This is a genomic window from Streptomyces sp. E2N166, from assembly GCF_003671715.1.
Taxonomy (GTDB): domain Bacteria; phylum Actinomycetota; class Actinomycetes; order Streptomycetales; family Streptomycetaceae; genus Streptomyces; species Streptomyces thinghirensis.
This window is the reverse complement of sequence record NZ_RAIF01000012.1, coordinates 723879-781549: the sequence shown is the minus strand read 5'-3', so window position 1 is coordinate 781549 and position 57671 is coordinate 723879. Positions and strand designations below refer to the sequence as shown.

General features: G+C 70.0%; 54 protein-coding genes and 1 pseudogene (1 of these 55 only partly in view). 37 read left to right on the top strand and 18 right to left on the bottom strand.

What is annotated here, in order from left to right; all coding sequences use genetic code 11:
* The 4 genes from EBH09_RS11330 to EBH09_RS11315 form a co-directional block, all read right to left on the bottom strand.
* Positions 1-646 carry the start of a radical SAM protein gene (locus EBH09_RS11330; RefSeq protein ID WP_121746866.1) on the bottom strand. The gene continues 656 nt to the left of window position 1, outside the view, so the window shows 646 of its 1302 coding nt (coding positions 1-646); the start codon lies at positions 644-646; its stop codon lies beyond the left edge, outside the window.
* Between the two features lie 5 nt (positions 647-651).
* Complete coding sequence (locus tag EBH09_RS11325; protein WP_121746865.1) at positions 652-1011, bottom strand: hypothetical protein; 360 nt, start codon at positions 1009-1011, stop codon at positions 652-654.
* A 151-nt stretch (positions 1012-1162) separates the two neighbouring features.
* Entirely contained in the window at positions 1163-1543 is a 381-nt protein-coding gene (locus EBH09_RS11320) for a hypothetical protein (RefSeq protein WP_238697271.1), read from the bottom strand.
* A gap of 158 nt (positions 1544-1701) precedes the next feature.
* On the bottom strand, positions 1702-2916 hold the full coding sequence (locus EBH09_RS11315) for a helix-turn-helix transcriptional regulator (protein ID WP_274595135.1): 1215 nt from the start codon (positions 2914-2916) through the stop codon (positions 1702-1704).
* A gap of 218 nt (positions 2917-3134) precedes the next feature.
* Here EBH09_RS11315 and EBH09_RS11310 point away from each other — a divergent pair, with 218 nt between their 5' ends.
* From EBH09_RS11310 to EBH09_RS11255, 12 genes are all read left to right on the top strand, one after another.
* Complete coding sequence (locus EBH09_RS11310) at positions 3135-3512, top strand: hypothetical protein (protein ID WP_121746862.1); 378 nt, start codon at positions 3135-3137, stop codon at positions 3510-3512.
* Positions 3502-3933: a DUF6093 family protein gene (locus EBH09_RS11305; protein ID WP_153182630.1), complete on the top strand. Its 432-nt coding sequence runs from the start codon at positions 3502-3504 to the stop codon at positions 3931-3933. Before EBH09_RS11310 ends, EBH09_RS11305 begins: the two co-directional genes overlap by 11 nt.
* Positions 3933-4361: an HK97 gp10 family phage protein gene (locus EBH09_RS11300; RefSeq protein WP_121746860.1), complete on the top strand. Its 429-nt coding sequence runs from the start codon at positions 3933-3935 to the stop codon at positions 4359-4361. Before EBH09_RS11305 ends, EBH09_RS11300 begins: the two co-directional genes overlap by 1 nt.
* Complete coding sequence (locus tag EBH09_RS11295) at positions 4358-4801, top strand: hypothetical protein (protein ID WP_153182629.1); 444 nt, start codon at positions 4358-4360, stop codon at positions 4799-4801. The genes EBH09_RS11300 and EBH09_RS11295 overlap by 4 nt, the downstream gene beginning before the upstream one ends.
* Positions 4802-4932: 131 nt before the next feature.
* The gene (locus EBH09_RS11290) at positions 4933-5568 is read left to right on the top strand and encodes a hypothetical protein (protein ID WP_121746858.1); all 636 of its coding nucleotides are present in this window, start codon (positions 4933-4935) and stop codon (positions 5566-5568) included.
* 2 nt (positions 5569-5570) lie between these two features.
* Positions 5571-6125, top strand: a complete 555-nt coding sequence (locus EBH09_RS11285; RefSeq protein WP_121746857.1) for a hypothetical protein — start codon at positions 5571-5573, stop codon at positions 6123-6125.
* Positions 6126-6139: 14 nt separating this feature from the next.
* The gene (locus tag EBH09_RS11280) at positions 6140-6466 is read left to right on the top strand and encodes a TFIIB-type zinc ribbon-containing protein (RefSeq protein WP_238697269.1); all 327 of its coding nucleotides are present in this window, start codon (positions 6140-6142) and stop codon (positions 6464-6466) included.
* A 33-nt stretch (positions 6467-6499) separates the two neighbouring features.
* Entirely contained in the window at positions 6500-10768 is a 4269-nt protein-coding gene (locus tag EBH09_RS11275; RefSeq protein WP_121746856.1) for a phage tail tape measure protein, read from the top strand.
* A complete protein-coding gene (locus tag EBH09_RS11270; RefSeq protein WP_121746855.1) occupies positions 10768-11724 on the top strand; it encodes a phage tail domain-containing protein in 957 nt (318 codons plus the stop codon). Before EBH09_RS11275 ends, EBH09_RS11270 begins: the two co-directional genes overlap by 1 nt.
* Before the next feature lie 13 nt (positions 11725-11737).
* Positions 11738-12664, top strand: coding sequence for a hypothetical protein (locus EBH09_RS11265; protein WP_121746854.1), 927 nt, complete (start codon positions 11738-11740; stop codon positions 12662-12664).
* Entirely contained in the window at positions 12661-13770 is a 1110-nt protein-coding gene (locus EBH09_RS11260; RefSeq protein ID WP_153182628.1) for a hypothetical protein, read from the top strand. The genes EBH09_RS11265 and EBH09_RS11260 overlap by 4 nt, the downstream gene beginning before the upstream one ends.
* Complete coding sequence (locus tag EBH09_RS11255; RefSeq protein ID WP_121746852.1) at positions 13771-14208, top strand: hypothetical protein; 438 nt, start codon at positions 13771-13773, stop codon at positions 14206-14208.
* Between the two features lie 95 nt (positions 14209-14303).
* Here EBH09_RS11255 and EBH09_RS11250 read toward each other — a convergent pair whose 3' ends face one another.
* Positions 14304-14741, bottom strand: a complete 438-nt coding sequence (locus EBH09_RS11250) for a hypothetical protein (RefSeq protein ID WP_121746851.1) — start codon at positions 14739-14741, stop codon at positions 14304-14306.
* A gap of 306 nt (positions 14742-15047) precedes the next feature.
* Between EBH09_RS11250 and EBH09_RS11245 the strand changes: the two are divergent.
* The 24 genes and pseudogenes from EBH09_RS11245 to EBH09_RS11130 form a co-directional block, all read left to right on the top strand.
* A pseudogene (locus EBH09_RS11245) lies at positions 15048-15983 on the top strand (peptidoglycan-binding protein); the annotation flags it as partial.
* A 333-nt stretch (positions 15984-16316) separates the two neighbouring features.
* Positions 16317-16562, top strand: coding sequence for a hypothetical protein (locus EBH09_RS11240; protein WP_121746849.1), 246 nt, complete (start codon positions 16317-16319; stop codon positions 16560-16562).
* An 82-nt stretch (positions 16563-16644) separates the two neighbouring features.
* Entirely contained in the window at positions 16645-17094 is a 450-nt protein-coding gene (locus EBH09_RS11235) for a tyrosine-type recombinase/integrase (protein ID WP_121746848.1), read from the top strand.
* Between the two features lie 157 nt (positions 17095-17251).
* Complete coding sequence (locus EBH09_RS11230) at positions 17252-17824, top strand: hypothetical protein (protein WP_121746847.1); 573 nt, start codon at positions 17252-17254, stop codon at positions 17822-17824.
* Positions 17825-17914: 90 nt separating this feature from the next.
* Positions 17915-18118 (top strand): hypothetical protein, encoded by a 204-nt coding sequence (locus EBH09_RS11225; protein ID WP_121746846.1) that lies wholly within the window; start codon positions 17915-17917, stop codon positions 18116-18118.
* A gap of 108 nt (positions 18119-18226) precedes the next feature.
* Positions 18227-18571: a hypothetical protein gene (locus EBH09_RS11220; RefSeq protein WP_107417801.1), complete on the top strand. Its 345-nt coding sequence runs from the start codon at positions 18227-18229 to the stop codon at positions 18569-18571.
* A 27-nt stretch (positions 18572-18598) separates the two neighbouring features.
* Entirely contained in the window at positions 18599-19594 is a 996-nt protein-coding gene (gene bet / locus EBH09_RS11215; protein WP_121746845.1) for a phage recombination protein Bet, read from the top strand.
* 72 nt (positions 19595-19666) lie between these two features.
* On the top strand, positions 19667-20800 hold the full coding sequence (locus tag EBH09_RS11210) for a PD-(D/E)XK nuclease family protein (RefSeq protein ID WP_121746844.1): 1134 nt from the start codon (positions 19667-19669) through the stop codon (positions 20798-20800).
* An 85-nt stretch (positions 20801-20885) separates the two neighbouring features.
* Complete coding sequence (locus EBH09_RS11205; RefSeq protein WP_121746843.1) at positions 20886-21800, top strand: helix-turn-helix domain-containing protein; 915 nt, start codon at positions 20886-20888, stop codon at positions 21798-21800.
* A 57-nt stretch (positions 21801-21857) separates the two neighbouring features.
* Positions 21858-22181: a hypothetical protein gene (locus EBH09_RS11200; protein WP_121746842.1), complete on the top strand. Its 324-nt coding sequence runs from the start codon at positions 21858-21860 to the stop codon at positions 22179-22181.
* Between the two features lie 89 nt (positions 22182-22270).
* Positions 22271-22894, top strand: coding sequence for a hypothetical protein (locus tag EBH09_RS11195; RefSeq protein ID WP_121746841.1), 624 nt, complete (start codon positions 22271-22273; stop codon positions 22892-22894).
* 207 nt (positions 22895-23101) lie between these two features.
* The gene (locus EBH09_RS11190) at positions 23102-24592 is read left to right on the top strand and encodes a DNA cytosine methyltransferase (protein WP_121746840.1); all 1491 of its coding nucleotides are present in this window, start codon (positions 23102-23104) and stop codon (positions 24590-24592) included.
* Between the two features lie 33 nt (positions 24593-24625).
* Positions 24626-25351, top strand: a complete 726-nt coding sequence (locus EBH09_RS11185; protein WP_153182627.1) for a hypothetical protein — start codon at positions 24626-24628, stop codon at positions 25349-25351.
* A gap of 19 nt (positions 25352-25370) precedes the next feature.
* Positions 25371-25781, top strand: a complete 411-nt coding sequence (locus EBH09_RS11180; RefSeq protein ID WP_121746838.1) for a hypothetical protein — start codon at positions 25371-25373, stop codon at positions 25779-25781.
* 33 nt (positions 25782-25814) lie between these two features.
* Positions 25815-26624, top strand: a complete 810-nt coding sequence (locus EBH09_RS11175) for a hypothetical protein (protein ID WP_121746837.1) — start codon at positions 25815-25817, stop codon at positions 26622-26624.
* Positions 26625-26781: 157 nt separating this feature from the next.
* Positions 26782-27123, top strand: coding sequence for an HU family DNA-binding protein (locus tag EBH09_RS11170; protein ID WP_121746836.1), 342 nt, complete (start codon positions 26782-26784; stop codon positions 27121-27123).
* A 77-nt stretch (positions 27124-27200) separates the two neighbouring features.
* A complete protein-coding gene (locus EBH09_RS11165) occupies positions 27201-27686 on the top strand; it encodes a hypothetical protein (protein WP_193776237.1) in 486 nt (161 codons plus the stop codon).
* 23 nt (positions 27687-27709) lie between these two features.
* A complete protein-coding gene (locus EBH09_RS11160; protein ID WP_238697268.1) occupies positions 27710-28312 on the top strand; it encodes a hypothetical protein in 603 nt (200 codons plus the stop codon).
* Positions 28313-28609: 297 nt separating this feature from the next.
* Positions 28610-29248 (top strand): hypothetical protein, encoded by a 639-nt coding sequence (locus EBH09_RS11155; RefSeq protein ID WP_121746834.1) that lies wholly within the window; start codon positions 28610-28612, stop codon positions 29246-29248.
* A gap of 68 nt (positions 29249-29316) precedes the next feature.
* A complete protein-coding gene (locus tag EBH09_RS11150) occupies positions 29317-29619 on the top strand; it encodes a hypothetical protein (RefSeq protein WP_121746833.1) in 303 nt (100 codons plus the stop codon).
* A gap of 91 nt (positions 29620-29710) precedes the next feature.
* Positions 29711-30721, top strand: coding sequence for an N-6 DNA methylase (locus tag EBH09_RS11145; RefSeq protein ID WP_193776236.1), 1011 nt, complete (start codon positions 29711-29713; stop codon positions 30719-30721).
* The gene (locus tag EBH09_RS11140) at positions 30718-31230 is read left to right on the top strand and encodes a hypothetical protein (RefSeq protein WP_121746831.1); all 513 of its coding nucleotides are present in this window, start codon (positions 30718-30720) and stop codon (positions 31228-31230) included. The genes EBH09_RS11145 and EBH09_RS11140 overlap by 4 nt, the downstream gene beginning before the upstream one ends.
* Positions 31227-32309, top strand: coding sequence for a DUF4192 domain-containing protein (locus tag EBH09_RS11135; RefSeq protein WP_121746830.1), 1083 nt, complete (start codon positions 31227-31229; stop codon positions 32307-32309). Before EBH09_RS11140 ends, EBH09_RS11135 begins: the two co-directional genes overlap by 4 nt.
* A 438-nt stretch (positions 32310-32747) precedes the next feature.
* Positions 32748-36488: a hypothetical protein gene (locus tag EBH09_RS11130; RefSeq protein ID WP_121746829.1), complete on the top strand. Its 3741-nt coding sequence runs from the start codon at positions 32748-32750 to the stop codon at positions 36486-36488.
* Positions 36489-36577: 89 nt separating this feature from the next.
* Here the strand turns inward: EBH09_RS11130 and EBH09_RS11125 are convergent, their stop codons facing one another.
* The 8 genes from EBH09_RS11125 to EBH09_RS11095 form a co-directional block, all read right to left on the bottom strand.
* Positions 36578-37876: an ATP-binding protein gene (locus tag EBH09_RS11125; protein ID WP_121746828.1), complete on the bottom strand. Its 1299-nt coding sequence runs from the start codon at positions 37874-37876 to the stop codon at positions 36578-36580.
* Positions 37877-38181: 305 nt separating this feature from the next.
* A complete protein-coding gene (locus EBH09_RS11120; RefSeq protein WP_121746827.1) occupies positions 38182-39663 on the bottom strand; it encodes a hypothetical protein in 1482 nt (493 codons plus the stop codon).
* Between the two features lie 589 nt (positions 39664-40252).
* Positions 40253-40411 (bottom strand): hypothetical protein, encoded by a 159-nt coding sequence (locus tag EBH09_RS37785; protein ID WP_193776318.1) that lies wholly within the window; start codon positions 40409-40411, stop codon positions 40253-40255.
* 141 nt (positions 40412-40552) lie between these two features.
* Positions 40553-41455, bottom strand: a complete 903-nt coding sequence (locus EBH09_RS11115) for a restriction endonuclease (protein ID WP_121746826.1) — start codon at positions 41453-41455, stop codon at positions 40553-40555.
* A 279-nt stretch (positions 41456-41734) separates the two neighbouring features.
* Positions 41735-42022: a hypothetical protein gene (locus EBH09_RS11110; protein ID WP_121746825.1), complete on the bottom strand. Its 288-nt coding sequence runs from the start codon at positions 42020-42022 to the stop codon at positions 41735-41737.
* Between the two features lie 582 nt (positions 42023-42604).
* On the bottom strand, positions 42605-43105 hold the full coding sequence (locus EBH09_RS38815; RefSeq protein WP_238697267.1) for a hypothetical protein: 501 nt from the start codon (positions 43103-43105) through the stop codon (positions 42605-42607).
* Positions 43106-43841: 736 nt separating this feature from the next.
* Complete coding sequence (locus EBH09_RS11100) at positions 43842-46172, bottom strand: S8 family peptidase (RefSeq protein WP_193776235.1); 2331 nt, start codon at positions 46170-46172, stop codon at positions 43842-43844.
* 292 nt (positions 46173-46464) lie between these two features.
* Positions 46465-47445, bottom strand: a complete 981-nt coding sequence (locus EBH09_RS11095) for an ATP-binding protein (protein WP_121746822.1) — start codon at positions 47443-47445, stop codon at positions 46465-46467.
* Positions 47446-48388: 943 nt separating this feature from the next.
* On the opposite strand from EBH09_RS11095, the gene EBH09_RS11085 reads away from it, so the two are divergent.
* Positions 48389-49435 (top strand): helix-turn-helix domain-containing protein, encoded by a 1047-nt coding sequence (locus tag EBH09_RS11085; RefSeq protein WP_121746821.1) that lies wholly within the window; start codon positions 48389-48391, stop codon positions 49433-49435.
* Between the two features lie 55 nt (positions 49436-49490).
* Here EBH09_RS11085 and EBH09_RS11080 read toward each other — a convergent pair whose 3' ends face one another.
* From EBH09_RS11080 to EBH09_RS11060, 5 genes are all read right to left on the bottom strand, one after another.
* Positions 49491-49640, bottom strand: coding sequence for a hypothetical protein (locus tag EBH09_RS11080; protein ID WP_193776234.1), 150 nt, complete (start codon positions 49638-49640; stop codon positions 49491-49493).
* 65 nt (positions 49641-49705) lie between these two features.
* Positions 49706-50443 carry an ANTAR domain-containing protein gene (locus tag EBH09_RS11075; RefSeq protein WP_121746820.1) on the bottom strand — a complete coding sequence of 246 codons (738 nt, stop codon included), beginning with the start codon at positions 50441-50443 and terminating at the stop codon, positions 49706-49708.
* Between the two features lie 243 nt (positions 50444-50686).
* The gene (locus EBH09_RS11070) at positions 50687-52123 is read right to left on the bottom strand and encodes a GAF domain-containing protein (RefSeq protein WP_121746819.1); all 1437 of its coding nucleotides are present in this window, start codon (positions 52121-52123) and stop codon (positions 50687-50689) included.
* Between the two features lie 69 nt (positions 52124-52192).
* Positions 52193-53242 (bottom strand): rod shape-determining protein, encoded by a 1050-nt coding sequence (locus EBH09_RS11065; RefSeq protein WP_121746818.1) that lies wholly within the window; start codon positions 53240-53242, stop codon positions 52193-52195.
* 133 nt (positions 53243-53375) lie between these two features.
* Positions 53376-57671, bottom strand: a 4296-nt coding sequence (locus tag EBH09_RS11060; protein WP_121746817.1) for an SAV_2336 N-terminal domain-related protein, incomplete at its 5' end; no start/stop codon positions are given.

Genomic DNA, 57671 nt, shown 5'->3' with positions numbered 1-57671 from the left:
GGAGGCGGTGGGCGGAATTGATACCCGGGGGGCCGTCGATGGAGATGCCGACCCCGTACTCGTACGCGACGAAGTGGTCGAGGGCTTCGTCGGTCAGACGGGCCCCGTTGGTGACGACCGTGCGCCGGACCCTTGCAACGCCGTAGCGGTCGGCGAGGGTGTCTGCGAACTGGTCGCCGTACTGCATGAGGTCGAAGCGGATCGTCGGCTCGCCGCCGAACCACTGGATGGACACCTCTTCCTGGCCGGCGTTCTGCTCGAACAGGAACTCCAGGCCCTCCGACAGCTCCTCCTTCGTCATGTCCGGCTTGCCGGTGTTCGTATCGACGAAGCAGTACGTGCAGGCCATGTTGCAGCGGTCGGTGAGCACTACGCGCAGACCGCTGATGCGGTGAGGTGTGGCGTCGAGCCCAAGGAGTCGAAGACGGTTACGGAGTGCTTCTCGCCGGTCGGCCACGGGGCCGTCGGAGGTGAAGCCGAGCCCTGCGAGGGCTTCATGAGTCGCGGTCGGGGGGACCCCGGCGAGGTCGTGGACCTCGCCGGAGTCGATGAACACACTGTCCAGCTCGACCGGGTCGAGGAGAACTGCTTCCCCGTCCCGCTCGTACTGGAAGTACTTCCCCCACAGCATCCGGGGGACGGCCATGTTGCTCAGGCCGCCGTTTCCTCTTCGGCGATCCCGAGCTCGCCCATGACCGCGCGGACCTTCTCCTCCGCGGTGGCCTGGAGCTTCGCCGAGGTGGCCGGGGAGCCACCGTCGGCGAGGACGATCACGCCCGGCAGGGTCGGGTTGGGGGCGATGACCGTGATGCCGGCGGGGTCGGTGCCGATGACCATGATCGCGTCTTTCAGCTCGACCCAGTCGGTCTGCTCCTTGAGCGCCTCGATGATGCGGCCCTGCTTCTCCTGGAAGGAGGCCCGCTCACCCATCCACACGCCCGCCTTGGACTTGGAGTCCACGACGTCCGCGTAGATCAGGTGATCCTTCTTCTCTCGCCTGGCTTGAGGCACGGTTGATCCTCTCTGTGTGTCGGACGTGCTGGAACAATCACTTGCATCCGCCGGAGACCGGCGGGTGCCGCCCCACGGGGAGTGGGTGGGGCGGCGCCTAGCCGCTCTGCGGCAGCTCCCACGGGGAGGAGTTCGGGCCGCAGAGCGAGTCCTAATGGGGGCCTTCGCGCTCCCGGCGCGCCTTGATCAGGGCGCGGTGAAGCCCGGCAGGTGAGATCACGGCACGGGGGCCGGTGGGCAGCCGGTACCAGTGGAGACCGGGGCCGGACGTCCGTTTCGCCGACGGGACCAGGACGTGGCAGGACGGTCCCAACGCGACAGTGCCCTGTTCCTCCCACCGTTCAGCGGTGCCGACCGGCGTCAGGAAGTACATGCGCGGCTCACGGCCGCCGTCGTCGAGGACGACGGAGCCCACAGGGAGCCCTTGCTCCTCGATGAGTTCTACGGCCCTGCGGCCCAGATGTTCGGGTGCACGGATGGCGTCCCACCACGTGCCGGCGGGACACAACTCCGGCTCGCTGCCGAGAGGCATCCACCTTGGCAGTCGAGTGGTCGGGATCGCGTCCGACATAGGAAAGGCCCCCTCACAACTGAGTGTGAGAGGACCATTCCACTCTGGAGGCGGGTGTGCGCGGACAAACTGTCCGCACCCAATTCAGGCCAAGTCCCGCGAGAGTAAAGGGAGTTGTGCTACGCGACTCCGGCCCAGGTGCCGAACGCGGACAACTCGGCTGACGGGTGCGTGTCCATGCGCAGTAGCGAGCCGAGCGTTTCGCGCACGGATGGGTGGAATCGCGTGTGGTTCGGCGCGATCTTCCGGGCTCGCCTCAGCTCTGCGAACGCTCCGCCGCGGTCACCTTCCGCCAGGCGTGCGGAGGCGACGTCGATGTGATGGTGGCTGGATCGCTCGCCCACCGTGGAGGTCGGTGGCACCCAGGCCGCTCCACCCTGTCCCCATTCAGTGAGGTGGGCGAGGGCCTGCTCGCTGTCCCCGGTGTCGATCAACGTATGGACCGAGTGGATCTTGATGTTCGTGGGACCGAAGCTCATCTCGTAGGCCAGGCTGTCCCGGTTGCCGGCCATCAGCGCGACTTGCTCTGCTTCGCGCAGAAACTCTTCTGCCGCGTCGGGGTTGTTGTCCCGCGATTCAACGACCGCCAGCTTCAGCAGCAGTGCCCCGTCGACCGCGAGCGCGTCGTCGGTGTACGAACGCTCCGGCTGGGCCCGCTCCAACTCGTGCCGCAGGCCCTTGAGCTTGCGACGAGCCGACTCGGTGGCTCCCTGCCGCAGCATCGACCCCGCCACCAGGAACCCGGCGGTGAACTGCATGAGCGGGTCACCACTGCGATCCGCTGCCCACCTCACCCGCTCCAGCGCCGTATTGCCGAGGTCGTGGTGCCCCATTTTGTGGGCCAGGCTGTTGACGGCGCGGTAGGCGCGGGCCAGATGCCAGAACGCCTTCTGCTGCTCATCGCCACGTGCGCTGAGAGCAACGTGGGTCAGTTCTGTGATCACCGGAGGGAGCAGCGGCCCCATCGGCACGTACCGGGCATCACGCCGGAGAGCTGCGATCTGGTCCACCTCGGAGGCCAGGACCGGCAGAGCGCGCGGACGCGTCTCCAGCTCATCTGGGGTATCGAAGCACAGCAGGATGCGCCTCAGCTCCGGTATGACGGCGTGCACGCCGTCCTCCGCCTCGGGGTCCCCGTAGTACGGCTGACCGGTCAGGACCTCGGGGCCGAAGTGCAGGGCCCTCGACAGCGCGAGAATCAGGCTCGGCGTCGCCTTCCGCGCGCCGGACTCCAGCTTCTGCACCAGGCTGGGGGAAATCGCGACCCGCTGGGCCAGTTGCGCGGCGGACAGTCCCCGCGTCTTGCGTGCCACTCGGAGTCGGTCCCCCAGCATAACGCTCTCATTCACGTCGGCTTCCCCTCGCTGATCGGAGCATTGTGGCCAGAGTACGTATTGCGAATGGTGCCCAGAAGGCCCGTCGCCAAGAGTTAACGGACCGACGGAGTAAACGCGCAGATCCACGCCAGGACGTGCGTCAGGCACGGGGCCGCCCACTGGGGCTCCGTTCCCGACGCCTCGAGGTGTCCGACACTGCTCCTAGCGTCGGCTGAATGGATCAGACGAACGACACGGCCACCGCCCGACGCGTGCAGATCAGCGCGCGGGGCGGTCGGGCCGACATCGAGATCGAGGGCACGCGAATCGATCCGAGCGCCGTCAAGGCGTACTCGGTCAGCCACTTCGCCGGGGAACGGCCGGAGGTCCTGCTGCACGTCGCGGACCGTGGCGACACCCAGTGGTCCGGTCTGGCCCGCGTGGCGGTGGCCGACCTACCGGACCCCGGTCCGGCGGCAGCCGTGTTCCTCGACGCGATCGACCCGGAGGCTTTGGAGCGCGCCGCGCTGGCCCGCCCCGACCTCGGCACCGAGCCGTACTCGCTGACTAAGGCGATGCTGACCCAGCTTGTGGAGTGGGCTCGTGGCCTTTGACGTGGAGGGTGCGCGCCGAGTCGTCGGCCGCATCCTTGACGACAAGCTGGAGGTGTGGCGGGACAGCGCGGGCCGTACGGATGACGTGCTGGACGAGGCCACGGGCCGGCTTGTGCCGCCCGCGCCGGACGAGGAGCTGGTCTGGGATGGGCTCGGCGCGGTGATGCCGCTCGGCCGCCCGGCCATCACCCAGCCCGTGGGAGGGTCGGTCGCCGTGGAGCCGCCGGTCACCGACTATCAGGCCGTGCTGCCGGTGGAAGCCCCGGTGCTGCGGCGCGACGACGTGATCCGCGTGGCCGGTTCCGTGCGGCCTGGCGGTTCCCGCGACCCGCAGTTGGTGGGCCGTCGGTTCCGCGTCTCCGACGAAGCGGTGGGCACCTACAGTGTGGTGCGCATCGTCAGGGTGCAGGTGATCGACTGATGGCCCCGGCGAACCCGCACCCCAACGCCCACCCGGACGCGACCGCGTTCCGTGATCCGATCGCGCTGGCCGCCGCGCTGGCCCGGATGGGTCCGGCCACCCGCGCCCGTACGCGGACGATCACGCGTCACCACGCGATGCTGCTGCGGGTCCGCATCCAGCGGAACGCGAGCGGCAGGCCCGGACCGAACGTGATCACCGGGCAGTACCGCGCCTCTTGGGACGTGCGGATGCGCTCTGGCGGCGGCGAGGTTACCGCCGAGGTGTTCTCTGACGCCCCGCAGGCGCGACGGCTGGAGTACGGCTTCGTCGGCGTGGACAGCCTCGGGCGGCACTACCGGCAGCCGCCGTTCCCGCACGTCGAGCCTGCGTTCCGGCAGACCGAACCGGCGTTCATCCAGGCCCTGGCGGACGGGGTGCTGCCGTGATCGCTCGTCTTCCGGTGACCCGCGCGCTCGCCGCCCTCCTGGAGCACGTCACGGGCCGCCCGTGCGGTGTCGGTGAACTCCCGCGTGCGCAGGGGAAGTCCGGTTGGGAGCCCGCGCCCGTCCCGTACACGATCCTCGACTCGCTGCCCGCCGAGTTCGCGGGCCCGCCCCTGTGGGACTGGCACGCCGATGCCTCCTGGGCCTACCAGGTCACCTCGGTCGGGGAACGGGCCGATCAGGTCGAGTGGCTGGCCGACCGTGTACGCGCCGGCGTCGTCGGCCGGACCGACGGAAGCTGGACCCACGACCTGCACGTTCCCGAAGCGCGCGTCATTGACCGGGAGTTGACCTACGACGCCGGAGGAGAGCCCTCGGTGTCGGCGGCAGGCGCTATCGTGTCCTACGTGCAGCGGGTCACGATCACCGTGACCCCAGCATGAAGAATCGATTCTTCTGATCCTCACCGCGGAGGCCCGCGCGGACGCTAGGCCCCAGGCCAGGCGAACCCCCTTTGAACCTCAAGGGGCAGGGCCTCGGCACGGGACGCTGCCCCAGAAGTGGGAGCGGACCTGTGTCCACGAGCACGAAGAAGACCCAGACCCGATTTCTGCGGCGCGGCATCTCCAAGATCCTGTGGTCGAAGGACCTTAACGACCCGAAGTACCCCAGCCGCCGAGAGATCACCAACGCCTTCGGCCTGACCGACGCCGTCTCGGACATCGAGGGCTGGGCGCTGGAGAACGACCCCATCGAGACCCCCGACATGGGCTCGACCTTCAACTCCTCGATCCCGGGCAACGACAAGGCCGAGAACTCCAGCCTGACGTTCTACGAGGACCGCTTCTCCGACGAGATCGAGCAGCAGCTCCCCAAGGGCGCGAAGGGCTACGTCATCCTGCTTCGGAAGGGCGACCTGCCCGGCTCCCGTTCGGTGGACGTGTTCCCCGTGCAGGTCGCTACCCGCGCCGCGACGTACAGCACTGGCAACGAGGCCGCGAAGTTCAAGGTGGACTTCACGATCACTGACGAGCCGTGCCTCGACCGCCCGGTGCCGCAGGCCCATCCCCGTCCGCTGCCGGATGAGGACTGCGACGACGACCACGGGCACGGCCACCACGACGGTGACCACGTCGATGTGACCGTGGTCAGCACCACGAAGACCAAGACCGAGGCGATGGTCCGCGAGCACGACGCTGACGAGGGCTGATCGTGTCGCGCCCCGCACAGGCCAAGCGCCCGTCCCCCTCCGCCACGTCGGCGGAGGGGGCGTGGTCGGCCAAGATGGAACGGCTCCGCCGCCGCGCCCGGCCGCAGAACCGGCTCCGTATCTGCGATGACGCTGAGCTGCGCCAGCGGTACGACGAGGCTGAGCAGGCTGCCCGCCGTGCACGGTTCGTCGCCGAGGCCAACCCGGGTGACGAGCTGGCCGCGCGCCAGGCAACCGACGCTGATGCGGCGCGGGACCAGGCCCTGGCGGCGCTCGACGCCGTCTCGGAGTTCCTGACCTTCCGCGCGCTGCCGCGCCCGGTGCTGGAGGAGCTGATCAGCGAGCACCCGCCCACCGAGCAGCAGGCGGAGGAGGGGGCGATCTTCAACGCCGACACCTTCCCCGCCGCGCTGGTGGCGGCGGCCTCCGTGGACGGCATGAGCCGTGAGGAGGCCGAGGAGCTGCTGAACGGCTGGTCTGCGCCGGACGCCAACGCGCTGTGGGACGCCGCCTGGCAGATCCAGCAGGAGAGCCGGGTCGAGCTGGGAAAAGGCTGAGCCGTGACGCCGGCTTGCGCGCCGAACTGGAGCTGTGTGAGCGGTACGGCATCCCGCACTCGCAGTTCCTCGGCGGCGACGGCCGCTGGTCCGACCTCGACCGGGCCAAGGCGTTGGCCTGGGCGGAGTGGCAGCGGTCGGTGTGCCCGGAGTGCCACACCCGGCTGGAGGAGTGGGACCGCGAACGCGGCGGCGACCCCCACGCCTACGTCACCGACACCCTGCGCTGCCCCGGCTGCGAGCTGATCGAGCAGGAACGCGATCACGTCCCCCAGGACCGGTCCGGCTACGGCGTGAAGATCCAGCTCCTGCCGCGCGAGCAGTACGAGCCGCGCCCCTGATCCACCCCCGCACCATGTAAGGAGGCCGCCGCGGTGGCCGGGTTCACCCTCACGGTCGCGATGCGCGCCGAGGTCCGCGACCTGATCGCGGGAACCCGTGCTGCCTCCGCACAGATGCGGACCCTGGGGGAGCGTACCGACGCCGCGAACCGGTCCCTGGCCCGGCTGGACGCCAACGGGGCGCGGCTCGCTGCGCAGTTCGCCGCGCTGAATCGTTCCTCCCGTGCGGCCGCCGGGGAGCTGAACCGGATCACCGCCCGCGCCGGGGCGGCCCGTGCGGCGCTGCGCGCGGCCGGGGACGACGGCGCCCGGTCGATGTCCCGGCTCCAGCGGGCGACCGCCGGGGCCGGTCGCCGGGGCCTGTCCGCTACGAACATGCTCGCCGGCGGCGCCCTCGTCCTCGGCACCGGCGAGATGATCGAGGAGGGCAACCGCTACCAGCGGCAGATGAACCTGTTCCGGGCGGTGACCGGCGCGACCGCTTCGCAGATGAAGCGTGCCGCCGTCGTCGCTCAGGAACTCGGCAACGACCTGACGCTGCCCACGTCCACGTCGGCGGACGCCGCCGAGGGCATGGTCGAGCTGAGCAAGGCCGGCTTCCGCGCCGATCAGTCGATCGACGCCGTACGCGCCTCACTCCAGCTCGCCGCGGCGGCCGACGTCAACGCCGCCACATCGGCCAAGTACTTGGGCGACATCATGGATCAGTACGGCCTCGGTGCTGATCAGGCGTCCAAAGCGTCAGACACCCTCGCGGCCACCGCGAACAACGCCTCCGGCTCCATCACCGACATCTACTACTCGATGCGGTACGCGGGCCCCGTCGCGAACGCCCTCGGCGTCAGCCTCCAGGACACCGCCGCCGCAGTCGGCATGCTCGGCAAGAGCGGCATCCTCGGCCAGACAGCGGGCACGAGCCTGCGCGGGATCTTCGCCAACCTGGCGGCGCCGACGCCGATCATGAAGAACGCCCTGCGCGACCTCGGCATCGAAGCCTGGGACGCGCAGGGGCGCTTCAAGGGCCTGCGCACGGTGATCGACGGCCTGTCGAAGGCCGAACACTCCATGAGCCAGAAGGACTTCACGGCCGGAGTGACCCGCGCCTTCGGCAAGCCCGCCCTGTCCGGCGCGGTGGCGCTCGCCCACCAGGGCACCGAGTCCTTCGACGCCCTGTCGATGGCCGTGAGGCAGACCGGTTCAGCAGCGTCCATCACCGCCTCGCGCGGCGAGGGCCTCGCCGGTGCGATGACGCAGCTGCGCACCCAGGCCAAACAGACTGGGATCGCCCTGTACGAGGGGATGGCGCCCGGCTTGGAGTGGGTGACGCGCCTGCTCACCCGCGGGATGGCCGGGGCCACCCCGTACCTGACCACGGCCCTCGACTACGGCCGCGACATCGCCACCCTGTACGGCCCCGACCTGAAGGAGGCGACCAAGGACGGGCTCAGCGGGCTCATCGATGAGGCGAAGGAGCTGATCGGGCCGCTCACGGAGATCGGTGAGCACTCGCTGGCCACCGGCCTGAACCTGCTGATCAACGCCGCAAGCACCCTCGGCGACGTCCTGGAGAACGCCGCCGACGGCGCGGAACCGCTCCTTGAGGCCGTCGCCGGGCTTGGTGAGGAGGGCGGCGCGGCGGCCGGCACGCTCGACATCATCGCCACCGTCGGCAACGTGGCCATGGACGCGGTCTCCGGGCTGTCCCTGGTTCTCGTTCCCGTCGGCCACCTCGTCGGCGGGCTGGTCAGCGCGTTCGGCGCGCTGCCCGCGCCGATCCAGTCGGCCGCGCTGGCGATGCTGCTGTTCCGCCGCGCGCAGCCCGCCCTGACAAACATGGCGAACACCATGACCGGCCCCGTCCGGTCCGGGGTGCAGTCCTTCAACCAGCAGATGCGGGTGCAGCAGTCCTTGGCCGCCGCATCCGGCGTCGCGCTGTCCCGGTACGGAGCGGCGTGGGCAGCGGTGCAGGCTCGTGTCGGATTCCTCGGGGACATGACGGCTGCGTTCCGCAGCGCGAACGGCGCCGGGCAGACGTTCGTCGGCACGCTCAACGGGGTCGGCCGGGCGGCTGGATCGGGACTGCGCTCGGCGCTCGGCGGCGTGACCAACGCGCTCGGCGGCCCGTTCGGTGTCGTCATGGCGGGCGTGTCGGTGGGGTTGGGGTTGCTCGCGGCGCGCCAGCAGAAGGCCGCGCAGGCCGCCGCCGAACATCAGCAGCGCGTCTCGACCCTGACGTCCGCGCTGCGTGAGTCCGGGGGACAGATCGACAGCAACGTCCGCCAGCAGGCGGCCCAGGCCCTGTTGGATACGAGGACCGAACAGGGCCAGCTCACCAAGGTTATGGAGCAGGCCGGCGTGCCGCTCGCGTCGCTCACGGACGCGTACCTGGGTCAGGGCACCTCGCTGGACGCGCTGCAGAAGCAGCTCCAGGCCACCGCCGACAAGCACAAGGTGTGGAAGGACGTCGCCGGAGGCAAGGCGACCGTCCAGGACTACTCCGAGGTCGGCCAGCAGTACAAGGACGCCGCCGACGCGCTCGGCAGCGTCAAGGGTGAGATGGCCGAGTCGGTGAAGAACGCGAAGGAGCTCGCCAAGGCCACCAAGGGGGCCGGGGACGGCACGTCCGCATACGACCGGTTGAAGGCGGCCGTCGGCGGTCTGGCGGACGAGACGGCCGACGCCGACACGCGCACGCGCTCGCTGAAGTCGGCGCTCGACCTGCTGTCGGGCGGCCAGATCTCTCTTCAGGCAGCTAAGGCCAAGGTGAACTCCGCCGTCCTCGACTTGCAGGAGGGCAGCAAGAGCGTCAACCGGGGCCAGGGCTACGGCGGCAAGCAGCTCGTCAACGAGGACAAGACCCTCAACACCACGACGAGGAACGGGCAGCAGCTCTACACGCAGCTCACCGCCCTGTCCGACGCGGCGGCCGACGCCTCGGTGGCCACCTACGACCTGGCCATCCGCAACGGCGAGTCGCTGCCCGCGGCGCTGGCGAAGGCCCGCGGGGAGATGAGCCGCGCCCGCGCGGAGGCGATCCGAGCCGCACGCGGCTACGGGCTGACCAAGGCCCAGGCCGAGGGCGTCGCGGACAGCCTTGGCCTGCTGCCGTCGAAGGTGTCGCTGCTGCTCCAGACCAAGGGCATGGACAGCACGCTGGCGAACCTGATCGCGGTGCAGGCTGAGTTTCACCGGCTGCCGAAGCAGAAGACGATCAAGGTTGACTCGCTGAGCGACGGCGCGCAGAAGAAGCTGCGCAGCCTCGGCTTCACGGTCAAGACGGTGCCGGGCACGCGGCAGATCAAGATCACGGCGCCGACTGCGGGCGCCCGCAAGGACCTGGACGTGCTGATCGACAAGCTCGGGCAGACGCCGAGCTCGAAGAACGTGAAGGTGTCGGCGCCGACCGCTGCGGCGATCAAGAGCCTGGAGGCGGTACAGGCGAAGATCCGGGCGACGCCCGGCGCGAAGAGCGTCCGGGTCAGCGCGCCGACCGCGGGCGCCCGCAAGGAGCTGGAGTCGCTGGGCTTCCGTATCGAGAAGATCCCCGGCTCCAAGGACGTGAAGGTCACGGTTCCCACCGGGGGCCCGACCAAGGCGGCCGACACGATCCAGGGCCGCATCAACGCGCTGCGCGGCAAAGAGGTGACCGTCACCACGCGCCATGTGACGATCTTCGACCAGCTCCAGGAGTCGAACGCCTCCATCGCTGACGCCATCCAGAAGCAGGCCGACGCCCAGGCCCGCGCTGCCAAGAAGCAGGCCGACGGCGGAGTCGTCGACTACTTCGCCGACGGCGGGATCACCGGCCCCCGGCGCCGCGAGCAGCACGTCGCACAGATCGCCCCGGCCGGGAGCTGGCGCATCTGGGGTGAGCCCGAGACCGGCGGGGAGGCGTACGTGCCCATGGCCGCCTCGAAGCGCGACCGCAGCAAGGCGATCGTGGAGACCGTGGTCGACCGGTTCGGTGGCCAGGTCGAGTGGTACGCCAACGGCGGCGTACGTGGCCGGAGCGGCCGCGACTACAACCCGATGCTCGCCAGCAGCTTCAAGCAGGCTCGCAGCGTCGCGGCCATGGCGGGCGTCGTGCGCTCCTTCGACATCCGCACCGGCAGCGATCGCGCCCGCACCCGTGTGGTGGACGCCCGCGCCGGCGGGCGGGTCCAGGTCGTCGTCGTGCGCGAGCAGCAGCCGCTGATCGGCTCGATGCCGGTCACCGTCACCGACAGCTCCGCCACCCCCGAGCAGATCGGCAACGAGATGATGCGCACCCTGCGCAACGCGCAGCGGGGCGGGAGAGTGTGATGACCACAGCACCGAACAAGCACAGCCGCCCCGAACTGGCCCCGTGGCAGTACGAGATCGGCGGTGTCGTCCTTGGCACCGGCAGCTACGTCCCGGTCGGGAACGTCGAAGGGCTCGGGTCACCCGGCACCCGCCCGCAGGACGCCGACCACTCGAACAGCGACGGCACGTCACCGGGCCGGGACTTCTACGGCCCGCGCCCTCTGCGCTTCGAGGCGGGCATCAAGACGCCCGGAGACCCGGTGAAGGCCGCCGAGATCCTCGCCCGGCTGGAGCGCGCCCTGGACACCCCCGACGCCCGTACCAATCCCGACGGCCGTCACGTTCTGCGGGCCCGGTGGCCCGGACATGCAACGCGCCGCATGTACGGGCGACTTCGGCGTATGGAGGCGACCAGCACAGCCAACGCGGTGCACGGGTGGATACCTCTCGACATCGAATTCGTCGGCCTGGACAACCCCCGCTGGTACGACGACGAACTGTCGAAGCTGACGCTCGGCCTGGACCAAGCCGTCCGCCCCCGCAGCGGGGACCGCACCGTCGATGAGGCAATGGGCCGATCCGCCGCCTGCCGCCGCCCGGCCGACCCGCACCACCACCCGGCCGACGACCGCCCCGGCTGGGTCACCAACCACGGCGACGTGCCGACCTACCCGAGCCTGCGCGTGCACGGCCCAGTCACTGACCCACGCATCTGGAACACCGTCACCCGCCGCGTCCTCGAACTCGACCTGTCGCTGCGCGACGGCGAGTGGGTGGAAATGGAGACCCGGCCCGGCACCTGCTGGGCCCTGCGTAACGGCACCGTCAACGTGGCCAACGACCTCAGCCCCGCATCCCGTCTCGACCTGTTCACCCTGCCGCCCGGACGGTCCGAGATCGCGTGGAGCGCGAACGACCCGTCCGGCACCGCGCGCCTCGAGGTGGCGTGGCGGTCGGCGTACACCACCCTGTGAACGGAGACCACACGTGACGCTGCAACCCCCGATGATGGTGCGCGGGGCCGACCACTCCGCCCGCGCGATGCGCCTGATGATCCGCGACTTGGCCCGCGGCCGGCAGGGTGTCGCTGGCGGTGAGGACCTGAAGGTCCGCCCCCTTGAGACTCCGGGCCCCGGTGTCCGCGTCGGCGATGGCTCTGCTCTGATCCACGGTGCCCGGCCGTGGCAAGGGGCCTACACCCAGTCCAACATCGGCGACACCGTGGTCGACGTGCCGGCGACCGGGCCCGTCGCCCGCACCGACCTGCTCGTGCTGCGCATCGAGGACCCGGAGTTCGAAGGCGACCGCGACCCGCGCCGCCAGGAGATCGGCTACTTCCACCTCATCCAGAACATCGGCGCACAGGACACCGCCGCGCTGCGGGAGATGACGGCGATCCCGCTGGCCCGCCTCACCATCCCCCGGAACACCGCGACGATCACCGCCGAGATGATCACGGATCTGAGGCGGCTGGCCAACCCGCGCACCGAGCGCACGCTGCGCACCGTGCACCCGACCACCGCGGAGAAGGTGCCCGGCAAGCACGGCCAGTGGGCGGCCTGGCCCAAGGAGGCCGCCTGGGATCTCGACGTCCCGGCCTGGGCGACGGAGGCCGCCATCGTCGTCACTCTGTCCGGCCTGCGTGCCGAGGCGGGGTCCGTCTATGCAGAGCTGCGCACGCGACTGGGGGAGCGCGCCGCGAAGCCGACCGTTGTGGACGACGACGGCACCACCACCCGCCGCTCCTCCGTGACCCTGGCCGACACGCTCGCCGTGCCGCCCGCCTACCGGGGTACCCGCCAGCACCTGGCCGTCGAGATCAACCAGAACGACAAGTACGGCGACGGCGACTTGAGCGTGGCCAAGGGCACGACGGTCACGCTCGACGTCGCGTTCACGGAAGGGCCTGCGTGACGATGGCCGACTACCGCTACATCGTCGCGCGGGCCGCGACCGGCGACGTTCTACACTGGAACCTGCCGCTGAGCGAGGTCGAATACGGCCCGGAGATATCCGGGCCCGGCTCGTTGAAGGCCACCTTGCCGACCGCGTTCCGCCGCTCCCTCGGTGATGCCCTCGACGCCGGCGACACGGTGCTCCTCGTCGAGCGCAACGCCCGCCTCGACTGGGGCGGGCTGCTGTGGCGTGCCGAACCAGAGGGCAACACCCTGCCCGTCGAAGCCTCCGGGTTCACGAGCTACCTCCACCGCCGCTTCGACCTGCACGGCAACCTCGACGGTCGCGGCCCGTACATCGAAGCGGACCCGTGCGAGGTGATCCGCGATGTGTGGGCCTACGCGCAGGCGCAGCCGGACGGCGACCTCGGCGTGGTCGTGGACGACACGAAGTCGAAGGCGAAGACCGGCACCGCGAAGGACCCGTACACCACCTCCAAGACCGATCCGCGCAACCTGGGCGAGATGGTGGACGAGATGGCCGAGATCGATGACGGCCTGGAATGGTCGGAGACCGTGGCCTGGCGCGGGCGCCGCGCCGAACGCCGCATCATCCTCGGTGCGCCGCGCCTTGGCCGACGCCGCGAGGACCTGACGTTCACCACCGGCGCGAATGTGGTCGGCACCCCGCACGTCATCAAGGACGCCGACTCCTACGCCCAGTTGGTCATCGGGCTCGGCGCGGGCGAGGGCAAGAAGCGCAAGGTCGTCGTGGACGGCGTGCGCAACGGCCGCCTGCGCCTGGAACACCGGCTGGAGACGAGCGAGAAGGACGAGGCGAAGCTGAAGCAGCGGGCCCGCCGCGAACGGCTGGCCCGCCAGGTCCTGCCCTCCCTGACCGAGCTGGAGATCATCGACCACCCGGCGGCCCCTATCCACGCGTTGCGCATCGGGGACGACGTCCGGATCCGCCTGTTCGAGCCGCACACCGAGTACGACGGCTGGTGCCGGATCGTCGGATGGACGGTGCGGCCCGGCGAGGGCGAGACGGCCGAGCGCGTGACGTTGAAGCTGGAGCGCACCAACAAGCCCGAGGACGAGGCGGGCGAGGGAGAGGAGCGGTAGGTGCCGGACACGATCGCCGACCTCGGCCGCCGACTGGCCAAGCTGGAGAAGCGCGTTGTCACCCTGGAACGCGCCCGCCGCGCGCCGTACCCGGAGTGGCGCGACCTCCCGCTGACCGGCGACACCACCGTCCCCGACGAGGAGCAGCCGCCGCAGTTCCGCGCCAACCCCTGGGACACGACCGAATTCTGCGGCCGTATCGGACTGGCGGGCGGCCGGGCTGCTGACGAGCAACTGGTCGCGCTGCTGCCCGAGGGGTACTGGCCGGAAGCACCGCGCACGGTCGATGTCGCCTCCGACGCGGCACGCCGCAGTCTCCAGCTCGACATCGACCCGAAGGGCCTGGTGCGGCTGCGCGTCCAAGGCGGCGGCAGCGTCCGCGCGTCCTGGATCAGCCTCGATGGCACCACGTTCCGGACCGACCGCGCCGACACATGATTGGCTACCTCGCATGGGCACTAGGCGGTGGCCCCAAAGTTCAACTTCGTGCGGATGGCTGAGGGGTCTCTGCCTGTAGCCGCCAGCGTGGCTCTTCAGTCCCGAGTGGCCTCCATCATGACGATGGATACGGCTCCATCGAGCGCATCCCGCCAAATGTCCCAGCGGTCGAGTCCGTCGGTGTGATTGATCAGCACATCAGCCATATCCACGGGATCGGGTTGGGCAACAGCCGCGCCGCTGGCAGCCTTGCAAGGGAACAACAGGATTCTGCGAAGAACGCTGCGCGTCCGTGGACTCAACTCCCTAAGTACGGCGGGCGGGAGTAGCAAGTCCGCAGTATCGACCGGGGGTAGCCCTTGAGAGGCGCGCACCTGCGCGTATGAGCACAACCAGATGGCGGTCATCGTGCATAAGACGACGTTTCCGGTATCGAACTGGAAGCGTGCATGTGCATGTTCCTTGCAGTATTCGCAGCCGTCGTAGACCCCTGCAAGCAGTTCTGCGATGCCGTGTTCGTCCCCCGTGATCATTCCGGTCGCACCCTCCGGAAGAGAGTGTCGCCCCTGGAGTGGGCAGTGGTTTGTCAACACTGTCTCGAACGAGTCATCCATGAACTTGACCAACTCCCACACGGCATTCGGGGTTCACCACGCGCCACGACTATCAGACCAGACTGTCACCCGCCAGCGAATCAAGAGGGCGATGATCCGAGCCGCCAATACGCCGTAGCATGGGATCAGGGTGACCCTCCACCTGCTTCGTGCTCCCCGAGGGACCGGGCCGCCGCGGCGGCCACGGCCGACTGCCATCCGGCGCAGGGGAGAAGGACGAAGCGCGTGGCTACACCGCTGAGCGCGGACAGGTTCCTGTCCGTGCTGAAGGGCGCCGGGCTCGGCGTGGTCGAGCACGGCAAATGGCGCACCCACAACCGGAACACCCACGGCAACTGGGGCCCCGCGAACGGGGTCATGATCCACCACACCGGGCCGTACAGCTCCGAGAAGGACATGGTGGAGCTGTGCCGCGTCGGCTACCAGGATCTCCCAGGCCCCCTGTGCCATGGCGTCATCGACCGGTCCGGGACGATCCACCTGGTCGGCTACGGCCGGACCAACCACGCCGGCATGGGAGACACCGACGTCCTGCTCGCGGTCATCGCGGAGAAGTCGGATCTCCCGCGCGACAACGAAGCGGATACCGACGGCAACCGGCATTTCTACGGTTTCGAGTGCATCAACACCGGGAGTCAGCCGTGGCCGGCTGCCCAGCTCGACGCGATGGCGCGGGCGGCGGCGGCCATCTGCCGTGCGCACGGCTGGAACGAGCACTCCGTCATCGGTCACAAGGAGTGGCAGCCGGGGAAGCCGGACCCGGGCGGCATCGACATGGACGGCTTCCGCGCCCGGGTCGCTCGGCACCTCAAGGACGGCGGTAAGCCGAAGCCCGACCCGAAGCCGAAGCCCGACCCGAAGCCGAAGCCCGACCCGAAGCCGAAGCCGGACCCGAAGCCCAAGCCGAGGCCGACAACGAAGTACGCGGCGTACCCGGGCAAGCAGTTCTTCCGCGAGGGCCGCTCCTCGCCGGTGATCGCCGCGATGGCGAAGCGGCTGATCGCCGAGGGCTGCGACTCCTACGACACGCCGCCCGGCCCGGTGTGGAACGACGCGCACCGCCGCTCGTATGCGGCCTACCAGATCAAGCGCGGCCACCACGGGGCCGACGCCGACGGCATTCCCGGCCCGCAGACCTGGGCGGACCTCCGCGTCCCGCACCAGGCCGGTGCCACCGCCCCGACCCCCGCCACCCCGAACCAGGAGCACGACCCGATGCCGCAGGTCCTTGCCGATGTTGCCGAGCGCACCGTTGCCACCTACCTCCAGTCGCTGCTGGGCCTGATGGCAGCCTCCAGCACGACGGACATGGTGTCCCTGTCGGCGTGGCAGGCCGCCGCGGTCTCCGCGATACCGGCCGCGCTCAGCGCGTTGAAGTCCACCCTCGGCACCGTCCTGGGCAGGCCCGGAACAGCCTCGTGGCTCCCGCTCAAGCGCGACCCGGCCACGCCCAAGCACTGATCGCCGGGCAGTGAGAGAACAGGAGGAGGGACCGTGCCCGAAGGACAGGTCGCGCTCGCCCTGGCGGAGCTGCGCCAGGCGCTGGAGGTCGGATTCGCGCGCATCGACGGCCAGTTGGCGCTGCTCGTCCAGCGGAGCGACCAGACGGACAAGGCCCTGGAGGACCTGGAGGAAAGAGTGAGCGCGCTGGAGAAGACCAGGTGGCCGCTGCCGACCGTCGCCGTACTGGCCAGCATCACCGCGGTGGTGCTCACCGTCTTCAGCCTGGCCCGCAGCTGAGACGAACGCCCCTGCCGTCAAGCGGTGTTGTCCGACAGCGCGCATAGCGTGAGGGCGCACTTGCTCCTGCGGCCTGGGGGTCATGATGGATACGACACACCTGCTCGTCACCGACCTGGAGGTGGACACCGCGCTCGCGAACCCGGCGGTCCCGGCCGCCATCCGCGCGGTGTGGCAACTGCTCTGGGAGTCGGAGGTCCGGCTGGACGAGGTCCTGGCGTTCGACGTGCCGGATGCGGAGCTGGATGACCGTCTGGTCGTCATCCGGCACGCGAAGGAGGTCGGCGTCTACGAGGCCGGGATCACCGTCTCGGCGGCCAACGCGCTGCGCGAGCTGATCGGGGCACGCACGGACGGGCCGCTGTTCACGCTGAGGGGGCGGCGGCTGACCAAGGCCGAGGTGGCGACCGCCTTCCGCGAGGTGACCGGCGGACGCACCATCCACGCCCTGCGGTTCACGCGCCAGAGGAAGGAGCAGGGCTCGACCCGGCTCAGCTCCACCGCCGACCAGCCCGAGGGCAAGACCGCGTAGCGCGCGCGGCGACGCACACGGCCCCCGCCGAGACGGGGGCCGTTTGGTCCTCTTGGAGAAAAGACCGCCGCCACCATAGCAGCGACCGCCGCGTACGCTGGCGTGCGCGTACGGCTACGCTGCCCTCTGCATCCAGGGCAGACACCGGAGGACGGGGATGAGTCGGGGCAAGCCGTATCTGGTCGGGCACCAGGAGTTCGCCGCGCTCTACCGCGTCGATCCGAAGCAGGTCGCGCAGTGGCTCGCGCCGAGCCGCGGCAGCGTGCTGGATCCGGAGACCGCCATCATCGTCAGCGGGGTGCGGTACTGGCCGCTCGGTTTCGCGGCCGGGTGGGGAGCGACCACGGCGCGGTTCCGCCAGGTCGACCTGGACGTGAAGGCGCGGATCATCGCGGAGCAGGGCGAGGGCTGGGAGCCGGACATGGGGGATGAGCTGCCGCCGATCGTCGGCCAGCAGGAGATCATCGAGCTGTTCCACCTCCCCGCGCAGGGCAACTTGGCGACGACCATCGCGACAGGGCGGTTCCCGGAGCCCGACTGGCTGCTGTCCGGGTCGATGCTCTGGATGCTGGACACCGTCCTCGACGCTGTCCCGAAGCTCCGCGAGAGCGCGCGGGGCCTGCCCTGGGACGTGGACGAAGCGGTCGTCTCCGCCTTGCGCGACGGCACCTACGACGGGCCCGGCAGTCGCGTACTGACCCGGGGCCGCCACGCCCGAAAGGCCCTCTGACCTGCGCAAACACTGTACTTAGCCTCGAATTGCAAATAAGATATAAGTAATCCCCGTTATGGGGGTCCGCAGTTCACCAAGGAGGCAGCAGTGCAGTTCATCGCCACGCCGGGCGGCGACGAGATCGCCGTCATGGATGCCCGTGAGGCCCTGGTCGTCGAAGGGGCCCTCTCGCTCTACGTCCTCAAGCACCCCGAGTCCAACGTCGCCATCGATGCCCTGCGGGCCGCGTCGACGGCCAACGAGGCTCGTGAGGCGCGCATGGAGGAGGCGGCCGAGCGGGCCTCCGTCTGACCTCGGGCTGAGCTTGTGAAGTCGCGCCTGTAGCTGGTGGGGTTGATCATCTGTCCGCCGACCCGCAAGATAGGTGACATTCTTGAAAGAAGTAATCAGGGGGTGGGTATGGCAGCCGTCCAGGACGAGATACCGGGCCTGGTCATCCACACCGTGAGGCAGCCGGACGGCCAGCCGGCTTCGATCCAGGCCCAGTTCGAGACGTTCCACGAGCTCAACCCTTGGGTGCTGCGCGCGTTGGAGGCCCTGACAGCCGACTACCTCAAGCGCGGCGCGAGCCGTGTCGGCATCGGGATGCTCTTCGAGGTCCTGCGCTGGCGCTACGTCACGGCGACCGAGGGCGACGAGTTCCGCCTCAACAACAACTTCCGCAGCCGGTACGTCCGGCTCCTGATCGAGCGCCACCCCGAATGGGCGGGCGCCTTCGAGGTCCGCAGCCTGCGGACCGAGTGAACCAACCCTCTTGGAGAGATACGACCAATGAACCAACCCACCGAGCAGCAGGATGCCGACACGGCGTCGGTCTCCCCGGTGCCGACCGGCCCCGAGACGCTGCCCGAACGCAGCGTCTCCCAGAGCGCCGTTGTGCTGCGCGCCGACCAAGTGGAGTTCGACGCACGACAGGTGGCCGCCCTGTCGCTGATCAGCCCCGGGCTCGCCCAGGCGCCGCGTGCCCAACTGGCCTTGTTCTTCCACTTCTGCGTGCGGTCCGGCCTCGACCCGTTCGCGCGGCAGATCTACATGATCGGCCGTACCAACTGGAAGGCCGCCGACAACCCCGACGAGCCGGAGAAGACCTGGACCATCCAGACCGGTATCGACGGCTTCCGCACGGTCGCCCACCGCGCGGCCATCAAGGCCGGGGAGTCCATCTCGTACGAGGACACCGTCTACTACGACTCCGAGGGCAACGCCCACGAGGTCTGGCTGTCGAAGGCGTACCCGGCCGCGGTCAAGGTCACCGTCCTGCGCGGCAACGCCAGGTTCCCGTTCATCGCCCGCTGGGACGAGTTCGCCCCGACGTACTACGACCGCAAGCAGGGCGCGTACGTCGTAGCGAAGATGTGGCAGCAGATGCCCGCCCACATGCTCCGCAAGTGCGCCGAGGCCGGCGCGCTGCGCATGGCCGCACCGCAGGACCTGTCCGGCGTGTACGTGGACGAGGAGATGGCGCGGGCCGACGCTGAAGCCGTCGTCCGCGAGGCGGAAGAGGCGACCCGACGCCTGCGCGAGGCCGCCGGGCTCGAAGCGGGCGACGGCAAGGGCGGCGACGCGAAGGAGGAGTCCGCTGAGGACTCCCAGGCCGGGGACCAGGGCGAGAGCACGGACAAGCCCGCGCCGAAGAAGCGGGCGCGTGCCGGGAGGAAGGCCGCTCCGGAGGCCAAGCCGGACACCGCCGCGGAGTCCGACGAGGCCCCGGTTCCGGCGAAGCGCACCCCGCGTAAGGGGACCTCCGCGCCCCGCCGCGCCTCCTGACCCCTGACGACACCGGGTGCCGCCCGCTGTCGGCGGGCGGCACCCATCCTCTTGGAGAACACCGTGACCACTATGGCCATCGCGCCGGAGCGGCCCGTCAGCCTGTGGCCCGCCGCTCATGCGGCGGACGCACGCCGCCCCCGCTCTCAACAGACCAAGCTCGGTGCCAGCGACACCGTGTGCGCCCGCCGGGCCGGGTACCTCCTGCACGGCCGCACCCCGACTGACGTCGGCGAGAAGCGCAAGGCGATCCTCGGGACCTGGCTGCACGCCGGGATACTCGAGGCCGCCCGCGAGGAGTACGGCTGGCTCGTCGAGCGCCGCGTCGAGGACGACACCCTCCGGGGCCACATCGATGCCGTCCAGCTCGACAGCACCACCGCCGCCCGGCTCCCCAAGCGGTTGCGCCCCACGCTCCCGGCCGAGGAGACGACTGTCGAGGACGTGAAGACCAAGAGCACGTACCAGTGGGACAGCGTCCTGCGGTACGGCGCGAGCGAGGCCGAGCTGCGGCAGGTGTACCTGTACGCCGACCTGCTCGGCACGGAAGGCTTCGCCAGCGTCCGGGGCCAGCGGCAGCTCGCCCACCTCGGGCCGGTGCCGGTTGCCCGGATCCGCTTCCGGTTCATCAACCGCGATTCGGGCGACGACCACGCTCAGGAGATCGCCTACGAGGCGGACCGCGCCCGCCGTGCCCGCTGGTGGGTTCAGCAGGTGCGGGCCGCCGCCTCACCGGAGGAGCTGCCGCGTACCTTCCAGGGGCCGGGCATCTCCGCGATCTGCGACCACTGCCCGTTCCGCACCGCGTGCTGGGGGCCGCTCGTCGCCGGGCGCTCACCGCAGAGCCAGCTCATCCACGACGACGAGGGACGCGCGAAGGCGCTGGCCGAGTACGCCGAGGTCTCCGAGCAGATCAAGCCGCTCAAGGACCGGCAGAAGTTCCTGCGCGCCCAGCTCGAAGGCTCCGAACCCGGCGTCTACGGCGACAACGTCCTGAAGTGGAGCGGCGGCAACCCGACCAAGGTCGATGACGTCGAGGCGATGGTCGCGCTGTACCGCCGCGCCGGGCTGGAGGTGCCGATGGTGCCGGATGCGGCGTCGATGAAGGCGACGCTGAAGGAGGTGGGCATCCCCGTGCCCACGCGCCTCGACCACGACCGGCGGACCGCGGTGAGCATCAACGTCACCGCGCGCAAGAAGCCCTGATCGCGCCACCCGGCGGGGGCGGAGCTGGCGTGCTCCGCCCCTGCCCCGGTGCGGCGGGGGCTGGACGGAACACGGAGAGGTGCCGGTGAGCATCCAACTGATGGTGGTGGCGGCCTACCTGCCGAAGGAGGTGATCAACACCACGCAGAAGCTGGTCCTCATGAAGATCGCGGACTCGGCCGATGACCAGACCAGGCTGGCCCGGCCGGGCCTGGAGCGGATGATGGCCTGGGCCGGCGTAGGGGAGAAGCAGGTCATCACGGTGGTGACGCAGCTCGTCGGCCTTGGTCTGGTCGAGCGGGTCACGGTCGGACGTGTCGGCCGTCGCGCCGAGTACCGGGTGTTCCCGCACGGCGTGCCGCCCATCCCGTCGACGGAGGAGCTGATCGAGCGGCGCCGGGCGGCGCAGCGTGCCCCGACCAACCCCCGGCTGGCCCGCAAGACCGCGCGTCGCAAGCCGTCGTCGGCGGCTCGGACCCAGCAGGACGTCGCCGCGCGGGAAGAGGCACGGGCCGCCGCCGAGGCCGCTTTGGAGCCAGGGTTGCCCCAGGGGAACCCTGATGACGCTCCAGGCAGGGTTGCCCCAGGGGAACCCAGTGGGTTGCCGCAGGGAAACCGGGCGGGTTCCCCTGGGGAAACCCCTTCTCTTCCTCCTTCTTCCTCTTCTCTTCCTAACCCCCCTACCCCCACGGCTGACGCCGCAGGGGAGCCGGAGGTGGAGCGCGGAGAGCCGCAGCGGGCGGGCTGCCCGAAGCACGCCGAGCCGGTGAGCAACTGCCGGGGGTGCGGGACGAACCCGCGTGCCGGGAGGGAGCAGGCGCGGCGGGAAGCGGCCGACCGCGAGCACCGCGAGCAGCAGGACTGGCTACGGCAGTTCTTCGCCGAGCAGGAGCGGCGCGTTGCGCAGACGGACCCGCAGGCCCTGGAGATGGCCCGCCAGCGAGTGCGAGAGCTGGCCCGAATGGGGCGCGAGAAGGGCGCCAACTCCCGCCAGAGATAGGAGCGTTCCCGAGATCGGCAACATTGACGCCCTGGTGTACGCCATTAAGATATAAGCATGAGTTCGGAGCTGGCCGAACTCACCGACCTCTTGGAGACCACCTTGACCGACACACTCACCCCGGCCCCCGACGCCTACGTCGTGGTCGCCGAAGTGATCCACGGCTCGCCGGTCGCACCGCGCCTCGGCGACCACCTCTACTGCTCGGCCGAGTGCGCCGAGCACGGCGTCCGCGAGCTCGTCAGCGACCTGAGTAAGGAGGAGGGTGGCAGCGGCTTCGTCCTGCCTCACGAGGGGCGCGCGATCGGCTGCGTCGTCACCGACGGCGGCCGGATGTGGTCGGTGCAGATCCTCGCCCGCAGCGAACTGCCCACCGCCTGACATCCACTTCGCCTGAGATAGGTGACATTTTTTAACGGGGGGCGTGCTTTGTGTGCGCCCGCCGTGCACACCCTCTTGGAGACCAGCACATGACCACCACCATCGCGGCTTTGCCCGACCACAGCCGCACCACCGACCCACTGTGGCAGCGGCTCTTCCACCGCTACAGCCACGTCATTACCCCGCTGCGCTACGAGGGCTGGGTCACCGACGTCGAGACCGCCGGAGGAGGCGAGTTCTTCGTCCGTGCCGACCTGCGGGACGGCACGGAGCTGATCATCGCCTCCGAGCACAGCCTGCCCGCCGATCCCGCCGAGGTGAACGGCTGGACGGCAATCCGCCAGGACGTGGAGAACGCCGACAGGCACACCGTCCTGTACGACTCCACCCCCAACGGCCCGCAGCGCCACCACGGCAACAGCCTTATCCCGCTGCTGGCCCGCATCGACAGCCTCGACGTTCCCCGCCGCGCACCCCGGCTGATCGTCTCGGCCACGCACACCGCGCCGTACGGCGCCAGCCAGAACCAGACCGCCGGAATCGAGGGCGCGGCCACCGCCATCGCCCGCTTCTCGGAGTGGTCCCAGCGACTCACCGACCACGAGGGCTACCGCCGTGTCTGGCAGCGGCCCCAGGCGGACGGCTACCCGCTGGCGCTGTTCGAGTGCGCCGGACACATCACGACCGTCCGCGTCACCCGCAGCGATGACTGACCGGCCGCGCCGCGCACCGCGCCCCACCGGGGGCGCGGACCGGTGATCTGGCTGCTGATCGTGTGCGCCCTCGGACTGCTGGGGTTCACCGCCCTCGGCATCGAGGACAGCCGCCACCACCGCGCGTTACGCGCCTCCGACGAGTCCTGACCACGGTCGCCCGGCCCAGCCGGGCCGGGCGGCCCCGCCTCTTGGAGACCTAAGACCGTGCCCCGATCCATCCACCTGCTCTGTGGAGCGGGCGGAGATGCCACCGGCCTGTTGGAAGCCGGTTTCGAACCCATCCTCGGCATCAACCACTGGCAGACCGCCGTCGACACGTTCGGGCTCAACCACCCGAATGCGGCGGCCCGCTGTGCCGACATCCAGAACTACCCCATGCGCTGGCTCCCGAAGGCCCTGGTGCTGTGGGCCTCGGTCATTTGCACCGAGATCAGTCCCGCCGGCGGGAGGAAGCGCACTGACCCCGTGCAGGACGCGCTGTTCGAGGAAGAGGAGCAGTGGCGCGAACTGCCGCCCGAGGCTTTCGAGATGACCCGGGTGACCGCCTGGTGCGTGCTGCGCGCCATGGAGGCCAAACGATTCCCCTGCGTGGTGGTCGAAAACGTCCCCGAGTTCGTCACCGACTGGATCCTGTTCCCCGAGTGGATCCGCGCGGGGAAGAAGCTCGGCTACCGGGTGCAGATCGTCTCCGTGTCCTCCGCACACATCGGCTCGGAGACCAACCCCTACGCCCCGCAGTGGCGCGACCGGATTTACGTGGTGTTCACCCTCGCCGGGATCCGCCGCCCGGACCTCGCGCCGCGCCCGCTGGCGTACTGCTTCGAGTGCGGGCGGGACGTCAAGGCACGCCAGAGCTGGCGCGACCTGCGGGTGAAGGTCGGCAAGTACCAGCAGCAGTACGACTACCGCTGCCCGAACAGCCGCTGTGGCCACGCGCTGGTGGAGCCGTACGTCCGGCCCGCCTCCGACGTGATCATGTGGGACAACATCGGCCAGCGCATCGGAGACCGCGCCCGCCCGCTGGTGCCGAACACCATGCGCCGCATCGCGGCCGGACTGACGAAGTTCCCCTACGAGCCGTCCGTCGTCACCGTCACACACGGCAAGGACGGCACCGACCGGGCCTTCGCCCCGCACACCCGGCCGCTGCCCACCCGCACGGCCAAGCTCGGTGAAGCCCTGCTGGTGCCGGTCGGCGGCTCGTGGAACGACACGGCCTCGCCCATCGAGGAGCCGATGCGCACCCGCACCACCCGGGAGAGCGAAGCCCTCGTCACGGTGGATCCGTTCATCGTGGAGTTCCGCAACAACTGCGACGCCGCGCCGATCGACGCCCCGCTGAGCACCATTGCCACGGCCCGCCACCACGGCTTGGTCGTGCCCGACGGCAACGTCCGCACCCGGGCCCGTAACACGCTGGTCATCCCGTACCGCAAGGCCGCGCCGAAGACCGCGGGCGAGCCCCTGCACACCCTGTCGACCCGCGACTCGGCGGCCATCGTGCGGACCGCGCCCGCCATCGAGGACTGCTACTTCCGCATGTTGCAGCCCCGCGAGCAGCTATCAGCCCAGCGGTTCCCCGAGACGTACGAGGTTGTCGGCTCTAAGGCCGCCCAGACCCAGCAGGCCGGCAACGCGGTCAGCGTCAACGTCGCCCGGTGGATCGGCGAATGCCTCAAGCCCGTCCTCGCCTGACCCCATCCCCCAAGAAGAAGGGACACCCCTGCCATGACACCGGCAGCACATGACCAGGTGGTCATCCTGGCTCAGCAGCGCGAGGAGCTGTCGCTCGCGCTCCGCCGAGCCGAGCAAGCCCACTGCCTGGCCATCATCGATCACCTCGCGGCCAAGATCCGTGCCCGCTGCCCCGAGGCCGCTTACGTGGCCTTCGACCGCGGCGACGAAGACCGCGCCGTCTCCGTCTACGGCGTGCTCGGCGAGCAGCCGAGCCCGCTGGGAGCGTGCCCCTGGCTGTGGGACGGCACCCAGGCCGGGCATCCGCTCAACGAGATTGACTCGGACATCACCCTGGACGCCGAGTACGCGCTCCTGCCCCCGACTTCACCGGCCTGGGCGCTCGTGCATCGCAACACGGGCATGGACGGCAGTTGGCTTCTGGAGCTGCCCCCGGTCGACCGCGCGGCCCGTGTAGCCGAGCTGATACGCGGGCACCACCCTGCGGCGACGGCGGTCGTCGTGGACGGCCGCGCAGGCGGGGGTCGTGTCGTCGGGGTCATCGAGGAGCAGGCGGACGGCGACGCGCCCGCCCCTGTAGTCCGGCCCCGGCTCAGCAACGCGTGCGACGACGCCCTCACGCGCCTCGTGGCACAGGTCTTTCTCCTCCCGCCGCTGGCCGACCGTCACCTGATGCCGGTACCGCGCGGCTTCGCCCATCCCCATGGCTCCAGCGTCAGCGATCAGGTCCGCCTGATGCCGCTGCCGCCGACCGCCTAGCCCACGGGAGGAGGAGCAGATGAGCGGCAACGGGTGGGTCGCCCAGGCCCCCTGCGCCGGGGACGCCCGCTTCACGTCCGAGGAGACGGTGGCCGAAGCCCTGACGGAGCCGCTGGTCCTCTGCCTCCTCGCGGCCTGCCAAGGCTGCCCGTTCCGGTCGCAGTGCATCGACCTGGTCCTGCCGAGCACGAGCCTGTTCGACGGCGTGTGCGGCGGGCGGCTCTGGCACAACGGGCAGGTCCTCGCGACCTGCGAGGGCGCTCAGCCCGCCGAACTGCGCGAGCGCGGCCGACGCCCGATCACCCACGGCACCGAAGCCGGTGCCCGTGCCCACAACCGGCGCGGGGAGCGCGCTTGCTCCCTGTGCCTGGAGGCCGGACGGCTCGCCCAGCAGGCTCGCCGGGCCCGCAAGCGCGCCTCCGGCTCCTGATCACCACCCCTACAACTCCTGTGGAGACACACCATGTTCACCATCAAGGCCCGCGACCTGGCGGCCATCCTCGACCAGGCCGCCCCGCACCGCTTTCAGGCAGACGAGGACGCCAACGACCTCGACGCCCTAGTCCTCGACTGCACCCCCCGCCACCTCCATGTCGTCGCGTGCAGCGACCGGACGCTCGCCGTCGCCCGCACTCCCGTCGCGGGTGACGTGTGGACGGCCCCCGTCGGCTACGACGACGCCACCGCGCTGCGCGGCTGGCTGGAGTCGTCCGACGCCGTCACCGTCGAGCACGTCACCAGCCGGGGCCACCAGCTGCTTCGCTTCACCGAGGGCCTCGCTCAGCTCACCGTCCCCGCCGCACCCCACGTCGGCCGCCTGCCGTGGCGCGCCCTGCTGCGCCTGGTGCTCGACGCTCGCGACCACCCGCTGGCGCAGGGGCGCCCCGTACAGCTCAGCGCCGACGACCTGTCCCGGTGGCTGAACGCCGGCGGCTACGGCGAGGCGATCGAGTTCCGCTCCCTTGGGCCGGTGGGCACTCTGGTGACCGCCGGACCCGACTTCCTCGGCCTCCAGACCCCGCACGGCTGGGACGGCCCGGTGCCGGGCGAGGGATGGTCCTCGTCGCTGCGCACCCGCCTGTTCCTCTTCGCCGGGCAGTTCCTCGAGGTCGGGGCGCGCTACGCGGACTGGACGGCTACGGAGTGGCTCGTGCCCGCCCGGCCCCGCTCCGGCGAGGAGCCGTGGTTGATCTCGGCCGACTACGCGGCCATCACCCTGCCCATCTCCCAGGTGCTCGCGGTCGGCAAATTCCTCGTCCGCCTGCCCGACTGAGTCGAGATAGGTGACATTCATGAATCATGTTGTGTGCTCCCGTGCTCCGGTGTGCGGCCAGATCGCGGACCCCGGCTACGGACTGAACCCGTGGCCCGCCGCGTGGCGCGCCCGTCCCTCGACTCCTGCGGCCCAGTCGAATCGAAAGGAAACCCCTGTGAACAAGGCCCAGCTCATCCAGGCCGTGGCGAAGACGACCGGCAACCGCGCTCAGGCGGCCGACGCCGTGGAGGCCGCGCTCGACGCGATAGTCCGCGCCGTCACCGCCGGTGAAGTCGTCTCCGTCACCGGCTTCGGCAGCCTAACCCCCGAGGTGCGCCCGGCCCGTACCGCTCGCAACCCGCAGACCGGTGAGCCGGTGGAGGTGGCCGAGCGCCGGGTCGTGAAGTTCCGCCCCGGCGCCCGGTTCAAGGACCTCGTGGCGGGCCGCCGGGCCATGCCCGAGTCCGGCAACTGCATCCAGAAGGACCCCAAGTCCCCCAAGGTCGCCCGCCCGTAACCCGCTGCACACCAGGGGCCGTCCCGGAGCGCGCTGGGACGGCCCCGCCGAAGGAGTTCGAGATGAACGACTGTCCCGTGGGCGTCGAGATCGACGCCACGGCGAAGTGGCTGGAGGAGCGGGGTCTGGTTGGCGCGGCCCGTCTGCTACGGCGCGTCGCGCGCCAGAGGGACGAGGCCGTGCGGCAGCTCGGCCTTCGCCCCTCCGTGCCCGGGCATCAGGCGGGCGGTGACGAGTGCACCGCTCCGCGCGACCTGGACGCCGCCGCCGAAGCGGCGATGCTGCGCACCGACGTGGCGCGTTTCCAGGCCCTGGCCGAGCGTGCCGGCTGGGTGCCCGACCCGGACGCGAAGCGCCTGTGGCGCTGGCGCGATGGCTGGTGGGAACTGAGCTACCGTCGCAGGAATCCGAAGGACGGCTACTACGACACCGGCTGGTATCTGTGGGGGCCGCCCGGCAGTTATGACGGCGAGTGGACGGCCCGCGCCAAGACCGCGGCCATGGCTGAGGCGAACCGGCTTATCACCGACCATCGCGCGGCAACCGGCGAGGGTGATCGGTGACCGCCGAACTTCAAAGCGCCCCGGTGACCCTGCCGAGTGTCCAGGAGAAAGGGGAGTGGCAGCCGCGTGTTGTCGGTCTCGACCTGTCGCTGACCTCGACCGGCATCGCAGGCACGGACTGGGCGCGCGCCTACCGGCCCGGCCGCCGCCGCAGCCACGAGCGGCTGGACTGGCTGGTCGCGGCTGTCGCGCTGAGCGTGAAGGATGGCGCGGACCTGGTGGTCGTCGAGGGCGCCGCGTATGCCCAGGGTGGGCAGGCCGGGCACCACGAGCTGGCCGGGCTGTGGTGGCTGGTCACCCAGTACCTGTGGCGCCACCGCATCCCGTATGCCGTCGTAACCCCGCACGGGCGCACGATCTACGCGACCGGCCGGGCGAACCCGGCCCAGGACTTCCCGCGCAAGGACCGGGCCCGCATCGCGAAGGGCATGGTGCGCTCGGTGGCTGTCGAGCGGTACGGCGTCCCGTGTGAGGGGCCGGGCCGCTACGACCAGGCGGACGCCACGATCCTCGCCGCGATGGGACTCGACTGGCTCGGCTACCCGACCGTGCCCGTGCCCGACTCGCACCGCCGCGCGCTGGAGGCCGTCCGCTGGCCCGACCTCATTCCAGCAGCCGCGAATTAGGGAATTGAATTGCGGAAATTAAATGCGCATTCAGTTGGGTGTATCTTGCTTCTGGGGTATTTGCCATTAAGATATAAGTAGGGAATTCGGGAAACGCCCGAATGGGAAGGGGAATTGGAATGGAAACCCAGAACCACGGATGCGGCTGCGAGTGCAACAGCGGCGGCTTCTGCGGCGGCTGCGGCCACGCCGGATGCGGCGGACGCCGCTAACCATCCCCGAACCCCAGCAGCACCCCGCGCCCCCGGCCCACCGCCGGGGGCGCACCCATACGCGCAAGCGCCTCTTGGAGACCCAATGACCGACTACTCGCCCGGAGTCCAGCAACTCGCCCACGAAATAGGGCTCGACCCCGAACACGTCGCCCACGCCGTCCGCTTCGCCTCACGCACCTTCGCCCACGTGCAGGTGACCACCGGCATGACCCTCGACCAGTTCCGCCGCCTGTTCACCCAGGACCGGCACTCCATCGCCATCGTCGCGAACCTCGCCATGCGCCACGCCGGCCGCCGCGACGACGCCCAACTCCTCATGGACATCTACAAGGCCGCCGTCGGCCGCCTCCCGTACGAGCGGCCCCTCCACACCGGAGTCGGCACCCTGCCCGAATGCCACGGCCACCCGCACGTCCAGGCCGCCGTACGCATCCTGACCGCCGCCGGACTGCCGCCCATCCACACCGACGGCGTCCATGAACTCCGCCCCGGCTTCCAGGTCCTACCCGACGACACCGGCGACCTGCCCGGCTGGGTGTTCATCGCCCCCGACCCCGGCGCCAAGGGCCGTACCGGCTTCGCAGGCGGAGACCTCGGCTACCTCGCCGTCATGCGCTGGGCCGGATGGGGCGTCATCACCGAACGCCTCCCCGGAGGCCTGTACGCCGCCTGCCACCCGGACCACAGGCACAACCCCTTCCCCACCGTCCCGGCCGCCTGACCCCTCCCCGCCCGTGCCCGGCCTGCCCCGCGCGGCCGGGCACGGGCCTCCCAGAAAGGCACCAGCCCATGAAACTCCCCGTTGACGACGACACCCTGGCGGCCTGGTCCGCGCTGCTCGGCCTCACCGACGAGCAGACCGCAGCGACCCTCGCCGACATCGAGCAGACCCTCCGCGTCGGCTACGAGCACCGCCCCGACGAGCTGCGCGACACCAGCTTCGCCCAGCTCATCGGTGACATGGACCCCGACGAGGCAGCCCTGATGTTCCTCATCAGCGGCCTGCGCCAGGCCGGCTTCCCCGAAGCCGCCTACGCCGTCGAGGTCCGCGGCATCTTCGCCACTCTCCGGGATCTCCAGCAGACCGGCTGACCCGGCTCCTCACCTCATCCACACGCCGCCCCGGCCGCGCCCTGCGAACCGGGGCGGCTTCATGCGCGCCCGCAGAAAGGAACCCGCCGTCATGTCCGATGACTTCTTGCCCCGCGCGGCAGCCCCGGCAACCGCCGCGCGACCCGCGCCGTCGTGGGCGAAGAAGCCCCCGGCCAAGTCCAAGACCCGCCCCACCGGCAAGGTCACCGCCCGCCGCTACGCAGCCCCGCGCGACCCGCACGAGCACGCCCGCAAGATCGCGGAGAACGTCCTCGACGCCTGGTACCAGTCCTCCGGCGGCAGCAGCATCGACGTCCCCCTCGGCACCGTTGCCGGGCTCTCGCTGCTCCGCAACGTCCCCGGCCTGGCGGACTGGGTGCTCAACCTCAAGCCCGAAGAACTCCCGCAGCTCCTCAAGGAGATCTACCTCGGCCACTGGACCAAGCGCCCCGACCTGATCAACCGTGCGATACGCCTGCACGACTGGGCCTGGAACCCCGACCCCGACAAGCAGCAGCTCCGCGCCGTCCATGCCGTCACCCGCGCTGCCATCAACACCGGTCTGATGGACCTCACCGGCCACGACGACCCCTGGCGCCGCTCCGAGGCCGACGTCCTCAGCCCTCTGCTCACTGGTCTCCGCCACAAGAGCGACAAGAAGTGGCGCGGCGAGTACCACACGCCGGCGTGCGTCACCGACCTGCTCGCCAACATGACCGTGGACAAGGACTTTGCCCAGCCCGGCATGTCCTTCCGCGAACCCGCCGTTGGCTCCGGCACGATGTTCCGCTCCGTCGCCCAGCGCCTGCGCGATCTCGACCTCAACACCCACGACTTCCACTGGTACGGCAACGACGTCGATTCGCTGTCCGCTGGGTGCGCCGCCGTCAACGCGATCATCTGGGACCTCGGCCCGCGCTGCCTCATCGGCTGCGCCGACTCCCTCGCCCCGGACGACGACTACGCCAAGACCCGCGCCGAAGCCAAAGAAGCCTTCGAGCAGCGCGACCGGTACATGGAGACCGCCTCCACGATCGTCGCCCACCGCCGCGCCCTCGCCCTTCTTGACGAACTCATGCCCAGCAAAGAGAACGCCGCGTGACCGAACCCGATCCCTTCGACCGACCCGGCACCACCCCGGCACCGCGCCGCCGACGCCCGGCCTTCGCCGGACCTCGCGACGAGATCGACCTGCCGCCTCTCGACCAGCTCGCCCCCACCCTCGACCCACCGTGGAGCAAGGAGCACACCGACACCCCCGACCGCACCGCCGCCTACCAGCACCCCGACGGCCACCGCATCGGCCTCCGCGTCCAGCCCCGCGGGCTCGCCATCCAGACCTGGATCACCGCAGGCCCCGACCTGCCGCCGATCCCCGACGGCACCGACATCGAGCAGGCCGAAGCACAAGCCGCCACCGACGCCCGGCTCCAGCCCGGCCGCACCTGGCACGCCGTCCTCGCCACACGCAACAGCAAGGACCTGGCCGACGACCTCGGCGCGCTCGTCCGCGACCACCTGCTTCCAGCACTCGCCCACAAGCCCAAGCACGTCAGCACAACCACCGACGAGCAGAAGGCCGACACCACAACCGAAGGACCCACGACATGACCGAGCCGCTGCGCATCGCCAGTCCCCGCGACTTCCTCGAACTGATGCCGTTCCTCCTCGGCTACACCCCGGAGAACGCCCTCGTGGTGCACGGCATCACCAACGTCGGCCTCGCCGGACCCGTCATGGCGCTGCCGCTCCCCGAAGACCCCACACAATGGCGCCTCATCGCAGAAGCCGTCGCCCCCGAATTCATCCACTCCACCCGAGACCGCGGAATCGACATCCTCGACGTCGTCGTCTGCCTCTACCGCAACCCCCAGCCCGGACAGAGCCCCGAAGCGACCGCACACCTCCTCGGCCACATGGCCGACTGGATGATCGATGCCTTCGTCAACTTCCGCGACGCTCCGGTCAAGCTCGTCCTCGGCATCGTCGGAAACCACTGGTGGGACTACAGCTGCCACTGGCCCGGCTGCTGCGAGGGCGAACCATTGCCCGCCGGCAACCACCCCGAGAGCATCACCGCCCAACTCCGCGCGCTCGGCCGCTCCCCCGGCCGCCCCAGCCGCGAGATCGCCAGCGAGTACCGGCCCAGCTACACCAATGCGGCCCGCTACCGGCAAGCTCTTGATGAGGCCAGTGCAGACTTCCTTCCCAATAGCCGCACCCCGCGCGGCCGACTCATCGCGCGGCAAGGCACCCTCAACATCATCGACGGGACCTTGAAGGACCTGCGCAACGGCACCCCCATCGGCGACGAGCCCGCCGCACGCATCATCCTCGGCCTGCAGGACCGGCGCGCCCGCGACCGCGCCCTGTCCTCGGGACCGGAAGAGGACGTGCCGTACGAACGACAGTTCTGGGCCAACCTGGCCCGCCGCTGCGTCCCGCCCTACACCGAACTCGCCCCCGCCCTCCTCACCCTCTTCGCCTGGGTCGCTTGGCGACAGGACGACCCTGGCGCCGCGCGCCTCGCCCTCCGCGAGGCCATGACCATCGATAACGATTATCTGCTGGCCCACCACCTCCACCAAGGACTCAACCAAGGCGTCCCGGTAGGTCGCTTCCTCGAGGTCTTCCGCACATCGGCCGCCCAGGACCAAGCCGACGACGAAGCCGCGCTCCACGCCCTCTGACCGCCCTCGCGGCCCCGGCCGGTACGCCGCCCGGGGCCGCCCTGCAGGGAAGCGAACCGTGACCCACACGAACGAACCGCGCGGCGCCATCGCGCGGCCCAGGCGCCCCTCCTGAGCGGCTACTGGTTCTGGATCCACCACACAATGCCCGCCACGAGTGCTGAGCCCAGTGCCCAGCATGCGCCACGGACCAGACTGAAGAGCGCGGCACGGCCCAGCTTGCGGGCTACGGGCGTGGTCATGTTCATGTGTTCCTCTCCTCGGTGTCCGCCGACCGGTGGGGCCGGACAGGGATGACCGTGCCGCGTGTGGGTGGTGGATGTCCCAAAGGGCGGGCAGGGCGGGCGAAGTGCCTCTACGCTCCTGGTCATTGCCGTGCCCGCTGTGCCCTGAGGCGGGCAGACGGGCGGCGGCGGGCACTCTGGGAGGGCGGAGTAGGTGGGGGAGTCGTCCAAGGCTCGTGAGCTGTACGACGCGCTGCGGGCCCTGGAGGCCAAAGCCAAAGCCGCCCGCCGTCAGGCAGGGCGGGAGCATTCGCGTCGTGCTGTCGCCCGTGCGGTCGGCGGCCGTGATTCGAAGGTCGACCGGCGCCTGGCGGAGTGGCTGAACCCCGACTGGAACAGATCGAAGACTCCGGATCCGAGCAGCAGTGAGCAACTGATCGCCGTGGTCCAGCAGTGGAGCACCTGGGCGAATGTGCCGTGTGACACGCGTTGGTGGCGCACCCTGTTGGATGACGCCCAGCCACTCCGTTCGCCTCTCGCGCCTGCGAAGCCGTCATCGCGGGGAGACGAGAGCCACGCCGCTTGGATCGAGCAGTATGTCCTTCCCGTGCAGCTGCTGGACAGGGATGCCGAGCTACGGGAACTGAGCGCGTTCTGTACCGCAGAGGATTCCCCTCATACATCCGCGTACGGGTGGTGGCAGGCGCCTGCTTGGGCGGGCAAATCAGCCCTGGTCTCCGACTTCGTTCTCCGGCACCGGCCGGACGGCGTGGAGATCGTGTCCTGCTTCGTCACCGATCGCTTGGGCCGCAACGACCGGCAGGGATTCCTCCAGACGGTGATGCGGCAACTGGCGGCGGTCGCCCAGCGGGACGTTGGAACCGTGGGAAGCCGGCCCGAGGACTTCATCGACCTCTGCCGAGCCGCAGCGGAGGGGTGCCAGGGCCGGGGGCGGCGCCTGGTGCTGATCGTGGACGGCCTCGACGAAGACCAGGGACCCGCCACCGACGGGCTGAGCATCGCCGCCCTGCTGCCGAAGGTCCCGCCAGGCGGCATGCGGGTGCTGGTCACCGGCCGGCCCAGCCCGCCCGTTCCGGACGACGTTCCCCCTGACCATCCCCTGCGCGCCCGACACATCGTCCGCACGCTTGATCCCTGGTCTCACGCCCCTGGCATCAGCGCCTTCGCCCGGCATGAGCTGCATCGGCTCCTGGACGACGAGGAGGTCGGAGTCCCCCTCCTCGGCTTGCTGGTCGCGGCCCGCGGCAGCCTCACGGCCGCCGACCTGGCCCATCTTGTCGGCGTGCGCCCCTACCGGGTGGACAGGCTCCTGCGGGGGATCACCGGCCGCAGTTTCATCCCCGGCAGCCACGGCCAGGTCCTCGTGTCCGAGTCTCCGACCGCCTCGCACGCCCATGCGCTGGGCCACGAGGAGCTTCGTCGGGAGGCCCTGACCGCCTTGGGCGACGTGACCGGGTTCGAGAGGCAGCTGCACGAGTGGGCGGATGGCTATCGCGCCCGGGACTGGCCGTCCGATACTCCGTCCTACCTGCTCTACGACTACCCGCGCATGCTGTACAGCCTCGGCGACATCCAGCGGCTGACCGAGATCGCCCTCGACCCGCATCGTCAACGTGCCCTGTTGGAGCGCGCCTCACTGGATACGGCGTTCTCCCACATCGAGCTCACCGCCCAGACGGTCCGACGCCATCGTCCCGACGACTTGGTGGCGTTGACGGCGCTGGCGGCCTCCTCGGCCATGCTCGCCGAGCGGGCCAGGGCCCTGCCAGCAGGTGTCCCGGTGGCGTTCGCCAGGCTGGGACACGCTCGGCGCGCCATGGATCTTGCGCTCGTTGCACCCTTTCCGGCAGAAAAGGCTGTTCGGCTGGCGAAGCTGGCCCATGTCCTGGTCGGAATCGACGACCGGCACGCCGTTGAGGCGGCGTCGGAGGCCGCACGATGGGCTGAGCGGGCCCGCCGGGAAAGTGCTCCGCCAAGCGGAGATGAGCAGGAGGCGGAGGAGGCCACCGGGGAGGCCGCCGTAGCACTGATGGCCGTCGGCGAGCTGCGACAGGGACGCGAACTGCTTGGCAAGCTCGGGGCGTCGGCAGCAGCCGGCGACGAAGCCGGAGCCACTGTGGTGGCCCGGGCCGCCCTCGCAGCCCAGTCTCACGACCCCGCTTTGGCTCAGGAGTTGCTGGGGCAGGCCGAGCGGTATGCCGAGGAGCTGGCCGACGGCTCTCCGGCCGATCCGAGCGCGCCCGTGTCGGCATGGGCCGCCGTCGCCGCGGCCGCCGAAGGCGAACAAGCCGACCGGATGTACGAACGGATCAGCCAGTACACCCAAGCGTTCCCCGCACGTCTCACCGCCTGCGCCGTCGACGCTTCCGCAGCCTCGGCCCTGGCCACCGCCCGCCCGCAACAGGCGAACACCCTGGCTGACCGGGCTGCACAACGCCTGGAGGCTGCGCTGGGAGACCCCGATGGCCTGTCGGCCGACGACGGATCCGATCTGACCATGCTCCTCAGCCCCATGCTGACCGCCGTCGTACGGGCCCTGGTGGACACAGGCTCGGTGGACCGCGCGCACGGTCTCGTTGCTTGCGTGCCCGAGGAGAGGCACATCGGGCTGATGGGTATGGACACGCTCGCCGGGGCCCGGGCCACGCTCGCCGATGGCCTCGACGACCCCGGCGAGGAACCATCGGCACAGACGCTGGCTCAGCAGGCATACCGACTCGCGGAGCGTAACGAGCCCGACGAGGCGAGTCGGCTGCTGTCCCAGGCGCTGGAAGCACTCGGATCTCCCCAAGGCCGAGGCACTCGGCGCAACCAGCCACGGGAGACCTGGCTCATCTCATTGTGCGCCGCACTTTCGGCCATCGGCCGGCAGCGTGACGGCGCGCAGTTGGCACGGAGTCTCCGGAACCCTGTCGAGCAAGTGCAGGCGCTCGCTGCGGCAGCCGCCACAGCCTCACCGGCCGGGCATCCTGAGGATGCTCGACGACTGGCGTGCGAGGCCGCCGACCATACCCGGACGCTGGAAGGCGCCGACAACTTCTCCTTCTTCGACGGCGCTCCGGGCCGGGAGGTGGCCGACGCAAAGGGCGCCGCTGCTCAGGCCCTGGCCTACGTCGGCGAACGTGACCGTGCCCTGGCCCTCGCCGAGGAGACCGGCCCGGCGGATCACGACAGAAGGCAGCGCGCGCTGGTGGCCGTCGCGGCCGGGCTGCGGTCCTACGACCCGGCCACCGCTGTGGACCTCATCGACCGTCAACGAGAACGTCTTCTGACCGCAGACTCATCACCGCGTGGTTGGAGCGGACGTATGGCCGAGCTCGGTGAGCTCTTCGCCGCCATCGCCGATGCTGACGCCAACTGCGCTGGCCGCCTTCACCAAGCCGCCGAACACGTGGCGCTAAAGCTCAAGGAATCCGAAACCTGGCTGGATACGGAGGACCTCCTCACGGTGCTCCTCCTGCATGCCCGGGAAGAACGCGACATCGCCCGCAACACGCTGACGTCGTGGGAGGAGAAGTCGACCGGCAACGCCCCGTGGGGGCTGCCGACCGGGGCCATCGCCATCGCCCACGCGGCACTCGGCAACCTCGATGCCGCACGCCATCGCGCAAGCCGACACAACGTCCCCTACGACCGTGCCGAGGCATTCGCGGCCGTGGCCGGCTATCTCACCCGGACGCCGTCAGGCATCCGCGCCGTCTCGGCATCCACCAGCACAGCCTTCACCGACACGTTTCGAACACTCGCCATTGCCCAGATCCCGCCCGACATGACGGAAACGGCGCAGGAGGCCCGGCAGTTCACGGCAAGCGCGCTCGCCGGCGACGGCTGGTACCACGCCTTGCCCGTACTGGCCCGCATCGCCCCAGCCGCTGTAGAACGCGTGAGGGACATAGTCTTCGCTCACCGCCGCCTTCCGCAGCAGAGCGGCTGACCGCGTGTGCCGCTTCGTGAAGGTCCCTTGAAACCGGAACCCCACGCTCTCCCTGGACCTGACGGTCACTCCCGTGCGTGCCGATGGCCTCACGTCGGCATGATTTCGAGTCCGAACTGGTGCAACAATCCTTCTGCGAGCTCGGTGGCACCGGCGGTGAGGGCTTGATCGTCGGCGAAGGGCGCCAGGTCGCTGTGGGCGGGCTGCACGGCGGAGGGCTGCCGTGCCCATTCGGCTACCTCGGGGCGACTGTGGCCGAGGACGACTGGAGTGAAGCGGAAGAGTCCAGTGCGCTGCGTCCCGAGAACGGCCCGAAGCTCGATGGGAGCGTCCATGCGCAGCGCCAGTCGGTGCTCGTGGACGAGTGCGACCGTCTCGAAGACAGCACTGGTGAGTACCGGCGTGGCCACTGGCAGTACGACTTCCGACTGCGGCGCCGGCAGGGCGTTGTGGGAGAGATCGACGGCAGTGACGACCGTACCGTCGTGATGGAGCTCCACCAGCACGCCGCGTCGGCGCGTAGCGCGGGACGGGACGAGCATGTTGGTGTCGACCCAGCGGCGCAGGCCCCTGCGTGGATTGTTGTCGAGGAGATCATGGAAGAGCTGGGGGACCCGTAGCCGGGGCATCGGTACGGCGTCAGCGAGCAGGGCCTCCGCGCGCTTCCCGCTCTGGTACATGACATGCTGCGCCTCCGAGCGGGACAGCGGTGGCACCATCCTGGGGATGGGACGCGTGGGCCGTGCGGCGACGACCAGCCATGCCGCAGGGGCTTCCGACTCTCCCAGGACGAGGTCCGTGACGTGCTGAACGTGCTGGTCCAGAGCGGCTTCGGCAGCCGCCTGGCGGGCGAAGCGTTCCCGGTACGCAAGCGCGATCTGGTGCTCGGCCATGTAGTCGGTGTCGTCACGGTGCCGGAAGGGGGCGTTGAAGGTGGTCTTGTCCTTGTCCTTCTGCTGCCATCCGTAGAGGAAGTGCGGCGCCATCTCACTGGCCGGGACGTCGACGACAAGGATGTCCTTGCCGGTACCGTCGGTAGCCGGGAGCTTGACGTAGCTCACTCCGCTCACTGCGGGCTGCAGATGGACGCGCAGCCACTGGCCCAGCTGCTTGTCGTTGACCTCGTCCAGGTCGATGCCGACCATCGCGATGTCGTCGCTGACGCCGTAGACGAGCAGACCGCCGCGGGTGTTGGCCATAGCGGCGACGTCTTTGGCGAACTCGTTCCACTCGCCCTTAACTGGCGAGGTGGCTGGCAGGGCCTCCTTCCAGTCCAGGTCGTCGCTCTCGCCGAGCTTCCGCTGAACGGCCTCGGCGACCATCTCGTATGTCACCGGTCCCGGCGGGTGGCCGAGGAATTCGTGCAGCCGGGTCCACGATCGTGCCATCCGGGCAGCCTAGTTCCCGAACGGGCGAGCACACTTGGCGTTTTGACAACGGATGGATCGGGCTACAGGGAGCTCTGCCGCCTGGCGCATGAGCTTCGTTACCTGGTTCGGCACCTGTACGCATTGGGGAAGCAGCCATGCGCCGGTACGACTTCAGCGCAAGCAGCTGCGCGAGCCGGTGCTCGTTGAAGTCTCGGCCTCCTCCGCTCAGGCGCGTTCCTCCTATGACGACGTGAAGAACACACGCAGCTCACGCGCGGGGATCAGTCGCTTGAACCGCGGATACGCGGTCCGCTCGACCGAAGTCATCCCCACCCCACCGTGCGCCCCTCCGGTCCATACGGACTCCAACCATTGAGGTATGGCTTGAGGTCTTCAGGCTCGAACGCCAGCCCAGACGGCATAGTCGGTAGTTGTGTCAGCGGGTCCAGCGTCTCTACGTACTCGCGTGCCCACCGCAACCAGACACGAGCCGATTCGACGTCGGTCTCTGTTCCCGCCGGTACGTCGAGCCGGCGTTCCAGGGCGTCGCAATACTGGCGGAGCGCGTGCGCTTCCTGCCACTGCTTTGCTTGCTCACGGAGGATCGTTCCCAACCGAGCCTGAGCAGCCTTTTCTTTGGCAGCGTCCATGGCCGCTTCCCAGCGGATGCGGCGCTCTTCTTTCGCGCGCTTCTCATCCAACTCCCTCTGCCGCTCCTCGATCGCCCGGGTCTCCAGCTCCTGAAGCACGATCCCCAGGACGTCTTCGAGTTTCGACCGCTTGCGGTCGCCCCAGTGGTGCTGCCTATGGGATCGGCTGTAACCGACGTCCAGGGCGAGCTGCTGAGAGCGATCTGGGTCAGCAGATTGGGGAAATTCCTGCTTGATCGTGACGCTACAGGTGAAGCCATCGATGACGATGTCCAGCACCCCTTCCCGGCAGCTCGCGGGGAAGTACCGGCCGTTGTAGTAGTGCGCTGAACGATTGTCACGCTCGAGGGCGGGATGCTCCCGGACCTTGTACCCCCGGCGCTCAGCCTCTGCGGCCAGTCCCTGGAGCAGCAACAGAGCTCGGCGTCGCAGGGAGGGTGGCATGAGAAGCCGGCGCTCACTATCTCGCAACCCCACCACGACGCGGTGAGGTGAGCGCAGCTGCGCAGGTACTGGAACTCGCGGGTTGTCCACCGAGGACCTGCGCCCAGAGTTGGCGTGCGGGCCATCCACCAGCGAAATCTGCAGGTCCCGACCCGCATTCCAAAGTCGCTGCTTCTCGATGCGCTTCCCTGCCGGAGCAAGTCCGTGCCGCTTGGCGAAGTCGACGACACGCCGCCACTCTGTAATCTCAGCTTCGTCCGGCTCCGAGATGACAACATGGCGCTCTGCGACCAATCGCTCGACGAGCCTGGTTGCCTGCGCCCGGCGCGCTACAGGGATGGGCCTTTCGCTGTAGGGCGTTGGCGGCTTCTTCTGCGCGGTCGTGCCCTTGCGCCGGCGCGGTGTAGTTGTCGTCTCGGAATCACGGCCTGTGCCCGTTGCCACGGTCACCGACGTCTTTGACGCTTCACCCGGAGCACCGCCAAGTGTCGGATGCTCCGGATGATGACCGCGCTCCAAGTAGAACTGACCAGCCTCGGTGACCTGCGTCTGCCAACCGCCACCCTGACGGCTGACCGTCACCAGACCTCGATCGCGCAGCGCATAGGTTGACCGCCGCATGCCCGGGTCCTGGGCGCTGGGATCCTTTCCATCGGCGATGTCTCTGAGGAGCGCGAGTTGTCGGTCGTTCAACGCTGTCCAGCGGTGCATGCGACAAGTTCACCGGCAAATGAGGTGGCTCACAATAGTGGCCGTCGCCATGCTCTCGACCACAGGTGCCCGGGCGCAGCCAGCTAACTGGTCGCCACGCCCGCATCACCGAGGACTCAGCCTCAACGCCCGGGCAGACCGCTTCCTCGTCGCCTCCGCATCGCGGCAGGCGACGACGAAGCCGCGCACCCTCGCGGTCGCGTGCCTCACGGGCTGTTCGTCCGGAGCGGAGAAGCCAGCGCGCCGCACACTTCGACTGCGTACGCGAGACGTACCGGCTCGGGCGCAGCGAGGGCCTGGCATTGCAGCTGCAAAAGATCGCCAACGGTGCAGCGCCCGACTACTCCAGCGGGAGCGAGATCGAGCGCGCCGACCGGCGGGATCAGCTCGGCGAGCACGAGCAGAGCGCAAGCGACCGGACAGCTTCCTCGGCACCTGCTCCTCGATTCCGCCCGCAGGCATGCCCGGCTACGACGAGGCCACGGCTGAGGCGGCCGGGAAGAAGCCGTGATTCGTGGTGTGAACCGACGGGGTGATCTGCCTCGGGCACGGTGGCGGTCGCACCACTGGAGCGACCGCCACCGGCTAGCTACCGCCGCTGCTCGAACATGACCAGGAACGGGGAGACAAATCCCGATGCTTCGACCGGGCTGGTGTTCCCGAAGATGATCAGCAGCACGCCGGCCACCAGGGCGAGCCCGTAGATTCGGGCCGCAGTGGCGTCGTGACCGTTGCTGACTTCAGGCACGGCGTTGTTTTCGCACATAATGGAGTAGCTCCTGTTCTTTGCTGGACAAGGGCACGGTTACTCACAGCGACTAGGACCCCTGTGGTAACCAGACGGCGGCTGGGGCGGCGGCGCATTGCCTTGCGCGTACTGCCTCAGCCGTTAGTCATGGGTCGACGTGAATCCTCCTTCAGGGTTCGGCCATACGACCTCGATACACAGGGACGCACAGAGGTCGAGCAGGTCCGCCCTCGGGGCTGCGGGCACGAGCAGCACGAGGGTGGGAGTCGGGTCGAAGAAGCGGCGGTAATCCATGAGGGCGCCGATCGCCGTCCGGACTGCTTGCCGGGCGGCGCTGTGTTTCACCTCGATCAGCCTGTTCTCGGTGACGTCCAGAAGATCGACACGAGCAACCGAGGTTTCGCCCTTCACGCGCACCTGTGCGGTGACGACCTCGCGCCCAAGACCGTTCAGGTGGCTGGCGTACTCCGCAGTCAAGCGTTTGACGATGCCTCCGGCGGTTTCCTGGGGCTGTCGGCGCACGCTGGCCAGCCTGAAGTCCGCCGCCCTGGTGACGCGTGTTTCGGTCAGCGGAGTGACCGGCAGGCGCGGTCCGTCGGGGACAGTGGCTCCGACCGGCCGCAGTCGGAAGACGATCACGGTCCGCATGTAGCCGTCGGCATCTGGGGCGTCCGCGACGTAGTACGGCTGTTCAGAGTCGACCTCGAAGCGCCCTAGATGGCGATAGAGCCGACCTGGTTCGTCTGAGTGCTTCCGGAGCTGGTGGAACAAGTGCACCGCGCGCCCCTGCTCCTTGTGGCGCAGCAGCGCGAGGTTTCCTCGCGTCATCTCCTGGTCGCCGTGCATGCCAGCGCCTGAAAAATGGAAAACTCCGTCGTCCCCCCACCCTGTGAAGTCGTCCGGGCTAGGTCGCTCGGTGACGAAGACCATCACCATCTGAGACCGCGTCGACGGTGAGATGCCGCCTTGGGGGGTACCACCGAAGCGCGAGTGCAGATCACGCCGCGTTACTACCTCGCCCAACTTCAGCTCGTCCATGGTCACCGCCCTACCTCCATGCCATGAAGGCTACCGGAGTCACCGTGAAGGGAGAGGGTGACTTCTCCGCATCATGTGGGAGGAGGGTGTTGTTTGACCTGCACTTAAGCACAAAAATACGCACGAAAGGTCACGGAATCTTCTCGCCCGGTGTTATCACTCCGTTATGAGCGGTCTGGGGTGGAGTATCGGACACGGGGGGGCGCCTGCGGCGCGGGGCCGACTGCCTGGAGGGGCGCCTTGGGCCTACGGCGAGCTGATCCCCGACCTCTGGAGCTGGCTGGACTACAAGCCGGTCATGGCCGACCCGCGCCGACCGGGCCGCGACGCCTGGGCGGAGTTGACCTCCTCCTGGGTGCCCGACGAGGACCTGCGGCGCCTCGTCGCCTCGCCGCCTACCGTCTGCTGGCCGCGTACGACTCCAATCAGGCCGGCCACGTCGCAGCGATAACCGGCGATGACGAAGCCGGAACCGGGCGGCGCGATCTCGGCGATGCGTCGAAGCTGGTCGACACCGCGCTCGGCTATCTCCTCGGCTCCGAGCAGACGATCACGATCGCGGGCGCCGAGCACGCTGACGACGAACCCACAGACGAGGCCGCGATGGCAGGTAGTGAAGGGCGTAGGTGCCGCAGCCCCGTCGGTCGGGACCGGCGTCAGGATGCTGATCGATACCGGGTACCCGATCGATGACGCCAGCAGGAGATCGCTCGGATTCAGGCCCGAGCCTTCGATGCCGCCGCCCAGCTCGCTGACGCCACCGGTAATGACGCCGTAGTGGGTGAGTCCTTGGCCTTCCGGAAGCGCCTACCGAGATTCCGCATCTTCAAAGCACTGAGCACTGAGCCTTCCGCCAAACTGAGGCGATGGATCAGGCAATGGTGGCAGGGCTCTGGGTCATAGGAGGCACCAGGCCTCTGCCTGTACACCTGTCCTCGGCGGGGTTCCCCAGTGGCCGTCGCGGATGGCTCACGGTGCACCCGTAGTGGACAGGCAGTGGACGGAAGGATCCTGAAGGACCAGCAAGGCCACGCGCAGGTCCGAAGGTTGCATGCGCTGACCTGCTGAAATGGGTAGATCAGGGCAGGATCCGGCCGCAAGCGGAAGATCCGAAAAGGACTCATCCATGGTTGGCGATGAGGCGTCGAGCTACCGTCACACCTGGGTCGCGACCGTGATGACGCGGATTCCGGGCGGGGCTGCTCTGGTTAGGGCGGCCGACTCACAGGGGGTGGTGAACAGCACCAAGCCGAGCTGTTCGACCAGCTTCATGTCGAGCCGGGTGGGATCGGGGCGGATCAGGCCGTACCAGCCCCGGGTTGAGTTGGGTACGGCCGAGCCAACCGTGACCAGAATTCCGCATCCGAAGTGATACGCCGTCGCTGTCAGATGAACGAATGCTGGCTTGCCGGTCTCGGCGCGGGCCTGCGCCAGCGCGGCGTCCTGCAATCGCTGCCGCGCGGTTGGAGCGAGCGTCTGCTGCCACTGGTTGACGAAGGGGGCGTTGGCCTCGGGGAATCGGCGGACAGCGTAATCAATCTGTTCGTTGCGCCAACGCTCCCGGCCGACACGCTCGTCTTCGGCGTATACCTCTGCCTCTGCGATCGCCTCCGACGTCGCCCACAACCATCGCCAAGCGCCCATGGCTTCCAGCACCACCGGCACTGTGGGGGCATGGGGCAGCAGGGCAGCGTGGAGGATACGGTCGACTACCTCTCCCAAAGGGGCCTCGTGTCCGCCTTCCCAGTGTCCGTGCCGACCAGCCGGGCACGTACGGTGGCCGTGGCTGCAGGCGCATTCCTCGGTGACGAACCGTGCTGTGCCAGCCTCCACGGCGTAGTCACCGATGCCAGCGGGCCTCACTAGCAGCGACGGAGCGGCTCCGAGCCAAGTGCTGGGTCGGTCAGACACCCAGCACACTTCTATGCTGTCGGTGGCATAGCGGGCGGTGCGCTCCTCTATGTTCGTGTTGGTTGCTGCGGATAGCTGAGCTTCCCAGGCCCAGCGGGTGGCGCCATCGGGGCTGGTAGACAACACATCCGCACGCCATAGTCCCTCGGGCCCGGCCGCCTCAACGGACGCATGGTGCCCTGCCTCGCGGACGGAGCTGGCTAGTGCCAGCTTCAGTCGATGATGTTCGACCGACTCACCCGCCAGCGCACACTGCCGAGATGCTCCCGGATCATGGGCGAAGAACCGTACGCCGCCTGGGGAAAGCTTGGCATGGACGCGGTGGTGGCAGGCCGGACATAACAGCATCGGCCGAGGCCGCATCCGGTGAACGCTTGCCCAGTCCCGCCCACAGCCCAGATCCGATTGAGTGGCGTCCAGGATCCCGAAGGAGGGATCAATCGCGGTGAGACCCATTCCTACCTCCCCCGTTCTATGGCCATCAGAACAGGCGTGTCTCGACGGGGACGGCTGTGTCTGTTGTGGTGCGGAGTTCAGCAGGGACGGGGACACCGAGTTGGATGGCTGTGGGGGTGTACAAGTCGGCGCTGACCTCAGGGGTGGTCAGCGAGATGAGCAGGCCGTATGTAACGCTCCGGCCGACGCGGTCGGAGCTGTTGTGGTACTTCCACCAACCGCCGGCGGGATAGACGGCAAGGACACCGCAGTCAGCCAGCTCCCGGGCAGTGCCTCTCCAGATGTCGGCGTGCAGGCAGCCGCGGTCACGATTGGTTGGGCCCACGAGCCAGTTCTTATCGGCGTCGAAGGGCCGGATGCTCGTACGGGCGTCGTCCTCTGCCTGGGCGGCTTGGGCGATCCGCCTCTCGAACTCCTCCATGGTCTCGAAGGGACCTTTGAGAGCGAAGCGGAGACGGTGGGAGGCGTAGGTGTGCTGCCCGAGCATGCCGCGTCGGCCCGGGTTGGGTTCGATGAAGTAGGACAGCGTTACCCGCAGACGCACCTCCTCGGCGTCCAGATCCAGAAGCTGCTCACGAGGCCAGGGCAATTCATGCAGCTTCAGCTCGCCGAGGCGCACCGTCCTACTGTCGCGGACAAAGGGCTTCAACGAGCCCTGAACGATCATGGTGACGGCGCTGGCAGTACTGGACAACACTCGCTCTTCGCTGGGCACACCCCAGCCGTAGCGTCGCAGCACGGTGCGGGCGAGCTGACCCGCACCGATCTTGCGGCGACCATTGCGGTTGTAGACGCCCTCGATCATGGCGTCGGTCCACTGGGCCTCATGTACGAGCAGGCCGCGAACGGTTTCTGCATGCAGGTTCGGATAGCGGGCGTAGGCGAGAGCTGCGAGGCGGGCAGCCTGCGCCGTCGCGGCGCTCGTGGCATCGATCGTGGTGAGCAACTGACCGAGATGCGAGCGGGCCGTGGTGGTAAGAGAGACCGCGTCGTGGCCGCTGACCACGGTCAGGTCGTCATCGACGAGGAGGTTGCCTCCCTCCATCACGATGTCAGGCTTCAAAGCCGCAGCGTCGCGGAACATCACAGAGGTGCGGCTGTGCGGGGAAAGCAGCCCGGGCGCTGCAACCGTCCGATAGCCGGCGAAATCCTCGGCAGTAGGCACATGAGCAAGTTCGGTATGACCGCCGACGGTCAGCGCATTCCACGCCTGCGCCGGATCCTCGATTCGGGAGGTGTCGCACAGATCCAGGTAGGTGGCCGTTCCGTTTCCATCCATGAGGTCGGTGGCGCGGTGGTCACGGACGTTGCCAGCGGAGACGACGATCAAGCGTGTTTGATCGGGTTCTGGTGGCCCGAGCAGGTCGATGCGGTCGTGTGTCACTGTCACGTCCGTGCCGACAGCGAGAGCGTCTACGGCCGCGGACCACAGGGTTGCCGTTCCGTCAGTTCCGTTGACGCCCTCCCCGGACTCAGCTGTCACGGCCATGGTGAACACGCGGGTGCGAGACTGCTCGGGATTCGCTGTTTCGGCCGTGGCAACCGCTGTCGCCGTCACCTCTCCAAACGGCTGCGGTGTTGCCGGGGCTCTCTGCGGAAGGATCTTCACCGACTCCAGGTGATGATCCAGCCGTATCGGTGCGGTCGACGAGAGCGCGCCCTCAAGATCCCCGAAGGCTGCCAGGCCGGCCATCCGCGTTCCATGTCCACGAGGGTCGTTATCGTCCGGCCCTTCTCCGCCGATGACGCTGTCAGCGCCGATGAGGATGGGGCGCAGCAGTGGGTGCTCCTGGTCCACGCCGGTGTCGAACAGCGTGATGGTGGGTGCGCCAGGTGCGGGAGGATGAAGGCGACCGACGAGATCGACTACGAAGTCGCGATGTAGGTCCCTCAGCTCACGGCTGTGGAACTCTTCAGTGAACGTCGGCCTGCGGATCTCGGACGGGCAGGCGTTCGTGCGCAGGACCTGGGTCAGTCCGCGCACGTTGGTGCGCAATTGGGCGACCCGGAAATGCCCGATCCCAATGGTCCGCTGCGCCATGTGCCAGCCATGCACCCGCGACAAGTGCCGCAGGGTTTCTACGGGGGCCGCCTTGCTGAGCGCGGGGTCAAGCCACAACTCCCACCAGATCACGGCATCGGGATCAGGGAGGGGGTCCTGCTCCTGCCACAGACTCTCCACCGTGGCTTGTTCGATCTGCTCGACGTTTGCGACCAGTGCAGCGTTCTTGGGCTTGCCGGAGCTGGTGTTCTCCGTGAACTGGTCGATCTTTCGGAGAAGCGTGGGCACCGACCCGTCAGGCACCCACACCACGGCTTCCTGCGGCCGCTCCTCATCTGCCTCGTGGACGCTCATGAGCGTCAACCCTGACTTGTCGAGCGAGTCCAACTTCAGCTCATGTTCTGGAGCTGCTTCCACACGGATAGCGAACCCGTCCGCGCGATCACGAGGGTCCAACGAGCTCCGTGCGCCGAGAGCCTCCGCCTGCGCGTCCTCGACATTGCTGATTAGCCGAGCCGAATGCCCAGGACGATCGGAGGTACGGTCGATCAGCTTCTGAGCCTGTCCAGCCGCTCGGGGTGGCCGGGGCGTCAGCGTACGCGGTGACCAGGGAACTAGCAGATGCGGGACGCTCGGAGGGGAACCCTCAGGCATGACGCAGGAGGTGCCTTTCGTTCAGGGCGCCCCTCAGGTGGTCGGCGTCGATCGTGTCGCTTCCCCCGAGAATCGCCCGCTTGGCGGCCGCCTCGGCAGCCTTGACCAGCTCAGCGTGACTCAGCTGCTCTGTGAGAGCAGAGAGATCTCCCCACGCTACCCCTGAGGTGTCCATTGCGGCGAGCCGTCGTCGCAGAACTTCAATAGCCTGGTCCGTCGACGGTTGCCCGTAGACGATCGCCAAGTCGAACCGGCGGAAAAGGGCACCGTCAAGCAAATGACGATGATTGGTTGCCGCTACCACCAGACTCTCCGCAGGCGCTTGGTCCAAGAAGAGCAAGAACGAATTCAAGATCCGACGAGCCTCACCGACGTCATTGCCATTGGCCCGGTCAGCACCCAGCGCATCGAACTCGTCAAACAAGTACACAGCGCGCGTCTGCGCTGCGGCATCGAACACTAGGCGCAGCTTCGAGGCGGTCTCACCCATGAACCGGCTGATCAGCCCATCCAAGCGGATCGTAAATAGCGGCAGACCGAGCTCTCGTGCCAACGCTGCTGCCGTCATGCTCTTGCCTGTGCCCGGCGAGCCAGACAGTAGTAGTCGGTGTACGGGCGTAAACCCAAAACGCTCCAAGCGGCCTCGCTGGCGCTGCTCATGCAGTACCTTCTCCAAAGCCGTACGCGTGTCATCGGCCAGGGTCATGTCGGCCAGTCGGGTCTCTGGATAGTCAGCGGTAAGGAGACTCGCCAGCTCCCCGCGTGGCTGCACCACAGGCGTAGGGGCAGGCTGGCGGCTGATCTTCTCTGCTCGCGAAGTGTCGATCAGCTCCCGCAGTTCTGCCGCAAGACGACTATGGCCCTGTCGTGCAGACTTTGCCGCGACCTGCAGAGCAATGCTGTAGAACCGCTCGTCATCGCCAGCCGCATGTGCGCTAAGCAGTGCCTTGAGGTGATCGGCGCTCGCCGTCACGGTCTACGCCTCCCTCGCTCCTAGGTCCAGCCACCGTAACGCGAACCTCGGACAGCCAGCATCACTGTCCGCCGACACCGGAGCCTCATCGTAATTGTTCCCAGCCAGTGCATACGTCTGCACGTCCTACCCGGCTCACACGCAGGCTGAAGCCTGGGTGCTCACCTTCAAAGCCGGCCAGGCTCCAGCCCCCGGAGGGAGTGGATGCTGAGCGCGGCGTGCCTGATCGTGACCACCGCTCAGCACCGGGGTAGTCTGGGAACAGGCGGCTGACCTGCCAAAAGGCCGCGTGGCTCCACCCTCGGGCGAAGAGGTCGGGGCCTTTCTCGTCGGTAAGGCACTCCGCTGCGTGCGAGTTCGAGACCTCGACTCGCCCACCGCTCAACCTGCATCGATCCCGGCGGGCATCCTCAAGTGGCTCCCTCGGGAGGACTCTCGGGGGGCGGCCAGTGGACACGCAGTGGACGGAAGGACCCGGAAGGATCAGGAAGGCCGGCTCAGGGCCAGAACGGCGAAGTGCCTCTGACCTGCGGTTATAGGAAGATCGAGGCAAGAGTGGGGCCGGATCGGAAGATCCGAAAAGGACTCATAATCCGCCGGCCGTGGGTTCGAGTCCCACCCGCCCCACTCCAGCCTCTCGGCGCAGGAACGTTCAGGTACGCGCGTGCGGGGACGCCACCGTTGCAGGCGTACACATCCGGAGGCCGCGCACGCCGTAGACGTACCGGCGGGCCCGTTCGACACCCTCGATGACGTGCCCGCCGGCCATGCGTTCCGCGATGCCCGCCAACGGGCCGGCCGGCAGCGGCAGCCTTCGCGTCGCTTGCACCGTCGGACGAGTTCCCTCTTCGTCGGTCGCGTGGCCGGCCACCGGTCACGGTCCGTGCCTTGTGCGGTGGGTGTGGCTAGCCGCATCCTGATATCCGTGAGGGAGGGGTGGCTTGTGGGGGGAACAGATCACCGCGTCGTCGCGTCAGCGACACTGGACACTTCGGTCGTGGCACCACGGGAACGTGAGGACACGATCCGGCACGCATTGTGGAAGTCCTTCTCCCGGGTCGACATCGATCACCACGCCCCCCAGGAGGCCATAGGGGCCCGTATGGGGCTCGGCACCGTGGGGCCCATGAAGGTCTGCTCCGCCCACGGGACCCCGGTGTCCCTGCGCCGTACGGAGCGGCTGGCCCGGGAGGACGCCGAGCCGTCGGTGTTCCTCGGTCTTCAGGTGACGGGGACCAACCTGGTGGGTCAGTACGACCGCCAGTGCCTGGTCGCGCCGGGGAACCTCGTGGTCTTCGAATCGACCGCCCCGTACACGCTGCGCTTCGAGAAGGCCTTCGACTACCTCTCCCTGCGCATCCCGCGCGAGGCGCTCGCGCTCCCGGAGCGGGTGCTGCGCGACGTCGCCGCCATCGCCCTGGGCCCGGGCAATCCCACCGCGCGCCTCGCCTTCACGTACTTCTCCCACCTGGCCGCCAGTGAGGAGTTACGCACCGGGGCGCACGCCGAAGCGATCATCGGACCCAGCGTCGAACTTCTCCGGGCCGTCGTGACCTCCCAGTTCGACGGTGCCGGCCACGGCCGGGCGGCGGTGTCGGAGGTGCCGCTCAGCCTGTGCATCACCAAGTACATCCGTGAGCACCTGGCCGACCCGGCCCTGTCGGCCCCGCGCATCGCCGCCGCGCACGGCATCTCGGTCCGCCATCTCTACACCGTGCTGTCACGGTCGGGCATCAGCCTCGGAGACTGGATCCGCACGCACCGTCTGGCCGAGTGCAGGCGGGAACTGGCGGGCCCGGGCGGCCGGGTGCGGACCATCGCGGCGATAGGCCGTACCTGGGGTTTCGTGGACGCGACCCACTTCAGCAAGGCGTTCAAGCAGGCCTACGGCCTCTCACCGCGGGACTGGCGGGAGCAGTACCACCCCGCCCCTTCGCGCGGGAGAGCCGCGCGGGCGGACGTGCGCATGGCCACTCCGAGGCGTCGGTAGGCGTCGGCAGAGCTGGGCATGCTTTCACCGCCCTCGGACCGACGGGGGCGCCGGGTCATCCGCGCTCCGCGCCGTCCACCGTGTCCGCTTCCTCGTCGTCGCGTTCACCCTCCGCCTGGGAGGGAGTGGTGTGCGGCGGGTCGGTGGCGTCGTTCCGCTCGTCGTCGCGTTCGCCCTCCGCCTGGGACGGGGTCTGTTCGCTCATCGGGGTGCCTCCTCCTGCCGGACGGGGTCCCGGGCCGGGTACCCATCCGGGGCCGGCGGCACCACTCAGCGTCCGAGCCGGCCCAGTGCCGTCCGCAGGGCCGTGCGCACCTCGGCCGGCGGGGGCGGGCCGTCGCTCTCGGCGCTGGCGGTGACCGCCGCGGCGACGGTGCGCAGCTTGGTGTTGGACAGCTGGGAGGCCTCGCGCAGGATGTGCCACGCCTCTTCCGACGTACAGGCGTGCAGCGCCATGAGCACGCCCCGCGCCTGGTCGATGACCGGGCGGGAGGCGATCGCCTGGCGCAGCTGGTCCACCTCCTCCTGGAGGACGTGCAGCCGCTCGGCCGGGCCCGAGGGGGTGGTGAAGGGCGCGGACTCCGGTCCCGGCTCCGGCTCTGGCTCCGGGGCCGGCTCCGGCTCCGGCTCCGGTGCCGATTCCGGCTCCGGACGGTGGGCGGTGGCCCGCAGTGGGTCGGTGGTGTCCAGGCCGGCCAGCTCCAGGATCCGCAGCGGCTGGCCGCGCCAGTTCGTCGCCGTCGCGGGCACCGCCTGCCGGTGGCTGTAGCCGCCCAGCAGGTCCAGGAACCGCAGCCCGGCCGTGTCCATGAATCTCACGTCGCCCATGTCCAGGTCGACCCGGTCCACGCCGGCCGGCAACGCGGCCAGGGCCTCCGCCAGGATGTCCGCGCACCCGTGGACGAGTTCTCCACGCGGGACGAGCAGTGCCCGGCCGGCGTGCACCCGGCCGTCGATGACCAGGGTGGCCGGCGTCCCCGCCAGACGTGGTGGTGCCGCTGGGGTCATGTCACCGCCTTGTCCGTCCTTGCTCCGTCTGACAGACGTTCGCCAACGTCGCACAGCCCCCGTCGGCCGTCGGACCGACCGGGAAACAGGGTCCCGGCCCGCAGCGGTCCGGCGGCGCTGTCGGTTCGCCTGCCCGCCGGAGAGCGGACTACACCCGGGCCCGGGGAATGCTCGGCCCAACGATGGGTAAAGGCCCTGTCCGCGGGCTCCGGTCCGGTCCACCCTCCCGGCCCTCCCGCGCCCTCACAGAGGCGACCGCCACGTGACCGTCGTCCCGCCGCCGTCGCCCCCGCCGGTCTCCCCGTCGTCGCCGACCGTCAGCCGTACTTCGTCCCCGCCGCCCGGTGAAGCGGCGGTCGCGTCGACGGCGACCTCGACACGGGAGACGCCCGGCCGTTTGGCCGCGTCGGTCAGGGCGTCGCGCAGGGCGGTGAGCAGGCGGTCCGCGACCCGGTCCGGTACGCGGGTGTCGACGGCGCCCGTGAAGTGCGTGGACGGCGGGAAGCCGAGCAGGGCCGCGGCGGACGCGGTCTCGCGCAGCACTCGGCCGCGCAGTCCGGCCGGCGGGTCGGCCGGGGGCTGCTGCAGCGCGAAGATCGTCGTACGCACCTCCTGGACCGTGGACCGCAGTTCGTCCACCGCCCGGCCGAGGATGTCGCGGACGTCCTCGGCGCCGGGGCGGCGTTGCGTGGACTCCAGCATCATGCCGGTGGCGAACAGCCGCTGTACCACCAGATCGTGCAGGTCCCGGGCGATGCGGTCGCGGTCCTCGTAGACCGCGAGGCGCTCCCGGCCGCGCCGGGCGTCGGCGAGGACGAGAGCGAGCGCGGCCTGCGAGGCGAACTGAGTGGCGAGCAGCCGTTCGACTGCCGTGTAGGGGCGGTCGCCGCGGCGGCGGGGGAGGGCGAGGGTCCCGATCAGCCGGCCGCTCGCCTCCAGGGGCAGCATCATGCTGGGCCCGAACCGGTGTCGCACGTGCGTCGTCATGCGCGGATCGGTCGCCGAGTCCGCGACGAACACCGGCTCGCCGCCCAGGAGCTGTTCCAGGACGGGGCTGCCCGGCGCGATGGCCGCGCCGACGATGCCGTCCGGGTCGTCGGGCGTCGAGGCGGTCACGATCTCCATGCCGCCCTCGGCGGTCGGCTGAAGGATCACGCCCGCGTCGGCGCCGGCGAGGAGCCGGGCCCGTTCGGCGACCGTCGTCAGCGCGTCGTCGGCGCTGTCCCCGGTGAGCAGCGCGGTGGTGACGGCCGCCGCGCCCTCGAGCCAGCGCTCGCGCTGCCGGGCCGTCTCGTACAGCCGGGCGTTGCCGATCGCGATGCCGGCCTGCGCGGCGAGCACCCGCAGCAGTTGCTCGTCGTCGGCGGTGAACGGGCCGCCGCCGGGCCGCCGGACGAGACACAGCTCGCCGAACTCCTCGTCGCGCTCGCCGTCGCGCACGTGGATCGGCACCCGCAGCCGGGGCGCCGACTCCGGTACGCCGTCCCGGCCCGGGGTGCGGATCTCGGCGAGGCCGTCCCGGCCGGGGTCGGCGGTGGTCAGGGCCGCCGAGACGGCACCGGTCAGTTCGGCGGCGCCGTCCACGATGTGCCGCAGGGTGCTCCGGAGGTCGAGGTCGGTGCCCACCCCCAGGACGGCTTCGAGGAGGCGGGTCAGTCGGGGCGCGGGCTGCGCGGTCATTCCGTCCGGGTTCCTCGGGTTCTCCGGGCTCCGCGGCTTCCGGGCTCCCCCGGTCCGCTCGCCGGTGGGTCAGTCGGACGAGGCCGGGTTCAGGGCCAGCGGCTCGACCCGGCCCTCCAGCATGGTGCCGAGGCCCTGGACCGCGCACACGTCGGGCCGCTCCGCGATGTGCACCGGCATGCCCGTGGCCTGACGCAGCATCTGGTCGAAGCCCGGCAGCAGCGCGCTCCCGCCGACCATCATGATCCCGCGGTCGGCGAGGTCCGCGACCAGGTCCGGCGGGCAGTCCCGCAGCACCTTGCCGATCCCGTCGAGCACGGCCGTCAGCGGCGTCTGGATGGCGTTGCGCACGGTGGCGGTGTCGACCCGCACACTGCGCGCGAGCCCCGTCGCCACGTCCCGGCCGTGGATCTCGGTGGTCGTCGGTCCCTGCGGGGTGAGGCCGTTGCCGGAGAGGGCGAGTTGCAGCGGGCGTACGGACTGGCTGGGCAGCACCAGTTCGTGCTGGTGGCGCAGGAGCTGCACGATCGCGTGGTCCACGGCCTCACCGCCGACCGGGATGCGTTCGGCGGTCACGATCGAGCCGAGGGAGAGCACCGCGACCTGGGTGGCGTGCGCCCCGCACACCATGATCATGGTCGCCTCGGGCTGCTCCACGGGCAGTCCGCAGCCGACCGCCGCGGCGATCAGCGTGTCGACGAGTTCCACGCGGCGCGCGCCGAGCCCGACCAGCGTCTCGATCGCCGCCCGCTGGGCCAGCGGGTCGGCGTCGTGCGGGGTGCAGGCGGCGGCACGCAGCCGGGGCTTGCGGCGCAGCGCGCGGCGGATCTTGTCGCCGAGCAGGTGCCGCAGCATGCGCTGGGCCATCTCGATGTCGACGACCGTGCCGCCGGACACGGGCCGGACGACGCGGATGTAGGCGGGGGTGCGGCCGGTCATCTTCTCCGCCAACTCGCCGACCGCGATGAGCGCGCCCGTGCGGGTGTTGACCGCGGCGGCGGACGGCTGGTCGACGACGAGCCCGGCACCCTTGACGTACACGCGGGTCCGCGCCGCACCCAGATCGACGGCGAAGTGGCAGCGGCGCAGCTGCTCCAGACTGGCGGTACTGGCGGTCATGGCAGATCCTCCCGAGAGCGCGGACCGTGCGGGGCCGCCCGGTGGCCGGCCTCCCAGGCATCGTGCGCTGGGGCCGGGGCGGGCGCCTTCTGGAGAGGGCCGGGCGGGGGGCCGCTGAATGGGGGGTGTGCGATCAGCGTTTCTCGGCCGCCGTGAGCAGCGGACGGAGGTCCGGTACGAGGAGCACGTCGCCGTCCGCCGCTCTCAGATCCCGTCGGACCCGTTCGGCGCGCCAGTAGCCGACGAACGGCAGGCCGATGGCGCGGGCGGCGGACTGCTCGGCGGCGCAGGAACCGATCAGCACGCACTCGCCGGGGGTCGCGTCGAGCCGCTCCAGGGCTCGCCGGAGGACGTCCGGGTCGGGCATGAGGCGGGTGAGGCCGGCGTCCCGGCCGTGGACGCCGCCCGGCAGGGCGTCCAGCAGGCCCCGGCGTCTCAGGTAGGCGGTGACCGGGGCAGGGGCTCGGTCGGTCACCACGGCGGTGGGCACCTCGCGGGTGTGCAGCGCCTGGATCAGCCGGTCGGCGAGGGGGGTCGGCCGCGCGGTGCGCGCCGCCCGGGCCTCGTGCCGGTCGAGCCGGAGACGCACGTCATGGGCGAGCCGGTGTCCGGCGAGCGCCCGGATGAGGTCGAGCGTGCCGGCGTACCCGTCCGCCGCGACCCGGGGCAGCGCTGCCCCGGTGAGCGCGTCCTCGGGATCACGCTCTTCGACGAGGAGCGCCGCGATGTCCAGGAGCACCTCCCGCTCCGCGGCGGGCCGGTACAGCCGGGCCGTCACGTCGTCGAAGCCCAGGAGGACGCAGCGGGCTCGGGCGATCAGGTCTTCCGGAGTGTTCGCCGCGCCGGCCGGTACCGCCACGCGCGGGCCGCGGGCCCCGTCGACCGTGCGGTACCAGCCCCTGTCGGCACCCAGCGGCCGGAACGCGTCCGGGGCGAGGGCGGGGCCGCCGTCGCCCCCCTCCGCGTCCTCGTACACCTCGTCGTAGTACAGGGAGTCCGAGAGGGCGATGACCGCCTGTGCGCCGGAGGCGTCCAGGGCCGCGTCGACCGGCCCGGGGTCGGCGCGGAATCGCTGGACCTCAGCGCCGTCCACGCGGAACTCCTCCTGCCAGAACTCGACCCGCAACCGCAGGCCGTCCAGGCGTGCCAGCTGTCCGGGCAGCCCCTCCACGGTCGCCCGGAGGAGGCGGGAGGACTCCACCCGCGGCGCCAGCAGCACGAGGAGGCCGCCGTCCTGATCGTCCAGGAGTTCGTACGCCTCTCCGTGGAGCCCGCTGCCCGTCAGCAGGTCCGCGACCACGCCGTGCAGGGCCGAACGGGCCTCACCGCCCGGGCGGCCGTCGGCGAACGTGAAGCGGGCGCAGTCGCGGAAGTCGGTGTCGAAGTCGGTTTCCTCCTCCGCGGCTTCCGCCGCCGCGAGTTCCGCGACCTCCGCCATGATCTCCGCCCGCTCCAGGACCTCCGCCGGGTCGAGGTCCGAATCGTCCTCGGGATCGCCCACCCACGCCCCGCGCGCGGCGAGCAACTCGGCCGCCTCCGCATTCTCGGTCGTTTCCTCCGGCTCCTCCAGCAGGGGCGTCCAGAGGCCGTCCTCCGTGGGGAACGGGCCCTCCGGAAGCTCGTCCGGCGCGGACACGGCGCCGTTCGGTCCGTCCGGGGCCGGCGGCTCCTCGTACGCCTGCCACGGGGCGTCGTCCGCCGGCTCGTCGTGCTCCTCGCGCAGTTCCCGGCCCAGCGCCGCCAGAGCCGGGCTCCGCCCGCCGGACAGTTCGTACTCCTCGTACACCGCCAGGGCCTCCTCGCCCCGGCCCTGGCGGCGCAAGGCGATCAGGTACAGGCGGCGGAAGTCCTCCCGGTGCGGGTGGGCGTGGAGCAGGCCGTCCAGGTCGGTGGACGCCCGGTCGTACTCGCCGAGGGCCAGGTCGAGTTCGGCACGCTTGGTGTGCAGGGCGAGGCGGAGCCGGACGAGGCGGGTGCGGGCGGTGCGGGCGGCGGGACCGGGGACGTCCGCCAGCGGCTCGGCGCCGTGCCAGAGGGCCAGCGCCCCGGTGACGAGGTCGCGGGCCTGGGCGTGCGCGCCGTCCAGCCGCGCCGCGTCGGCGCGCCGTACCAGCTCCTCGCACCGCACCACGTCCACTTCGTCGGCGCTGGTGTGCAGGGCGCAGCCGTGGGCGGACGCCGCCAGTACGCCCGGGCCCAGGACGTCCGCCAGCCGCGCCGCCAGCCGGGTCACCTCGGCCCGCGGGTTGCGCGGCTCGTCGCCCGGGTCCCACAGGCCCCACCGCAGCTCCTCGTGCGTCACCGTGCGGCCGTGCTTGAGCAGCAGCATGGCGAGCAGCGCGCGGATGTCCGGCGGCAGGTCGGGGGAGCCGTCCGGCAGCCGCACCCGCAGCGGTCCCAGGACGTCGTACCGGCGCCGCTCGTACGCCTCGGCCGCCAGGGCCGGAAGCCGCGGGGCCGCGAGCAGCCCCAGGCCCTGGGCCTGCGTCGCCGACGAGGCGGACATCAGCTGGTCGAAGGCGTGCGCGTAGTGGATCCGCAGGCTGCCGGGCAGCCGGTCCAGGTGGCGGGAGTCGATCGGGACCGTCAGGCGCGAGGTGCCCGACGTCAGCAGCAGCAGGACGTCGCACAGGGCCCGCAGGTCCTCGGAGCGGCCGGCCGGGCCCGAGGTGCGCCCCGGCTCGAAGAGGCTCAGCCGGGCCGTGCCGTCCGGCAGCAGGACCACCCGGGACGCCTCCAGACCGCCGTGCGTGACGCCCGCCTCGTGCAGGGCGGTGAGCGCCGCCGCCAGCTGCGCCCCCACCGACACCGTCAGCGGCACCGGCAGCCGCCGGCCGCCCGACCGGGTGAGGGCGTTCAGGGCGATGCCGTCGAGGTGCTCCATGACGACGTACGGGATGTCGTCCTCTATGCCGCGGTCGAGGACGGTGACCAGGTTCGGGTGGGCGATCTCCGTCAGGCGGCGCGCGTCGCGCAGGAACGCCTCGCGCGACGCGGGGTCGGTGTTCGCGTCGTGCAGCCGGACCATCACCGTCCGGTTCGCCGCGGTGTCCTCGGCCAGCCACATCCTCCCGGTCGGCGCGAGGCGGCGCACCGGCCGGTAGCGCGCGCTCACCGCGCGCGGGAAGGGCGACGCGGCCGGTGGCCGTTCCCGCGCGGCCAGCTGCCGCGCGCTCTCCTGGCTGATCGCCGCGAACGACTCGTTCCGGTCGGCCCGCTCGGTGCCGTCCCGGTCGGGGATCAGCGCGCGGAACTCGCCGGGCGACCGCCCCGCCCGTTCGTCGATCAGGCCGCCGGTCCGCAGCAGCAGCTCGTGGGTGCGGTTGCGCGCGGTACGGGGCAGACCGCGCAGCAGCAGGTCGCGCACGCCGGGGCGGAACGCGTACGAGCCGGGGGGCCCGGCGACCGTGGTGAGCAGCCCGCTGAGGATGACCTCCGCCAGGTGCTGGGGGAGCGGGTGCGGCTCGACGGCGGCCTGCACCAGCCGCATCACCGGCAGGTCCGGACGCCCCAGCGCGAGGTGGCCGGCCAGCCGGAAGGCCTCCGGGGACGCGCTCGCGCGAAAACGCAGGACCAGCTCCCCGGCGGACAGCCGCGACACGTCGGTACGGTCGTCGGCGTCGGCCGGCAACGGGCGGTGCAGTGCGGCGGCGGCGCCCGGGTACTCGGTGCCGCCCGGGCTCGCGACCAGTGCGGCCCAGTTCGCCAGCCACTCGGGTCCCGGTTCCAGCACGGGTACGTGCACCGCCTTGCCGGGCGCCGGGGGCGCGGTGCCGTCGTCGTACGGAGTGAAGGCGAGCGACGCGCTGGGCGCGGCCCGGTGCGGGGCCGACAGCCGGCCGGGGACCGGCGGCAGGGCGGTGTCCCGCCACAACTGCTCGGGCAGCGGCTGCAGGACGGCCATGGGCGTACGGCGCGCCCAGCGGCGCAGGGTGCCGAACCACCGGGTGCCGGCCGGGCCCTCGCGCCACTGCGGTCCCATGCAGTCGCTGATCAGCAGGGTGACGGTACGGCCGTCGGCGGGCGCGTCGGCTCCCTCGCCGCGGACGGTGCCGTCGGGTTCCGCACGGTGCAGGGTGACCGTGCGGAAGACGCCCGACTGGGCGAGCGTGGCGTGCAGTTCACGCACCAGGGGCTGCCAGACGGGCATCGTGGGGCCCGCGTCGTGCACCAGGTTCAGCCGCAGCCAGCGCTCCCGCACGGGCCGCAGCACCGGCAGCCACCACTCGGGGCCGGCCCCCAGCCGCGCGATGCGGTCGGCGGTCGCGGCCTCGTCCACCTCGTGCCCCACCGGAGCGTCGGTGCGGCGCTTCAGCGGGCGCAGGGAGCGCTGCAGCGCCAGCGTGTGCCGCAGCATCGGCGGGGCGGGTGCGAGCAGTGCGCTGTGCGGTTCGACGGCCGAGGTGCCCGGTGCGGGTGCCGGGGACGG

Excerpts from the sequence above, each read along its gene's own strand:
- EBH09_RS11195 (WP_121746841.1), top strand. The coding sequence starts at position 22,271 with ATGACCACCACCATCGCGGCTTTGCCCGACCACAGCCGCACCACCGAC.
- EBH09_RS11250 (WP_121746851.1), bottom strand. The coding sequence starts at position 14,741 with ATGATCACGGGGGACGAACACGGCATCGCAGAACTGCTTGCAGGGGTC.
- EBH09_RS11270 (WP_121746855.1), top strand. The coding sequence starts at position 10,768 with ATGACCACAGCACCGAACAAGCACAGCCGCCCCGAACTGGCCCCGTGG.
- EBH09_RS11100 (WP_193776235.1), bottom strand. The coding sequence starts at position 46,172 with ATGAGCGTCCACGAGGCAGATGAGGAGCGGCCGCAGGAAGCCGTGGTG.
- EBH09_RS11125 (WP_121746828.1), bottom strand. The coding sequence starts at position 37,876 with ATGGCACGATCGTGGACCCGGCTGCACGAATTCCTCGGCCACCCGCCG.
- EBH09_RS11070 (WP_121746819.1), bottom strand. The coding sequence starts at position 52,123 with ATGACCGCGCAGCCCGCGCCCCGACTGACCCGCCTCCTCGAAGCCGTC.
- EBH09_RS11075 (WP_121746820.1), bottom strand. The coding sequence starts at position 50,443 with ATGACCCCAGCGGCACCACCACGTCTGGCGGGGACGCCGGCCACCCTG.
- EBH09_RS11235 (WP_121746848.1), top strand. The coding sequence starts at position 16,645 with ATGATGGATACGACACACCTGCTCGTCACCGACCTGGAGGTGGACACC.
- EBH09_RS11150 (WP_121746833.1), top strand. The coding sequence starts at position 29,317 with ATGAAACTCCCCGTTGACGACGACACCCTGGCGGCCTGGTCCGCGCTG.
- EBH09_RS11210 (WP_121746844.1), top strand. The coding sequence starts at position 19,667 with ATGGCCATCGCGCCGGAGCGGCCCGTCAGCCTGTGGCCCGCCGCTCAT.
- EBH09_RS11065 (WP_121746818.1), bottom strand. The coding sequence starts at position 53,242 with ATGACCGCCAGTACCGCCAGTCTGGAGCAGCTGCGCCGCTGCCACTTC.
- EBH09_RS11315 (WP_274595135.1), bottom strand. The coding sequence starts at position 2,916 with ATGCTGGGGGACCGACTCCGAGTGGCACGCAAGACGCGGGGACTGTCC.
- EBH09_RS11200 (WP_121746842.1), top strand. The coding sequence starts at position 21,858 with ATGAGTTCGGAGCTGGCCGAACTCACCGACCTCTTGGAGACCACCTTG.
- EBH09_RS11320 (WP_238697271.1), bottom strand. The coding sequence starts at position 1,543 with ATGCCTCTCGGCAGCGAGCCGGAGTTGTGTCCCGCCGGCACGTGGTGG.
- EBH09_RS11135 (WP_121746830.1), top strand. The coding sequence starts at position 31,227 with ATGACCGAGCCGCTGCGCATCGCCAGTCCCCGCGACTTCCTCGAACTG.
- EBH09_RS11180 (WP_121746838.1), top strand. The coding sequence starts at position 25,371 with ATGAGCGGCAACGGGTGGGTCGCCCAGGCCCCCTGCGCCGGGGACGCC.
- EBH09_RS11080 (WP_193776234.1), bottom strand. The coding sequence starts at position 49,640 with ATGAGCGAACAGACCCCGTCCCAGGCGGAGGGCGAACGCGACGACGAG.
- EBH09_RS11145 (WP_193776236.1), top strand. The coding sequence starts at position 29,711 with ATGTCCGATGACTTCTTGCCCCGCGCGGCAGCCCCGGCAACCGCCGCG.
- EBH09_RS11230 (WP_121746847.1), top strand. The coding sequence starts at position 17,252 with ATGAGTCGGGGCAAGCCGTATCTGGTCGGGCACCAGGAGTTCGCCGCG.
- bet (WP_121746845.1), top strand. The coding sequence starts at position 18,599 with ATGAACCAACCCACCGAGCAGCAGGATGCCGACACGGCGTCGGTCTCC.
- EBH09_RS11120 (WP_121746827.1), bottom strand. The coding sequence starts at position 39,663 with ATGCACCGCTGGACAGCGTTGAACGACCGACAACTCGCGCTCCTCAGA.
- EBH09_RS11175 (WP_121746837.1), top strand. The coding sequence starts at position 25,815 with ATGTTCACCATCAAGGCCCGCGACCTGGCGGCCATCCTCGACCAGGCC.
- EBH09_RS11300 (WP_121746860.1), top strand. The coding sequence starts at position 3,933 with ATGGCCCCGGCGAACCCGCACCCCAACGCCCACCCGGACGCGACCGCG.
- EBH09_RS11185 (WP_153182627.1), top strand. The coding sequence starts at position 24,626 with ATGACACCGGCAGCACATGACCAGGTGGTCATCCTGGCTCAGCAGCGC.
- EBH09_RS11310 (WP_121746862.1), top strand. The coding sequence starts at position 3,135 with ATGGATCAGACGAACGACACGGCCACCGCCCGACGCGTGCAGATCAGC.
- EBH09_RS11220 (WP_107417801.1), top strand. The coding sequence starts at position 18,227 with ATGGCAGCCGTCCAGGACGAGATACCGGGCCTGGTCATCCACACCGTG.
- EBH09_RS11155 (WP_121746834.1), top strand. The coding sequence starts at position 28,610 with ATGACCGACTACTCGCCCGGAGTCCAGCAACTCGCCCACGAAATAGGG.